Source organism: Parapedobacter sp., from assembly GCF_035556095.1.
In the GTDB taxonomy this organism is placed as follows: domain Bacteria; phylum Bacteroidota; class Bacteroidia; order Sphingobacteriales; family Sphingobacteriaceae; genus Parapedobacter.
This window is the reverse complement of the sequence record NZ_DATMFT010000018.1, coordinates 288,357-346,027: the sequence shown is the minus strand read 5'-3', so window position 1 is coordinate 346,027 and position 57,671 is coordinate 288,357. Positions and strand designations below refer to the sequence as shown.

The 57,671-nt window shown below is 52.1% G+C and carries 50 protein-coding genes (2 of these 50 cut by a window edge); 34 read left to right on the top strand and 16 right to left on the bottom strand.

What is annotated here, in order from left to right; translation table 11 throughout:
• Positions 1-407: the 5' portion of a PstS family phosphate ABC transporter substrate-binding protein gene (locus VNQ80_RS09875; protein WP_325638003.1), read on the bottom strand. The gene continues 754 nt to the left of window position 1, outside the view; 407 of the gene's 1,161 nt are visible here — the first part of the coding sequence; it begins with the start codon at positions 405-407; its stop codon lies beyond the left edge, outside the window.
• A 392-nt stretch (positions 408-799) separates the two neighbouring features.
• On the opposite strand from VNQ80_RS09875, the gene VNQ80_RS09870 reads away from it, so the two are divergent.
• The 4 genes from VNQ80_RS09870 to VNQ80_RS09855 all read left to right on the top strand — a co-directional run bounded on the left by VNQ80_RS09870 (position 800) and on the right by VNQ80_RS09855 (position 5,525).
• Positions 800-1,024 (top strand): PIN domain-containing protein, encoded by a 225-nt coding sequence (locus VNQ80_RS09870; RefSeq protein WP_325638001.1) that lies wholly within the window; start codon positions 800-802, stop codon positions 1,022-1,024.
• Positions 1,025-1,230: 206 nt separating this feature from the next.
• On the top strand, positions 1,231-3,828 hold the full coding sequence (locus VNQ80_RS09865) for a TonB-dependent receptor (protein ID WP_325637999.1): 2,598 nt from the start codon (positions 1,231-1,233) through the stop codon (positions 3,826-3,828).
• Positions 3,829-3,957: 129 nt separating this feature from the next.
• Positions 3,958-4,311, top strand: coding sequence for a helix-turn-helix transcriptional regulator (locus VNQ80_RS09860; RefSeq protein WP_325637997.1), 354 nt, complete (start codon positions 3,958-3,960; stop codon positions 4,309-4,311).
• Positions 4,312-4,370: 59 nt separating this feature from the next.
• Positions 4,371-5,525 (top strand): methionine aminotransferase, encoded by a 1,155-nt coding sequence (locus VNQ80_RS09855; RefSeq protein WP_325637995.1) that lies wholly within the window; start codon positions 4,371-4,373, stop codon positions 5,523-5,525.
• A gap of 15 nt (positions 5,526-5,540) precedes the next feature.
• On the opposite strand, the gene VNQ80_RS09850 is transcribed toward VNQ80_RS09855, so the two are convergent.
• On the bottom strand, positions 5,541-6,962 hold the full coding sequence (locus VNQ80_RS09850; protein ID WP_325637993.1) for a Gfo/Idh/MocA family protein: 1,422 nt from the start codon (positions 6,960-6,962) through the stop codon (positions 5,541-5,543).
• Between the two features lie 123 nt (positions 6,963-7,085).
• Entirely contained in the window at positions 7,086-8,669 is a 1,584-nt protein-coding gene (locus VNQ80_RS09845; protein WP_325637991.1) for a M60 family metallopeptidase, read from the bottom strand.
• Between the two features lie 562 nt (positions 8,670-9,231).
• Between VNQ80_RS09845 and nagB the strand changes: the two genes are divergently transcribed.
• The 9 genes from nagB to bshC all read left to right on the top strand — a co-directional run bounded on the left by nagB (position 9,232) and on the right by bshC (position 21,417).
• Complete coding sequence (nagB, locus tag VNQ80_RS09840; RefSeq protein WP_325637989.1) at positions 9,232-11,160, top strand: glucosamine-6-phosphate deaminase; 1,929 nt, start codon at positions 9,232-9,234, stop codon at positions 11,158-11,160.
• A gap of 351 nt (positions 11,161-11,511) precedes the next feature.
• Entirely contained in the window at positions 11,512-14,643 is a 3,132-nt protein-coding gene (locus tag VNQ80_RS09835) for a SusC/RagA family TonB-linked outer membrane protein (protein ID WP_325637986.1), read from the top strand.
• A 31-nt stretch (positions 14,644-14,674) separates the two neighbouring features.
• Positions 14,675-16,519, top strand: a complete 1,845-nt coding sequence (locus VNQ80_RS09830; protein ID WP_325637984.1) for a RagB/SusD family nutrient uptake outer membrane protein — start codon at positions 14,675-14,677, stop codon at positions 16,517-16,519.
• 102 nt (positions 16,520-16,621) lie between these two features.
• Positions 16,622-16,855, top strand: coding sequence for a 50S ribosomal protein L28 (rpmB, locus tag VNQ80_RS09825; RefSeq protein WP_188507788.1), 234 nt, complete (start codon positions 16,622-16,624; stop codon positions 16,853-16,855).
• A 44-nt stretch (positions 16,856-16,899) separates the two neighbouring features.
• Positions 16,900-17,082, top strand: coding sequence for a 50S ribosomal protein L33 (gene rpmG / locus VNQ80_RS09820; RefSeq protein ID WP_257658623.1), 183 nt, complete (start codon positions 16,900-16,902; stop codon positions 17,080-17,082).
• Between the two features lie 45 nt (positions 17,083-17,127).
• Complete coding sequence (locus VNQ80_RS09815; protein WP_325637977.1) at positions 17,128-17,313, top strand: DUF4295 domain-containing protein; 186 nt, start codon at positions 17,128-17,130, stop codon at positions 17,311-17,313.
• 111 nt (positions 17,314-17,424) lie between these two features.
• Positions 17,425-18,387 (top strand): signal recognition particle-docking protein FtsY, encoded by a 963-nt coding sequence (gene ftsY / locus VNQ80_RS09810; RefSeq protein ID WP_325637975.1) that lies wholly within the window; start codon positions 17,425-17,427, stop codon positions 18,385-18,387.
• 57 nt (positions 18,388-18,444) lie between these two features.
• The gene (gene rimO, locus VNQ80_RS09805; RefSeq protein WP_325637973.1) at positions 18,445-19,779 is read left to right on the top strand and encodes a 30S ribosomal protein S12 methylthiotransferase RimO; all 1,335 of its coding nucleotides are present in this window, start codon (positions 18,445-18,447) and stop codon (positions 19,777-19,779) included.
• Between the two features lie 48 nt (positions 19,780-19,827).
• Positions 19,828-21,417 carry a bacillithiol biosynthesis cysteine-adding enzyme BshC gene (gene bshC / locus VNQ80_RS09800; RefSeq protein WP_325637971.1) on the top strand — a complete coding sequence of 530 codons (1,590 nt, stop codon included), beginning with the start codon at positions 19,828-19,830 and terminating at the stop codon, positions 21,415-21,417.
• Here bshC and VNQ80_RS09795 read toward each other — a convergent pair.
• Complete coding sequence (locus VNQ80_RS09795) at positions 21,411-22,025, bottom strand: DUF4833 domain-containing protein (protein ID WP_325637969.1); 615 nt, start codon at positions 22,023-22,025, stop codon at positions 21,411-21,413. The genes bshC and VNQ80_RS09795 overlap by 7 nt on opposite strands.
• 140 nt (positions 22,026-22,165) lie before the next feature.
• Between VNQ80_RS09795 and VNQ80_RS09790 the strand changes: the two genes are divergently transcribed.
• The 6 genes from VNQ80_RS09790 to VNQ80_RS09765 all read left to right on the top strand — a co-directional run bounded on the left by VNQ80_RS09790 (position 22,166) and on the right by VNQ80_RS09765 (position 29,199).
• Positions 22,166-23,602 (top strand): sulfatase, encoded by a 1,437-nt coding sequence (locus tag VNQ80_RS09790; RefSeq protein ID WP_325637967.1) that lies wholly within the window; start codon positions 22,166-22,168, stop codon positions 23,600-23,602.
• Between the two features lie 33 nt (positions 23,603-23,635).
• Positions 23,636-24,898: a VCBS repeat-containing protein gene (locus tag VNQ80_RS09785; protein ID WP_325637965.1), complete on the top strand. Its 1,263-nt coding sequence runs from the start codon at positions 23,636-23,638 to the stop codon at positions 24,896-24,898.
• A 175-nt stretch (positions 24,899-25,073) separates the two neighbouring features.
• Positions 25,074-25,304 (top strand): hypothetical protein, encoded by a 231-nt coding sequence (locus VNQ80_RS09780; RefSeq protein ID WP_325637963.1) that lies wholly within the window; start codon positions 25,074-25,076, stop codon positions 25,302-25,304.
• A gap of 221 nt (positions 25,305-25,525) precedes the next feature.
• Positions 25,526-26,596: a PA0069 family radical SAM protein gene (locus VNQ80_RS09775; protein WP_325637961.1), complete on the top strand. Its 1,071-nt coding sequence runs from the start codon at positions 25,526-25,528 to the stop codon at positions 26,594-26,596.
• Positions 26,597-26,747: 151 nt separating this feature from the next.
• Entirely contained in the window at positions 26,748-27,371 is a 624-nt protein-coding gene (locus VNQ80_RS09770; protein ID WP_325637959.1) for a rhomboid family intramembrane serine protease, read from the top strand.
• Between the two features lie 160 nt (positions 27,372-27,531).
• Positions 27,532-29,199: a sodium/sugar symporter gene (locus VNQ80_RS09765; RefSeq protein ID WP_325637957.1), complete on the top strand. Its 1,668-nt coding sequence runs from the start codon at positions 27,532-27,534 to the stop codon at positions 29,197-29,199.
• Between the two features lie 4 nt (positions 29,200-29,203).
• Here VNQ80_RS09765 and VNQ80_RS09760 read toward each other — a convergent pair whose 3' ends face one another.
• Both VNQ80_RS09760 and VNQ80_RS09755 read right to left on the bottom strand, forming a co-directional pair.
• Positions 29,204-30,742 carry a YifB family Mg chelatase-like AAA ATPase gene (locus VNQ80_RS09760; RefSeq protein ID WP_325637955.1) on the bottom strand — a complete coding sequence of 513 codons (1,539 nt, stop codon included), beginning with the start codon at positions 30,740-30,742 and terminating at the stop codon, positions 29,204-29,206.
• A gap of 131 nt (positions 30,743-30,873) precedes the next feature.
• Positions 30,874-32,058 (bottom strand): MraY family glycosyltransferase, encoded by a 1,185-nt coding sequence (locus tag VNQ80_RS09755; RefSeq protein ID WP_325637953.1) that lies wholly within the window; start codon positions 32,056-32,058, stop codon positions 30,874-30,876.
• A 291-nt stretch (positions 32,059-32,349) separates the two neighbouring features.
• On the opposite strand from VNQ80_RS09755, the gene VNQ80_RS09750 reads away from it, so the two are divergent.
• The 3 genes from VNQ80_RS09750 (at position 32,350) to VNQ80_RS09740 (ending at position 33,544) form a co-directional block, all read left to right on the top strand.
• Positions 32,350-32,619 (top strand): YtxH domain-containing protein, encoded by a 270-nt coding sequence (locus tag VNQ80_RS09750; protein ID WP_325637951.1) that lies wholly within the window; start codon positions 32,350-32,352, stop codon positions 32,617-32,619.
• 96 nt (positions 32,620-32,715) lie between these two features.
• The gene (locus VNQ80_RS09745) at positions 32,716-33,099 is read left to right on the top strand and encodes a phage holin family protein (protein ID WP_325637949.1); all 384 of its coding nucleotides are present in this window, start codon (positions 32,716-32,718) and stop codon (positions 33,097-33,099) included.
• Complete coding sequence (locus VNQ80_RS09740) at positions 33,077-33,544, top strand: hypothetical protein (RefSeq protein ID WP_325637947.1); 468 nt, start codon at positions 33,077-33,079, stop codon at positions 33,542-33,544. The genes VNQ80_RS09745 and VNQ80_RS09740 overlap by 23 nt, the downstream gene beginning before the upstream one ends.
• 17 nt (positions 33,545-33,561) lie before the next feature.
• Here VNQ80_RS09740 and VNQ80_RS09735 read toward each other — a convergent pair whose 3' ends face one another.
• The 3 genes from VNQ80_RS09735 to VNQ80_RS09725 are packed head-to-tail and all read right to left on the bottom strand — an operon-like array spanning position 33,562 to position 35,132.
• On the bottom strand, positions 33,562-34,497 hold the full coding sequence (locus VNQ80_RS09735) for a GDP-L-fucose synthase (RefSeq protein ID WP_325637945.1): 936 nt from the start codon (positions 34,495-34,497) through the stop codon (positions 33,562-33,564).
• Positions 34,498-34,510: 13 nt separating this feature from the next.
• Positions 34,511-34,918 carry a putative toxin-antitoxin system toxin component, PIN family gene (locus VNQ80_RS09730; RefSeq protein WP_325637943.1) on the bottom strand — a complete coding sequence of 136 codons (408 nt, stop codon included), beginning with the start codon at positions 34,916-34,918 and terminating at the stop codon, positions 34,511-34,513.
• Positions 34,896-35,132, bottom strand: coding sequence for a hypothetical protein (locus VNQ80_RS09725; protein WP_325637941.1), 237 nt, complete (start codon positions 35,130-35,132; stop codon positions 34,896-34,898). Before VNQ80_RS09725 ends, VNQ80_RS09730 begins: the two co-directional genes overlap by 23 nt.
• 190 nt (positions 35,133-35,322) lie before the next feature.
• On the opposite strand from VNQ80_RS09725, the gene trmB reads away from it, so the two are divergent.
• Positions 35,323-35,973, top strand: a complete 651-nt coding sequence (gene trmB / locus VNQ80_RS09720; protein ID WP_325637939.1) for a tRNA (guanosine(46)-N7)-methyltransferase TrmB — start codon at positions 35,323-35,325, stop codon at positions 35,971-35,973.
• On the opposite strand, the gene VNQ80_RS09715 is transcribed toward trmB, so the two are convergent.
• The 5 genes from VNQ80_RS09715 to VNQ80_RS09695 form a co-directional block, all read right to left on the bottom strand.
• A complete protein-coding gene (locus tag VNQ80_RS09715; protein ID WP_325637937.1) occupies positions 35,945-36,931 on the bottom strand; it encodes a rhodanese-related sulfurtransferase in 987 nt (328 codons plus the stop codon). The two genes, trmB and VNQ80_RS09715, sit on opposite strands and share 29 nt — an antisense overlap.
• A 202-nt stretch (positions 36,932-37,133) precedes the next feature.
• Positions 37,134-37,649: a TlpA family protein disulfide reductase gene (locus VNQ80_RS09710; protein ID WP_325637935.1), complete on the bottom strand. Its 516-nt coding sequence runs from the start codon at positions 37,647-37,649 to the stop codon at positions 37,134-37,136.
• A gap of 140 nt (positions 37,650-37,789) precedes the next feature.
• Positions 37,790-38,263 carry a DUF3368 domain-containing protein gene (locus tag VNQ80_RS09705; RefSeq protein ID WP_325637933.1) on the bottom strand — a complete coding sequence of 158 codons (474 nt, stop codon included), beginning with the start codon at positions 38,261-38,263 and terminating at the stop codon, positions 37,790-37,792.
• Positions 38,238-38,474, bottom strand: a complete 237-nt coding sequence (locus VNQ80_RS09700; RefSeq protein ID WP_325637931.1) for a UPF0175 family protein — start codon at positions 38,472-38,474, stop codon at positions 38,238-38,240. Before VNQ80_RS09700 ends, VNQ80_RS09705 begins: the two co-directional genes overlap by 26 nt.
• A 42-nt stretch (positions 38,475-38,516) precedes the next feature.
• Positions 38,517-40,163 carry a hypothetical protein gene (locus VNQ80_RS09695; RefSeq protein ID WP_325637929.1) on the bottom strand — a complete coding sequence of 549 codons (1,647 nt, stop codon included), beginning with the start codon at positions 40,161-40,163 and terminating at the stop codon, positions 38,517-38,519.
• Positions 40,164-40,344: 181 nt separating this feature from the next.
• On the opposite strand from VNQ80_RS09695, the gene VNQ80_RS09690 reads away from it, so the two are divergent.
• Complete coding sequence (locus tag VNQ80_RS09690; protein ID WP_325637927.1) at positions 40,345-40,848, top strand: ArsR family transcriptional regulator; 504 nt, start codon at positions 40,345-40,347, stop codon at positions 40,846-40,848.
• Between the two features lie 25 nt (positions 40,849-40,873).
• Here the strand turns inward: VNQ80_RS09690 and VNQ80_RS09685 are convergent, their stop codons facing one another.
• Entirely contained in the window at positions 40,874-42,433 is a 1,560-nt protein-coding gene (locus VNQ80_RS09685; protein WP_325637925.1) for a glycoside hydrolase family 43 protein, read from the bottom strand.
• 454 nt (positions 42,434-42,887) lie between these two features.
• Between VNQ80_RS09685 and VNQ80_RS09680 the strand changes: the two genes are divergently transcribed.
• From VNQ80_RS09680 to VNQ80_RS09670, 3 genes are all read left to right on the top strand, one after another.
• Positions 42,888-43,748 (top strand): sulfite exporter TauE/SafE family protein, encoded by an 861-nt coding sequence (locus VNQ80_RS09680; protein WP_325637923.1) that lies wholly within the window; start codon positions 42,888-42,890, stop codon positions 43,746-43,748.
• A gap of 316 nt (positions 43,749-44,064) precedes the next feature.
• Positions 44,065-45,630: a calcineurin-like phosphoesterase C-terminal domain-containing protein gene (locus VNQ80_RS09675; protein ID WP_325637921.1), complete on the top strand. Its 1,566-nt coding sequence runs from the start codon at positions 44,065-44,067 to the stop codon at positions 45,628-45,630.
• A 141-nt stretch (positions 45,631-45,771) separates the two neighbouring features.
• Positions 45,772-46,890 (top strand): hypothetical protein, encoded by a 1,119-nt coding sequence (locus VNQ80_RS09670; RefSeq protein WP_325637919.1) that lies wholly within the window; start codon positions 45,772-45,774, stop codon positions 46,888-46,890.
• A 40-nt stretch (positions 46,891-46,930) separates the two neighbouring features.
• Here the strand turns inward: VNQ80_RS09670 and VNQ80_RS09665 are convergent, their stop codons facing one another.
• A complete protein-coding gene (locus VNQ80_RS09665; RefSeq protein ID WP_325637917.1) occupies positions 46,931-47,548 on the bottom strand; it encodes an RNA polymerase sigma-70 factor in 618 nt (205 codons plus the stop codon).
• A gap of 96 nt (positions 47,549-47,644) precedes the next feature.
• Here VNQ80_RS09665 and VNQ80_RS09660 point away from each other — a divergent pair, with 96 nt between their 5' ends.
• From VNQ80_RS09660 to VNQ80_RS09630, 7 genes are all read left to right on the top strand, one after another.
• Positions 47,645-48,760, top strand: a complete 1,116-nt coding sequence (locus tag VNQ80_RS09660; RefSeq protein ID WP_325637915.1) for a FecR family protein — start codon at positions 47,645-47,647, stop codon at positions 48,758-48,760.
• Positions 48,761-49,044: 284 nt separating this feature from the next.
• Entirely contained in the window at positions 49,045-52,479 is a 3,435-nt protein-coding gene (locus VNQ80_RS09655) for a SusC/RagA family TonB-linked outer membrane protein (RefSeq protein ID WP_325637913.1), read from the top strand.
• Positions 52,480-52,484: 5 nt separating this feature from the next.
• Positions 52,485-54,359 (top strand): RagB/SusD family nutrient uptake outer membrane protein, encoded by a 1,875-nt coding sequence (locus VNQ80_RS09650; protein ID WP_325637909.1) that lies wholly within the window; start codon positions 52,485-52,487, stop codon positions 54,357-54,359.
• Positions 54,360-54,371: 12 nt separating this feature from the next.
• Entirely contained in the window at positions 54,372-55,049 is a 678-nt protein-coding gene (locus VNQ80_RS09645) for a DUF3823 domain-containing protein (RefSeq protein WP_325637907.1), read from the top strand.
• Positions 55,050-55,066: 17 nt separating this feature from the next.
• Entirely contained in the window at positions 55,067-56,101 is a 1,035-nt protein-coding gene (locus VNQ80_RS09640; protein WP_325637905.1) for a hypothetical protein, read from the top strand.
• Between the two features lie 37 nt (positions 56,102-56,138).
• Entirely contained in the window at positions 56,139-57,596 is a 1,458-nt protein-coding gene (locus VNQ80_RS09635; RefSeq protein WP_325637903.1) for an InlB B-repeat-containing protein, read from the top strand.
• 28 nt (positions 57,597-57,624) lie between these two features.
• Positions 57,625-57,671 carry the beginning of a hypothetical protein gene (locus tag VNQ80_RS09630; protein WP_325637901.1) on the top strand. The gene runs 1,180 nt beyond the window's last position, so 47 of the gene's 1,227 nt are visible here — the first part of the coding sequence; it begins with the start codon at positions 57,625-57,627; its stop codon lies off the right edge, out of view.

The window sequence follows — 57,671 nt, the reverse complement described above, 5'->3', positions numbered from 1 at the left end:
GCCGTTGCGCCATCCATAACCGGTAGGTCGTTTTCCAATTTCAGTGTCGCCGGATAATCCAGTTTTGCAACCTTTGACGAGTCGCTGAATGGCCTGTAAACGGAAAGGTCGACCTCCCGCTGGTGTACCAACGGTATGCTGTTCACATAAGCCTGGCGCCATTCATAACCCGCGGTAGCCAGTAGACAGGCCACCGCCACCATGCTCACACCGCTAAACAACCAACGCAGCGAAATACGGTTGACAAGGTAGACGCCGGTTACCGCTGCCAAGGCCAGTGCCGCTATGACCGACATGCCGGCATAATAGGGAAGCCCGCTGAAGGCAAAGACCACCCACAAAAAGAGGCCGGCAACGAGCGCCAGTATGATGAACAATAGGCTGAAAATAATTCGGAGAGTTGTCATCTTATCGCTATAACATCCGCGAGCGGTTATTCATCTGCGAAGTCCACTTTGCTGTTCACGGTGAACATACGAAACTACAAAAAAGGATCGCTAAATCTACCATCTATGATAAACTTTCGACTTGCTTAAACGGGTTTAAGTTTTTGTTTTTTCTTGTTGGACGCCTGGCGCGAAAACGATCTTTTCACCGAAGAAGAGCGCATTTGGCATGTTTGCAGGGATTTGTCCGTAAGGTAATTATTCAGTAAGTTTGCTCTTATGGGAAACGCGGTACAAAGCAAAGACGCGATCTTTTCATTGCTTCAGATGAATCGAAGTAAGATTGATATGCAAGACTTGATCACTATTTTCACCGGTGAGAATATTGATGCTAAAACCTTAAGAAAATCTGCATGGTGACGCAAAAAATAATCTGCGACACAGATGTCCTTATTGAGTTCTTTGATGAGAATAAAACACGTCATTCCGAAACTGCTGGTGCCATAGAAAAAATTGGGATAAATAATATGTTGATTTCAGCCATCAGTAAAATGGAGCTGATTAAGGGAACTCGCCATAAGGAACATAGCCAACAGGTTGGCAATTCCCGACGCTTTGATAGCCGCTACTTCTCTTGAAACCGGACTAAACTTTTCACCTACAATGTAAGGGATTTCAAGTTTATAAAAGGTCTGAACCTGTATAATTCCAAATAATCTTTAACTCAAATATTCAAATAACCCACCTACGCACATTTTCTTCCTAAAACACGCACTTTTTATACCTTTTAATGTCTACTAAATCAGTATACTTTTGTTGCGATTAGCAATTAAAAGTAATTCAAATGATATTGAAATCTTTACGTATTCATTTAAAGGCAATTGGGACGATTGCCCTGACGAGCTTCGGAATAACTGTATTTACGCTGCTTCGTGCCCAAGAAACCCAACCGCTGATCAATGCCACTTTTGAGGGCGTTGTACAAGATGCGGCTACGCAAGAGCCCCTAGTGGGAGCCACTATTCAGTTGGCAGGTGTCACACACAGTACCAAAACAGATAGGCAGGGGCATTTCCGGTTTGTGACCGGACAGAAGTTGCCGATCACTGTCATTGTCTCTTATTTGGGTTATAATACCAAGGAGGTGGTGGTAAACGAGGCCAACGTAATCATCGGATTGGAACGGCATGCGACTGGCTTGGGCGAGGTGGTGGTCACTTCGCGGCGCCGCCGGGAATTGCTGCAGCATGTACCGATACCGGTATCGGTAGTGAGCGGTGCACTCGCCGAAGAGAGCGGGGCATTTAACGTAAACCGGCTGAAAGAGCTGGTGCCTACTGTGCAGTTGTATTCTTCCAATCCCCGTAATACAGGGTTAAGTATCCGTGGCTTAGGCACTACGTTTGGGCTTACCAACGATGGTATCGATCCAGGGGTTGGATTTTATGTGGACGGCGTTTACTACGCACGGACGGCGGCTACCACCCTCGACTTCATTGATGTGGAGCAAATCGAGGTGCTACGTGGCCCACAGGGCACCCTATTCGGCAAGAATACCGTAGCTGGTGCATTTAACGTCACCACCCGTAAACCCTCGTTTGTACCGGAAGGCAGGGCTGAACTGAGTTACGGGAATTATGGATACATCCAAGCAAAGGCTTCTGTGAGCGGTCCGCTGACCGATCACCTAGCTGCACGCCTGTCATTCAGTGGCACACAACGCGACGGCGTGCTTTACAACGTAGCTACGCAGCAGCGGTTGAATGATCTGAACAACCTCGGGGTGCGCGGCCAGCTCCTGTATGCGCCGTCCGAAAATTGGCAGGTATTGGTAACCGGCGATGCCTCCCGTCAGCGCCCCGTAGGGTATGCGCAGGTTATTGCCGGTGTGGCACCGACACAGCGGCCGGCGTATCGGCAGTTTGAGCAGATCATCGCCGACTTGGGATATGAATTGCCGAGCCGAGACCCGTTCGACCGCTTAATAGACCACGATACGCCTTGGCAATCGGGCCAGGACCTGGGCGGTATATCGGCCAATGTGGATGTAAAGCTGGGACCAGGTGTACTCACGGCGACCACCGCTTGGCGGTATTGGAACTGGATGCCATCGAACGACCGTGATTTTACTGGGTTGCAGGGGCTAGCTTTGTCGCAGGCCCCATCGCGCCATGAACAGTGGTCGCAAGAGGTACGCTGGGCGGGCGACCTATCGCCGAAGGTAAGTGCTGTGGTTGGTCTTTTTGCATTCGGACAGTCGCTTCACGCCGATTCTGCTCATACGGAAGAATCGGGTAGGGACCAATGGCGCTTTTCGCAGAATTCGGAGAGCGAATTGTGGCAGACACCTGGACTATTGGAAGGCTATGGCATAAAAACATACCCCAGCTTGGAGACATTCAGCGGGGCGGTGTTTGCTCAGGTCGACTGGAAAATCACGCCGACCCTACGCTTGTTGCCGGGTATCCGGTTCAATTACGATAAGAAGGCAGTTGATTTCCGCCGGGAAACCTATGGAGGTTTACAGACCGATGACCCCGAGTTACTCGCTATTAAAAACGCGGTTTACTCGGCGCAAGCTTTCGAGGCTGATATCGACGATACCGATGTGTCCGGGCAGGTTACCATTGCTTACGAACCGTCACACAAGGTAAATACATTCGCCACATTCTCTACCGGGTTTCGGCCGGTCGGATTGAACTTGGGTGGGCTGCCCCGCGAAAATGGGCAAAATATGCTGGAGCTCGCCGTGATTAAGCCCGAGCGCGTTAGGCATTATGAAGTGGGCGTGAAAGCACAGCCTATACGCAATGTTTCCTTGGGATTGATTGTGTATAATACCGAGGTAAAAGATTACCAGGCCCAGGTACAGTCGGCAGATTTATCCGTAAACCGCGGGTACCTCGCCAATGCGGAGCACATCCGGGTCAATGGGCTTGAAGTGGACGCCAACGCGAGGCTCGGCTCCTTTTTCTCGGTGTATGCTTCGCTAGCGTATACCAATGGCAAGTATGTGAAGTTTACCAATGCACCCCCGCCGTTGGAAGAAACCGGTGGGCCAACATTTAAAGATATCTCGGGTGGAGAATTGCCCGGTATTTCCGAATGGGCCGCGTCGTTCGGTGGCGAGGCGCTGACCAAAACCACCAATTTATTTGGGCAGGAGGGCGAATTTGTTTTCGCATTGGACGGTTTTTACCGTTCATCATTTTCTTCAAACCCGTCCCCGTCAACATACCTGGTTGTAGATGGTTACACACTGATTAATGGGCGGGTCGGGTTCCGTGCGGCCCAAGGGGTTTCCCTTTTCGTTTGGGGCCGCAATCTTTTCGATACGGACTACTTCGAGCAGCTACTGCCGGCAGGTGGCAATGCCGGGCACTACGCCGGCGTATTGGGCGATCCGCGTACATACGGCGTTACGTTGCGGTACGCGTTTTAATGAGGCAGCCTGCACATTGAAAAAAATATCTATTAAATTAGTAGTCTTTTTATAAAAAGTAATACCTTTACCTCCCGAAAGGGAAAAACAGCTTGGAGCGGTGTTATTTTGGAGTCTAAAAGTACGACGATGGGGCAGACAGCTATTCTGGTAAAAGTCAAACGCTTGCGAAAAGAGCGCGGGTTGTCGCAAGCCGAAATGGCGGATGCCTTACATATCGCATTGAAGACCTACCAAAATATCGAAGGTGGGATTACACGGATTGACATCGATCGGCTGGGTCAGATCGCGAACGTATTAGACGTAAAACTGCATGAATTGGTGGGTGACGAAAAGGCGCCACACGAAGATATCGAGCGTTTTATCATGGAAGAGAAAGCATTATACCATAAAATAATCCACGACAAAGAAGCTTACATTGCACAGTTGGAAGACAGCATTCGCTTTTACCGTGAAATGCTTAAGGAAGGAAGGGCTTTTTGAGTTATAAAATGCGTAACCTTGTGGGATTGTTAATTGTGGCACCGTTTAATGGTTAACCAATGATTCGCCCGAAATCCAAGTTGCCACATACTGGCACGTCAATATTTACGCAAATGTCCCACCTAGCCGCCCAGTATGGAGCGATTAACCTCTCGCAGGGTTTCCCGGATTTTGATTGTTCGCCGCGGCTTATCGACTTGGTAGAACGTTATATGCGGGCCGGGCATAACCAATACGCGCCAATGGCAGGTGTGGCCATGCTTCGTGAGCGCATCGGTGCTAAAGTGGAAGTGACCACAGGTGTCTGTTATGATCCGGAGACCGAAATCACCGTGACCGCTGGCGCCACCCAAGCACTGTTCACGGCTATGGCAGCGCTTATCCGGCCCGGCGATGAAGTGATTTTATTCGAACCGGCCTATGATGCGTATGCGCCTGCCGTGCGGCTATTCGGAGGCGTGCCCAAGCCGGTCACCCTGCTGGCACCCGATTTTGCCATCAACTGGCAAACTGTGGCACAGCTGATGAATGATAAGACCCGATTGATTGTTATCAATTCACCGAACAACCCCACTGCAAGGGTATTTAGTGATACTGATTACCGCGAACTTTCGCGTCTTCTTGTTGATCGGGATTGCTATCTATTGAGCGATGAAGTTTATGAACACGTAGTATTCGATGGTACAAGACATTGCAGCGCTGCGCAGTATCCCGAATTGCGCGAGCGTGCTTTTGTAGTTGCTTCTTTCGGTAAATGCTATCACATCACCGGATGGAAGATCGGTTACTGTTTCGCACCCCGTCGGCTGACGGAGGAATTCCGCAAGGTGCATCAATTCAATGTATTCAGCGTGAATACACCCATCCAATACGCGTTGGCCGATTTTCTGGATAGGCCAGAAGAATACCTTGGGCTTGCTGCATTTTTCCAAGCGAAACGCGACCTGCTATTGCGTGGGCTTGCGGGTACGCCATTTGCGCCTTTACCTTGCCAAGGGACCTACTTTCTGTTGGCGGATTATTCGGCCATCAGTGACCAGCCCGAGCAGACCTTCTGCCAGTGGCTTACCCAGCAACATGGCGTGGCTACCATACCCGTAGCCGCATTTTACACCGATTCAATCAATCAAAGGTTAATCAGGATCTGCTTTGCAAAACGCGAGGAAACATTAGAAAAGGCAATAGAACGCCTCATGGCCGTCAAAACGTCATGAAGCATCCCTGCTGTATTAACCGACCTTTCGCACCCCGGTGGTAGCACCACCTTCCAGCGTAAGGTTCACGGGCTTGTTCTGTTCCCACGCACCCCGGGTAAAATCGGGTATATCCAGTGAGTGCGAGCGCCTTCCCACTGACTGTTCGCTTAGCGGGATTATGGAGCTCCACGCCACGGAGTCGTAGACGTCTATATCCAGCGGCAACCCGTTGCGCAGGCAATCAATCAGCCGCCAGTCCATGATGAAGTCCATACCGCCGTGGCCACCCACCTGCTTGGCCGCTTCGCCCACATGTTTGATAAGCGCTGGTGTATACTTATCGTAAAGCTCTTGCAGTTCCTCGTCTTTTACCCAATCATGGCCAAACGCAATGCGCTCGGGAGAGGGCCATTTGGAGGCCACGCCCTTGGTGCCGCTGACCAGGTGTATGCGCGAGTAAGGCCGGGGTGAGGTCACATCGTGCTGTATCATCATGGTCTTACCCTTTGTGGTGTGTATGAGTGTGGTGTTCATGTTGCCGCGGTAAGTGCGTCCCGCAAACGGCTCGAAAAACGGATCATCCTTGGCCTTCGCTGCGGCCGTATCCGCCATCATGAAGTCGTTGGTAGACATCGATACGAGGTAGTCCATCTTGTCGCCGCGGTTGATGTCCAGACACTGGGCGATGGGCCCTAGGCCATGCATGGGATAGAGATTTCCATTATGCGTAGCGTTCATCCGCAGCCGCCACATGTCCGCATAGCCATCCTTGTTGAAATTGAGGTCGAGCAGGTCGTGGATATAGGCGCCTTCGGCGTGTATGATTTCACCGAATAAACCGTTGCGCGCCATATTGAGTGTCAGCATTTCGAAGAAGTCGTAACAACAATTCTCCAGCATCATGCAGTGTTTTTTTGTCCGCTCTGAAGTTTCGACCAGCTCCCAGCATTCATCCAGTGTAAGGGCAATGGGTATCTCGCTTGCTGCGTGCTTGCCATGCTCCATCGCAAATACCGCCATCGGGGTATGCAGGTCCCATGGCGTACAGATGTAAACGAGGTCCAGTTCCTCGTTGGCCACCATGTCCTTCCAACCGTCCTCACCCGAATACTCTTTCGCTTTGGGTAGGCCGGCGTCCTCGAGGATACGCTGGGCTTTGGATGCCCTGGCCGGATACTTGTCGCATAGGGCCTTGATTTCTACGCCTTCGATACGCGACATGCGGTTTACGGCACCGGGACCACGCTGGCCTAAGCCGATAAATCCGATGCGGACTTTATCGATTTTGGGTGCGGCGTAACCACTCATGTTGAAGCGCTGCGGGCGCGCAGGTTGAGCGTTGAGCATCCAATCATTGCCGGCGTTGCGCGCTTCACGTGCCACGGCGGGCAACGTAGCCACGGCTCCCGAAAGGAGGGTGGCGCTTCTCAAGAAATTTCTACGGTTGTACTTCATATTTAGTGTTTTGGGGTCAGCACCCACGTGTCGCACCTCGTTTGTTTAACAATAATAGCATAGTTTACCGAGTTATCAAAATATTAATATAACGCAACCGTTTGTGTGAGTTTTCAGTTACGCTCAGTCGCTAAGGGCGCTAATAAGTACTTTCGGCTTAGGCAGGCCCATAGCCTTTATCTCCGCTTTACATTGGTCAACCATCTCCTGTGTCATGCGGTAATGGTAATTTCCATAATCCTCGTAATCAAAATCGCCTACGTAGAAAAAGCCATACTGATCAAAGAAATCCGTCAAATCGACGTTCCCCACTTTACAGGCTGTTTTGACGAAGTTGAGCTGGTGAGGGGCGGGATTGTCTCCGCGATCGCCCCACCCTCCCCGCCGCCGTGGCCGCTGGTCCTCGGCTCCTTGTATTCGGAAGGCTTCGAACAAATCGGGGTAAAAGTCGGGATTTTCGCCAGCGCCCGAAAAATACAATTGCAATTGCCAGAACGGAACCAGCCGGTTGAAAACGTCCTCGTCTTGTAAGTAGCTAATTTTCCCTTCGATAATACTTTCGCGGGCTTTTTGGTAATTCCCTTGCTCGGAAATCCGGCTTTTATTGCCGAACGACGTCGTTACATACAACGAAAAGACATTGTTGCTCACCTCACCCAGACCGCCCCAATTAAAGGCCGGCCGCAGCTGGTGCACGTGGCCTACTTCATGGCTGAATCCCCAACAGGGGTCGCCCGAAATTACCCGGTCGGGGTCTACCACTAATGGCATTGCATTGCCGGGGTCCGTGCCCATATAAGCGACCCCATCGCCATCCCGAAACATGTAATAGTTATAATTTACCCGTGCCAGGATTCTGTTTTTCGGAACTTTGTCATACTTGACCAATCCCATGAGCCGGTGCTGCCGATAAACCAATGAATCGTAGTTGCTGATTAATTCGACTCCCCTTCCGTATGCATGCGTTTTACAATCGGCCGCCGGGTAAGCGACTTGAATATGCTGTCCCCTCGCATCAATGATTGGATAGACGGCATGGTCGATGAGCTTATTCCAGTCGGTGTCGTCATTTACTTCCACATCGAAGTAGCCGTTTACCTGGGCTGCTGGGAAATGCACCTGTATGGGGTTCTCGTTTTCAGGTGTATCCGAAAAATAGTCAATATAGGCCAATCCATCGAAATCTTTTACATCAATGATGTTTACGCCGTTGTGCAGCCGGATTTCTTGGCGCACAATACCCCAGCCCGCGGGGTCTCTGGTAGGCTCAATGCCGTCAGGCGCACGCCGGTTCCAGTTGGGGATGAGCAGATTTACCGTTTGATCTTGGGTGATGCCATCTACAAGTACCACGTGCTTGCCCATCGGTAAATAAATGCCGGTCATGTTTTCGTATTTGCTGTACCCATCGCCAATCAGGAGATGGTGGCCCAATGTAGCCGGTGTCAAGCAAGCGTCGTAGGTTGCATAGCGATATTTGGCATCATACCGGCCCTCAAGGAGCTGTTGGGCCGTTTCTTTCAATTGGCTGTTCTGTATTCTTTCAATATCACGTTTTTTGGTTCCCTTCTTCAGCGCGTGTGCCAACGGGTTTTCAAAGAACGATAGGTCGGCGTATATTTCTGCAAGTTCGCCGGCAGACTGTGCCCGGACGTGAAATAACGTCGACGTTAGAAATAGTAACAGTACTAATTTTATGGTTCTCATTTAGATACCTGATTAAATTATTTATGAGTATGCGTTTCCGTCGGCACAAATGAGCTCGTTACGCTCGTTTGTCCTTTATCAGTGATGATGTTTAATGGTAATAAAACTTGCATAGCTTATTTTAACGCAGCGGCTTAGCACATAAACCCCAAGCATAATTAATGTAAATTTTTGACAAATTGAAATGATGAGGCAACGCAACCGTTTGCTTAATTTGTACCCCAAGGCATTGACAATCGTTTGTGTATATGGCTGACGTTTGTTTTGTATTTTGCAAATCGATATTCCGTTAACTATTCACCAGTTAGCAAACGCGTTGTGATCCCCAAGAATTGTTCAATCAGTATGATGTGCGCCTTAGCGTTTTCGCCAACAATACGCGGGGGAGGTGAACAGGCGGAGGTCATGGACGAGCTGAATAAACACATAGGGGCTGAAGTGAGGGTGCGCATACGATTGCGTAGCCCAATACGCACGCGCCAGTAAATATTTCCCCGAAAACTTGCTGTATTAATGGCATTAATACCTATTTTTGCTTCTCACCTTTTACGTAATTCCTATAATGGCAAGACTAAATTTACTGGAAGAGACACGCTTCGAGAAAGTACCCGTGAGTGTTTGCTCCGACCCCACCGCGGCCTCCTTGGCGGTGGCGAAACGTATCGCGGACCTGATTCGCGGCAAGAAAGAAAGAGGTGAGCAGGCTATTCTTGGCTTAGCTACAGGCGCAACCCCCGTGAAAGTATACCAGGAGCTGGTTCGTCTGCACCGGGAGGAAGGACTCAGCTTCCAAAACGTGGTCACCTTCAACCTCGATGAATACTATCCCATGTTGCCCGATTCGGAGCAGAGTTATGTGACGTTTATGAACAGGCATCTTTTTGACCATGTAGACATCGAGCGGGCCAACGTGCATATCCCCGATGGTACATTGTCGATGGAAGATATCCATGACTACTGCTTAGCCTACGAACAGAAAATAACTGCATTGGGCGGATTGGATCTACAGCTACTCGGCATCGGCCGTACCGGCCACATCGGCTTCAACGAGCCCGGATCCGCGCCAAATTCCGGCACGCGGTTGGTTACGCTCGACGACCTTACGCGGCGAGATGCCTCGCGTGACTTCGGTGGTAAGGAGAATGTACCTACGAAGGCCATCACCATGGGCATCGGTACCATCTTCAAAGCCCGCGAGATCATTCTCATGGCGTGGAACCAGAAAAAAGCAGAGATCGTGAAGAAAGCCGTCGAAGGCGAGCTTTCGTCCGATGTGCCGGCCACTTACCTGCAACTGTCAGACAGCGTGGAGTTCGTGCTCGACCAAGACGCTGCATCCTTGCTGACCCGATTTGATACGCCGTGGCTGGTGAAGGATTGCGTGTGGGACCGCAAAACCATCAAGAAAGCCGTGGTCTGGCTCTCGCAAACGCTTAATAAGCCGGTACTTAAGCTTACCGAAGACGACTATAACACCAACGGTATGGCTCAATTGGCTACCGAGAAGGGGCCTGTGTACCACATCAATATCGACATTTTCAATCAGCTGCAGCACACCATTACTGGATGGCCAGGCGGCAAACCCAATGCCGACGATAGCCAGCGCCCGGAGCGCCGCGACCCGGCGAAGAAACGGTCGATCATTTTCTCGCCGCATCCCGATGACGATGTGATCTCCATGGGCGGTACGTTTATCCGACTGGCCGACCAAGGGCACGACGTGCATGTGGCGTACCAGACGTCCGGCAACACGGCCGTTTGGGATGACGATGCCCTCCGTTTCATCGAGTTTGCTACCGACTTTGCCAAATCGCAGGGCATCGATACGCAGAAATTGGAAGTGCTCTACCGCGATGCGCGCCAGTTTATTGCCGACAAGAAGCCCAACCAAATGGATACGGCCGAGTTGCTCACCGTGAAAGGGCTTATCCGCAAGGGTGAGGCCATCGCCGGTGCACGCTTTGCCGGGTTGCCCGATGAAAACATCCATTTCCAGAACCTGCCTTTCTACGACCGCGGCAAGTACAGTAAAGAACTCGATTTCGAAGACGATATCGTGGCTACCATGGAACTGCTTCAGCAAGTCAAGCCCCATCAGATTTTTGCTGCCGGCGACTTTGCCGATCCGCACGGTACACATAAGGTGTGTTTCGATATCATCCACCAGGCGATGACGCGCCTCCGCAAAACCGAAGCGTGGGCAACCGATTGCTGGCTATGGCTTTACCGCGGTGCTTGGCATGAATTTGAAATCCACGAGATCGAAATGGCTGTACCACTCTCACCGCAGGAGGTGCTGCGCAAACGGCACGCGATATTCAAGCACCAATCGCAGAAAGACCTCCCGGTGTTTCCGGGGGATGATGCGCGCGAGTTCTGGGTGCGCGCCGAAGAGCGCACACGCGAAACCGCAAAACTGTACGACCGCTTGGGAATGGCCGAATATGAGGCCATCGAAGCATTCGTGCGTTGGAAATTTGAAGAAGAATAAAAATCGTTGCCCATGGCCGAAGCCATGGGCAACTAACTAATTGCTTTTCCGCCCGGAAAATCCACCGATGCCCTTAAACCCGGTACGCCCGCTACCGGTTGGCAACCTTCATCTTTAGCAACATTCGTGTTACAAATGAAAAAATCAATCCATCGATTGAATGGTGTTGAAAACACGGATTTCTGGCTATGTTAACGGGCGTTTTTAATTTCTTAACACCCTCCTCAATTAAACTTAATAAATTAGACTTTACCATTCTGTGCTACAAAACAAACTAAAAACACAGATTGATTCTACTTATCGCCCGTCGTTAGACGGCTTCATTACCAATTAATACAAAAGGAGGAAGTTATGATGATTATTTATCGAAAACGCTTCGACGAGTCGACAGTGAAGCGTCTGGTGTTGTTAACCGCCACACTATTTCTGCTATTCCCCATCCTGGCATCGGCGCAGCAAGAACTTACCGTACGCGGCCGAGTCACGGAATCGGGTGGCGACATGGGGATTGCTGACGTAACCGTGCAGGTAAAGGGAACCGACCATGCCGGGCGCACCGATGAGAACGGTGCCTATGTATTGCAAAACGTCCCGCCAGATGCGATTCTCGTCTTTTCATCCGTGGGGTATAATTCGTTGGAAGTAGCCGTCCAGAATCGTGAAAATGTAGACGCTGCCCTTACGGTGGCTGTGGCCGATTTGGATGAGGTGGTGGTAGTGGGTTATGGCACCATGCGGAAACGTGACCTTACCGGTGCGGTTTCACAATTGAATGCCGCGAAAATCGAAAATGAAGCACCTACCCAACTTACCGACGCACTTCGTGGAAATATCGCGGGTCTGAACGTGGGGTTCAGCGCCCGGGCGAAAGGTGGTGGAAGCTTACAGATCCGCGGACGGACTTCGCTCAACGCCGGCACGAGCCCGCTCATCGTGCTCGATGGTGCCATATATGCAGGGGCATGGGAGGATATCAATCCGTCCGATATTGAATCGGTAGACGTGTTAAAAGATGCGAGCGCCGCTGCGGTCTTTGGTGCCAAGTCTGCATCGGGAGTCATCCTTGTTACCACTAAAAAGGGAAAAGAAGGTAAGCCACTCATCAATTATAATAGCACGTTCGGCCTGGCCTCCATGGCCATTCATGAAAAGGTGTATGAAGGGCAGGCATTTGTGGATTGGAGGTCTGATGTATTCAAAAGCATCAATGCCAATGCTGAGCCTTATCGTTTTGACGATCCGAGGAATCTTCCGCCGGATGTCAGTGTGGAAGAGTGGATGGCCTACGACGGTTCGACCGGTGACCCCGTGCGCACCTGGCTACGGCGGCTTAATCTCCAACCAAATGAAGTGGATAACTATATGGAAGGCCGGAGCGTCAACTGGTACGACCAAGTATTTCAGCATGGTTTTCGCCAAGACCATAACCTCAGCGTGTCTGGAAAAAATAAGGATGTCGCTTATTATCTAGGGGCGGGTTATCTCGACAACGAGGGGATTATCACGGGTGACCGGTTCAAGACGTTGCGTACCCGTGCTAACATCGAAGCGAATATCACGGATTATCTTGCCGTAGGGATGAATTTGCAGGCGACATCGCGCAATGAAAGTGCGATTGCCCACGATTGGGCACAAATCCAGAACCTCTCGCCGTGGGGTACCCAATACGATGAAGATGGTCAACTCACGTGGCGACCGAATAACGAAGCGTCTGGCGGTGTCAATCCCGGATATGCGGCCTTCCATACCAGTCGCCTAGACCGGACCAATACGTTGAACGGTACAATTTTTGGCCGACTGAAGCTGCCGTTTGGCATTACGTTTACCACCAACTTTACGCCGCAGTTGCGTCTCTACGAGCGGTATAATCACGAAAAGTCCAGCCATGCGGAATGGGCCGCCTTTGGGGGCCGCGCATCGCGGCGGCAGCAAGAAACCTACTATTGGCAAATCGACAACATCCTGAAATGGGAAAAAGAATTTGCCGATATACACCGCTTCGATGTGACTTTACTGGCCAATGCGGAGAAGTTCCAACGGTGGGACAATACCATGACCAATGAAAATTTCGAGCCGAATGACGATCGGGGCTTCCACGGTATTGACGGCGGGATTAAACCCGTACTCAGCAGCAATGATACCTACAGCACCGGTGACGCGCTGATGGCGCGATTGGTGTATTCATTAAAAAACCGCTACATTTTGACCGGTACGTATCGTCGCGACGGGTATTCGGCATTCGGGCAAAGGCACCCCCGAGCCAACTTCGGCTCCCTCGCCCTGGGCTGGACATTTACCGAAGAACCGTTCTTTAATAGCGACTGGTTTAATTTTGGTAAGCTCAGGCTGTCATGGGGAAGTAACGGTAACCGCGACGTGGGGGATGACCGCGACATGTATATTGCCCTGTCAGACTTAACCACCGGGAAATACCTATATGTACTGCCGGATGGTACCGTCATCCAGGCCAGTCAGCTTTGGGTAAACCGCATGCAGAATCCGAATTTCCGATGGGAGCGCAATACATCCTATAATCTGGGGCTTGACTTTGGCTTGTTCAACAATCGGATTGATGGAAACCTGGAATTCTATCAGATGAATTCGACCGACCTGCTGGTGCTGCGCAGCTTGCCAAACGTTTCCGGATTCGATAATGTGATGGACAACCTCGGCGAAGTGCGGAACCGGGGCTTCGAAATAACCCTGAATTCGCTTAACATCGACCGGCAAAATTTCTCTTGGCGGAGCACCGTGCTGTTTCAGATAAACCGGAATGAGATTCAACACATCTATCGAAATTATGGCGAGGATGGCAGGGAACTCGATGATGTGCAGAACCGCTGGTTCATTGGTCATGCCATCGATGCCATATGGGACTGGAAAGCGTTGGGCGTTTACCAGTTGGGCCAAGAGGAAATAGCCGACCGCTATGGATTGCGTCCCGGAGATTATCACCTGGAAGATGTCAACGACGACGGGCTTTACAGCAATGAAGACCGGCAGTTCTTGGGTTTCACCGAGCCTCGTTTCCGTTGGTCATTCCGCAATGAGTTCAGGTTTCTCGAGCATTTTAGTGCGTCGATATCGATGTATTCCTTATGGGGGCATCAATCCAGTTATAATTGGGTGAAGAGCCGCAACGGATTCCCGGATCGGATGAATAGTTATGTGAACCCGTACTGGACGCCCGAGAATCAGTCGACCGAATGGGCACGGATTAACTCCAACGAGGGCAGTGCCACCGGTTTTAATGTCTATCGTAAACGCTCTTTCATCCGTATAGACAACGTGTCACTAGCCTATAATGTTCCCAACACCCTGCTAAGCCGGTATCGTATCCAGGGACTCCGATTGTTTGCCAACGTACGCAACGCAGCCATGTGGGCGCCCGATTGGGAGTTTTGGGATCCTGAATGGGATCCGGACCAAGGCGTAGGCCCTACTCCCCGATTTTTCAACATTGGCGTAGACTTGACACTATAATCGATTAGCTGGAAAATTAACTATGAATGTCATGAAAACAATAATAAATAAGAGCATATATGTCGCCCTCGTTGCCCTGGTAATCGCCGGCTGCAAGCGTGAGTTTTTAGCACCCAAACCTCTTTCTATCTATACGCCCGACGAGACGTTCCAAACGGCGGATGCGTTGTGGGCCACCCTGGTGGCGTGCGAGAAGAATTTGAGGTACGAATATGTAGGGGATGCCGCCCCCTTGATTTCCGAACTGATTTTCTCGGAAGTAGCCGTGGAGGGGACTACCGATAAACCGGGCCCGGCACAGGATTTGAACCAGGCCATCACACCTGACGCGGAATTGAACCATACTGACTATAACAAGATCGGTTGGTACTGGCTGGAAGGTTATCGCGGCATCCGGTACGCCAATACGGCCATCCAATATATCGATGTGCCGCAGGATTACGCCTCAGAAGAGGAGAAAAACCACCTGTTGGGAGCTGCTTATTTCCACCGGGCGCTGCGCTATTATCGATTGGTGCACCAATTCGGTGACGTGCCAGCCGTTTTCTTTATGCCAACGGAGCCTAAACTCGATTTTTACAGTACAAAACGGGAAGTCATCTTGCAACGCTTAAAAGAAGACTTGGAGTTTGCGCAGGAATGGGTGCCTGACGATGTGAACAAAGGGCAAGTAACCAAAGGTGCAGTAAGCCATTTGCTAACCAAGGTTAACCTGGCACTGGGTTTATTTGATGACGCCATTCAGTCGGCCAATAATGTGATTGACGGAGGTAGGTATAAACTGATGACCCAACGGTTCGGGGTAGATCAAAACGACCCCGAGCGCAATGTGATCTGGGATTTGCACCGACCGGAAAATAAATCGTTAGCCTCGAATACAGAAGCCCTGATGTTGGTCATTGATAAGGTTAATATGGACGGTAACCACGACGGGGGTATCCAATTGATGCGTAATGCGGTGCCGTATTGGCATGCAGCGGGAATCATCACACCTACCGGGAGCCGGGGGACTTCCGATTTAGCGACCGCGGAAATACCGCTGGTGGCGCAGGTGGGCCGCGGTATTGGTCGCCTGCGGCCAACCTGGTACAGCCAGCAAGGCATATGGGGTGACGATGGGGATCTTCGCCACGCACCCGGCAATTGGATGGATATGGAAGATTTGGTCTATAATGCGCCGGCATTGAAGGAGGACAATGACCCGTACTATGGTAAGCACCTGCAGCTCCGGAATGACCAAGGCACGATATTGTCCAACGATACCATCCGGCAGTGGTTTAGTTGGCCGCACTACAAGTTGTTTATTGAAGATCCAACCCGGGTGCAACCTGCGGGCGGCAATACCGATTGGTATGTATTCCGGTTGGCCGACACGTACCTGTTGCGGGCGGAAGCCTACGTATGGAAAGGCGATTTGCCGAGCGCGGCTGCCGACATCCATGCTGTCCGCGCGCGAGCGAATGCAGGGCCCATTGATGCCGCTGACGTGAATATGGGGACGGTACTGGATGAACGTGCGCGGGAGTTGTACTATGAAGAACCCCGCAAAACCGAGCTTACGCGCATCGCTTATATTTATGCGCAAACGGGTATCGCGGCAGATAACGGGAAGACCTACAGCTTGACCAACTTTTCCGATGACAATTTCATGTATGACCGTGTTATCGCTAAAAGTGATTTCTATAATAAGGGCGTTATGACAAATTTTGGCACAACTTACCGTATGAGCCCCTATCATGTACTGTGGCCCATTCCAATCAGCGCGATCAATGGTAATCCCGAAGGTGTCATTAATCAGAATAAAGGGTATATTGGCTATGAAAAGAATGTGGAACCGCTTGACCACGTGCTTGAAGAGCAGGGTGCCCAAGAGTAGGTAAAATTGATTTCTAAAAATAATTGTATAATAAAAAACAAATGCTGATATTTGCAAACCCTTTGCAAAAAGGCGTTTAATAATATATAACAGCATACCATCATGTCAAGAGTTTGTGATTTAACAGGAAAAGGTGCGATGAATGGGTACAACGTTTCCAATTCAAATGCGAAGACGAAGCGTAAGTTTTACCCTAACCTGCAGACCAAGCGGTTCTTCATTCCTGAAGAAAACCGTTGGATTACCCTGAAAGTATCCACCTCGGCGATAAAGACCATCAACAAAAACGGCATCACTGCCGTGATCAACAAGTTTATCAAGAAGGGATACGTCTAAAGAACCATCCGCACCGGTAGGGCGGGCGATAATACAACGAAGCAATGGCAAAAAAAGGAAATAGGGTACAGGTCATTCTGGAATGTACTGAACACAAAGAAAGCGGTCAACCGGGGATGTCGCGTTACATCACCACAAAAAACAAGAAGAACACCACCGAACGTCTTGAATTGAAAAAATTCAATCCGGTGTTGCGCCGCGTTACCGTTCACAAAGAGATTAAGTAATCCGCAGTTGCTTTCAGCAGCAATTTGCATAATGAATAAAAAGAGATGGCAAAGAAAGCAGTAGCATCACTCAAAACGGGCAAAGGCAAAGACTACACCAAAGTTATCACTGCCGTTAGGTCTCCGAAAACAGGTGCATATACCTTTAAGGAACTGATTGCGCACAACGACCACATCAAGGATGCCGTAGAGGCAGCCAAAGAAGCCGTTGTAGAAGCAGCTGCAGAGTAATTTCTGTAGATACCATTATTGCGAAAAGCCGTTTCGGGAAACTACCGGAAGGGCTTTTTTGTTATGTTTGCAATTAGTGAGCTTATTAAAGAAGCTCAGTGATAACTAACTATGGGATTATTCGATTTTTTCAAGAAAAAGCAGGAAACACCCGAGGCCCAAGAAGCCCTCGATAAGGGACTCGAGAAAACCAAAGAAGGGTTTTTGTCTAAGATTACCAAGGCAGTGGTGGGCAAATCTACCGTGGATGACGACGTACTCGATGAACTGGAAGAAGTGCTCGTTACCTCGGATGTAGGTGTAACCACCACGCTCAAAATCATCGAACGCATCGAAGCCCGTGTGGCACGCGACAAGTACATCAACACATCGGAGCTCAACGCCCTCCTGCGCGATGAAATCCAAGCGTTGCTTGCCGAAAACAACAGCGCAGATTTCGAACATTTTGAATATGGCGAGCACAAGCCCTATGTCATCATGGTCGTGGGCGTCAATGGGGTGGGTAAGACAACCACCATCGGTAAATTGGCCCATCAGCTCAAACAAGCGGGCAACAGCGTGGTGTTGGGTGCCGCCGATACGTTCCGGGCAGCAGCCGTAGAACAGATTAAGCTGTGGGGCGAGCGCGTGGGCGTGCGCGTGGTGGCACAAGCCATGGGGTCAGACCCCGCCTCCGTGGCGTACGATACCGTCAAATCGGCCGTAGCCAATGGCGACGATGTAGCCATCATCGACACCGCCGGCAGGCTGCACAATAAAGTAGCGCTGATGAATGAGCTGACCAAAATCAAGCAGGTGATGCAGAAGATCGTACCGGGCGCGCCCCACGAAATCCTACTCGTGCTTGACGCGTCGACCGGTCAGAATGCCATCGAGCAGTGCAAACAGTTCACCCAGGCTACCGATGTCAACGCGCTGGCGCTCACCAAGCTCGACGGTACCGCCAAGGGCGGCGTAGTCATCGGTATATCCGACCAATTCAAGATACCGGTCAAATACATCGGCGTGGGCGAAAAGGTGGACGACCTCCAGCTGTTCAACAAAAAGGAATTTGTCGACTCCCTATTCAAATGATCCCAGCGCACGATGGAGCCTGCGCGATCAGCGCGTTACGTAAAAAATACATGCCGAATGAACACAAAACCTAGCAAGGTAACAAACAACCTCCGGAAACCCCGTGTAAACGTGGTGACGTTGGGCTGTTCCAAAAATATACACGACAGCGAAGTGCTGATGGGCCAACTGCGGGGCAACGATATGCCTGTGGTACATGAGTCGGCCGACGTGCAGACCGATGATATCGTGGTCATTAATACCTGTGGGTTCATCGATAACGCCAAGCAGGAGTCGATCGATACCATCCTGCAATACAGTGCGCTTAAAGATGCGGGCAAGGTGGGTAAGGTCATCGTTACCGGCTGCTTGTCAGAGCGCTATAAACCCGAATTGCAAAGCGAAATCCCCAACGTAGACGCCTACTTCGGCACGCATGATTTGCAGGACCTCCTTGGTGCCGTGGGGGCGGATTACAAGCACGAGCTGATTGGCGAGCGCTTGCTTACCACACCGTCGCATTTCGCCTATTTCAAAATTGCCGAGGGCTGCAACCGCCCTTGCTCGTTCTGTGCCATTCCGCTGATGCGCGGCAAGCACGTGTCTACGCCCATGGAAGCCTTGGTGAAAGAGGCCCAACTGTTGGCCAAAAACGGCACCAAGGAGCTCATCCTCATTGCACAAGACCTTACCTACTATGGGCTCGACCTGTATGGTAAGCGAAACCTTGCGGACCTGCTGCGCCGCCTGTCGGACGTAGAAGGTATCGAATGGATACGACTGCAATATGCCTACCCGTCGGGTTTCCCGATGGATGTCCTCGATGCCATGAACGAGCGTGCCAATATCTGCAATTACCTCGATATGCCCCTTCAGCACATTAGCGATCCCATGCTCAAATCCATGCGGCGGGGCATCACCAAACAGAAGACAATCGACCTGGTAGCGGCGATCCGCGACCAAGTACCGGGCATTGCGCTGCGCACCACGCTCATCTGCGGGTACCCCGGCGAAACCGAGCGGGATTTCGAGGAACTCCAGCAATGGGTAGCCGATACGCGGTTCGACCGCCTCGGTTGCTTTACCTACTCGCACGAAGAGAAGACCCATGCCCATACCCTGATAGACGATGTGCCCGAAGAAACAAAAGCTGCCCGCGTGGAACAAATCATGGACATCCAGCAGGGTATCTCGTTCGACATCAACCAGCAGAAAGTAGGGACTACCTACAAGGTATTGGTTGATAAAGTAGAGGGCGACTATTTCATTGGGCGCACTGCGTACGATTCGCCCGAGGTAGACAACGAGGTACTTATCCCGGCAGTGGGGAATTACCTTTCACTCGGCCATTTTGCTAACGTACGCATCGATAAGGCCGAAGATTTCGACCTGTATGGAACGATTGTCAAATAATCGTTATCCGTCGCGGTTTTTGCGTGCAACACCTATCTTTGTTTACTGATGAAGGCCACCTATATAGATTACAAAGATACCAACAGCTTTTCCAAAATATTGCTGGCGTATTTAGCGAATGCGTCGTCCCTGGCCCCCTTCGCCGGAAACAGGCCGACGATCGACGGGTTTGCCCGGCAACTGGAAAGCAAAACCGGCAAAACCGACCGTACCGGATTGGTGCACGTATTGCGGCATCAATACGGCGAGTTATTGCAAGAACAGCCGGCTGTTGCCGCCAACATCGACGCGCTGGCAGACGAACGCACGTTTACCGTGACTACCGGCCACCAACTCAATATCTTTACCGGGCCGCTGTACTTCATCTTTAAGATAGCCACCACCATACGCCTTGCGCGCGACCTTAAGGCGGCCTTCCCCGAATACCATTTTGTGCCTGTATATTGGATGGCCACCGAAGACCACGATTTTGCCGAGATCAACCATACGCGCCTCCACGGCAAGAAAATCGGGTGGGATATCCCTGCGGCAGGTGCCACGGGACGGGTGAAGACGGCGACGATGGGCGATACGGTACACGAATACCAGCGTACGCTCGGCCTGTCGGACAACTCATCCAAACTGGCCGCTTTGGTCAAAGCGGCCTACCTGCAGCACGATAACTTGGCGGATGCCACCAGGTGTTTGGTCGACGGTCTGTTCGGGGCCCACGGCCTCGTAATCATCGACGCGGACGATGTGGCGCTCAAACAACGCTTTGCGCCCTTCATCGAGCAGGATATCCTTGGAGGTCACAGCTACAAGGCTATCCAACAAACTTCGGATGCCCTGCTAGCGGCTGGCTTTGCCAGTCAGGTTCATGCCCGCGAAATCAACTTTTTCTACCTCACCGACGCATTCCGCGAGCGGATCGTCCAGTTGGATGACGGCCGGTTTGAAGTGCTCAACCAAAGGATTTATTTTTCCGAAGCGGAACTTAAGATCGAAATACAACGGCACCCCGAGCGTTTCAGTCCCAACGTGGTCATGCGCCCGCTGTACCAGGAATTGATATTGCCAAACCTGGCCTACATCGGAGGTGGTGCCGAAATTGCCTATTGGTTGCAGCTGAAATCGGTTTTCGAACATTATGGTGTCGATTTCCCGATCTTGGTGCCCCGCAACTCGGCGATGATCACGGACGACAACATGTCTGTGAAGGTGCTCCGGCTCAACCTCACCTTCCGAAGTATTTTCAAAGACACTGAAGAGCTCAAAAAGGAGTATGTGCGCCGCCATACCAAACACCGGCTCACACTCAACGACGAGTGGATGGAACTCAACGCCATCTTTAGCAAGCTGCGGCTGCGTGCCCATAAAATCGATCCGAGCTTGGGCCCCAGCACCGATGCGGTGAAAGCACGGTTAAAAAAGGCCATCCACAATCTGGAAAAAAAGCTACTCCGGGCCGATAAGCGCAACCACGACGACGCATTGATTCAGATCGACCGCATCAAGGAGAAACTTTTCCCGGGTGGGGTGTTGCAGGAACGTTCGGAAAATATGGGACCACTGTACGTACGCTACGGCGACCGCCTTATCGATGAGCTCATCCAGCATTTCAACCCGTTGGATTTCAAATTCACCATTATTTATTGAACCGGTTTTATCCGTTCGCTCACGCGTGTTTGGGTGGTGGTGTCTCTGCCGACTAGTTCAAAATACATAATGTTCGGATTGAGTGCGCTGCCGCCTTCAATGCGTACAAAAATACGCTCTAACACCGCTTCCCGGCGATCGATAGTGGTATAGACCCTGTAGGTTTTGCTCTTTTCGCAATAGGCAAGCCGCAGCGGATGATCCTCATAGGCGGCCAACCGCAGTTCGATAGCGTCATCGCCCAGCTTTTTGTGGGTAATGCCGTATGCCATGCTGCGCTGCACGAAATTCAAGTTCTTGCGCGTGCCCCCTTCGGCATAACGAATCCAATAGATGTTTACGGGCTTGTCGGCATCAACCACACCATCAACGGTGTTGAGTTGGTAAATCACGGTGTTGTCATCCGGATCTCGCTGGAGATAGAACAATTGGTTTGGTTCGTTGGGTACGGGGAGGGTGTCAGCCTCTGCTTTTTTGGCCGATTGTCGCTCCTGGGCGGCGAGTGTAAACCCCGCTAAAAAGAGTACCATACACAAGCCGCACCTTGCGCCTCCACGGAGGTACAGGTCGTGAAAAGCATACGGATGGAAAAGCGGGTATACCAGCATCAATGGCCTCCTTTTCCCAAACTTAGCTAAAATCTCTGTGATTTGCAATATTTATCGTGTTGCCGAACCATGCCCCTTCGGAGAATAATTCGTAAATTAGCCGTTGGATGACAGCGAGATTCCATTAAAACAACGATTATATGACCACACTGTCCATTCGTACCCTACTGTTATCGATCATTGTCCTGATGACTGCAGCCGCCAGCGCACAAGTACCGCCGGCCCGGCAGAAACCCAATATCGTCATCGTCTTTACCGATGACCAAGGTTACCAGGATGTCGGTGCATTCGGCTCGCCGGACATCCAGACGCCACACCTCGACCGGATGGCTGCGGAAGGGGTGAAGTTTACCAATTTCCATGCGGCACAGGCCGTTTGTTCCGCCTCCCGTGCCGCTTTGCTCACGGGATGTTATCCCAATAGGGTCGGTATCCATGGCGCGCTCGACCATACGGCTAAACACGGCCTTCACCCCGACGAGATGACCATCGCCGAAGTACTCAAACCATTGGGCTACCATACGGCGGCCATCGGCAAATGGCACCTCGGCCACCACACGCCGTTCCTCCCCACGCGGCAGGGGTTTGATGAATTTTTCGGCCTCCCTTATTCCAACGACATGTGGCCCCATCATCCCGAAAATAAAAATTACTATCCGCCGTTGCCCCTATATGAAAACGAACGGATCATCGATACGGTCGACGACCAGCACTTGCTCACCACCCAGTATACCGAGCGGGCGGTTGATTTCATCAAAAGGCATAAAGACCAACCCTTTTTCCTCTACCTCGCCCACAGCATGCCCCACGTACCGTTGGCGGTGTCCGATAAATTCAAGGGCCAATCCGAAAGGGGATTGTATGGCGATGTCATCATGGAAATCGATTGGTCCGTCGGACAGGTTTTGGAGGCCCTTGAGCAATATGGCTTGGATGAGCGTACCTTGGTGATCTTTGCTTCAGACAACGGTCCGTGGCTTTCCTATGGTGGGCACAGTGGCGAGGCCGTCCCGCTGCGCGAGGGCAAAGGCACCTCGTGGGAAGGCGGTATCCGCGTGCCCTGCATCATGCGCTGGCCCGGCCAGCTGCCGGCCGGCAAGGTACAGGCCGAACCGGCCATGACCATCGACGTGTTGCCCACCATCGCGTGGATTACCGGCGCGGAGCTTCCCCGCCGTCATATCGATGGGCTCGACATTGGGCAACTCATGCAGGTGGCAGATGGGGCAAAAACGCCGCATGAAGCCTACTACGTCTATTTTAATCGCAACGAGCTGCAGGCGGTCATCATGGGTGAATGGAAGCTTTACCTACCCCATGCTTACCGGACCATCAAGCCGGGGCAGCCCCACCGCGACGACGGCATTCCCATCAAATACGAGATGACCGCTATCGAAACGCCCGAACTATACCACCTTGGCAACGACATCAGCGAGCGCACCGATGTGGCCGCTGACCATCCGCGGGTGGTCGAGACGATGCTCCGCTTGGCCGAAAAGGCCCGCGCGGATATGGGCGATGCGCTCACTGGCGTACCCGGCAAGAACCTGCGGCAACCTGGCAGGGTGGATGATTGAAATAATCTATTAATTTACTTAAATAGCAATCCAATGAACCCGATGATGACAAACACACTAGCCTCGTTGGCGGCCGCGAGCTTCGCTTGGTCGTGCGCTTCAACCCTTCCTGCCAAATCTGGAATGGAAACCAGCTATTTTCTTGATGTTACGGCTACCCACGTGCCGCAAGATCCGGAAGCCCATATTCTGGAAGTGGCTTTCGCCGACGTGGACGGCGACGGTGACCTGGATGTGATCGCAGCGCTTGAAGGGGATGAAAACCGACTGTATATCAATGATGGTAGCGGCGTGCTTAGCTGGAAGCGGGGCGTATTCAAAGCAGCCAAGCACGATACCGAGCATGTGCGCGCAGTCGACTTCGATGGCGATGGGCATATAGACGTTGTGTTTGTGGCCGAAGACGACCAGACCCATGAGTATTACCTCGGCAATGGCGATGGTACCTTCCGCGACGTGAGCGACCGCCTGCTGGGGATGAGTGAAGGCAACGGCCTCGATGTGGGCGATGTGGACGGCGATGGGCGGCCGGATATCGTGGTGGGTAACTCGGGAAGTGAGGGCCAAAATTTCCTGTGGATAAACGACTCGTTGCGTCCGGGTTATTTCATCGACCGCACCGCCCGAAATCTGCCGCAGGTTAACGATGCCACGCAAAGCATCAAGCTGGCCGACCTCAACAGCGATGGCCATCTGGATATGGTGGTGGGCAACGAAGTGCCACCCAATCGCCTGCTCATCAATGATGGCAGCGGCGGGTTTACCGAGCATGCCGACCAACTCGACTTGCCCGAACCGCTCGAGACGCGCGAAGCACTGGTGTTCGACGTTGACGGCGATGGCGATCTGGATATTGTTTTTGCCAACATCACCAGCAATGCCGGCAAGTGGGACAAAAACCCGCAGGCCCGCATCCTGATCAACGATGGCCAAGCGCGGTTTACCGATGAAACGGCACAGCGTATGCCTGCTTATGAATTCTCTACCTACTCGGCGCGCGAGATCGATTTCGATCATGATGGCCATATCGATCTGTTGCTGAGCGCCGTAGCTGTGCCCGGCTTTTCCGAAGAGCGCCTACGTGCTTTCCGCAACGATGGCACCGGCCACTTCACCGATGTAACCGAGGAGGCTCTCCCGCCCTCAGTGATAGGCCGCAATTGGAACATCACCGTGGGCGACCTCAATGGCGATGGCATTGCCGATGCATTCGTCGGCGGATGGGGCTCGCAAGGGCGCCTGTTGTTGGGTAAGGCGGATGAGGATACCCTATATTTGAAGAAACCAACAGATTAGCTCGTTTGGGCATGGACGAGTTCCTGATAGACCAGTAAAGCGACCGGCAGCAAGTGGGTTGACAGCGGGTCTTCACCATTGCTGGCCCTCCTGGCATTGGGAAAAGTTATGTTGTAGCGCGACTGCATCGTGTATGAATTGATAAAGTTAATATTGATAGTTATCTTTATATGATATGGAACTGATTTTAAAATCGAACAATAAGTCTAAATTGGATAAGATTTTAGCCCTGGCGAGCGAATTGGGAATCAGCGTGGAAAAAAAGGGAGAACGGGAAAGGAAACAGGCGGTGGTACCTCGAGGTAAGTCAGTGGCTGCAACTGTATTGTTGGAAAGCTTTGGCAAGGGCTCAGGTTTTCCTACTATCGACGAGGTGCGTTCGAAAGCTTGGCTTTCTTCATGGTGATTTTTGATACGAACATCCTCATTGAACTTTACCGCGGAGATGAAAAAACGCATACTACGGCCTGCCCCTTTTATCACTGAATAAAAAAGATTTTCAGTATTTCCCAGCAATCAAACTACTTTAATTTATACGTATACCCCAACGCCATAGCTGCGTTGAGTATTGCACAAAACAGCAAGTTCGCACATATGTTTAGCTAATTTATTTAGTATATTTGTGCAATGGATACGATACAAAACCCCGAGTATTTTAAGGGAAGGGGCGCCCAGGTCAATACGCACAATAAATTCGCTGCTCAGCGGTACGTCGCCGAACACATTGAGGGACTCGATGAAGAGTTCCTCGAAAACTCGAATACCCAACTCATCGAAGAAAATCCCAAGAAAATCATCAGTGTCAACGACAGCCCCGATCTCCGCATGGGCTATTCCATGAATCCCTACCAAGGCTGTGAGCATGGCTGCATTTACTGCTATGCCCGCAATGCACACGAATATTGGGGTTACAGTGCCGGGCTCGATTTCGAGCGAAAAATCATCGTCAAGCGTAATGCCGCCACCGTGCTTGAGCGGCAATTCAATGCCCGCAGCTACAAGCCGCAGCCCATCATGCTTTCCGGCAATACCGATTGCTACCAACCCGTTGAACGCAAACTCGGCATCACCCGGGCTATCCTGCAGGTGCTGTTGCGCTACCGCCACCCGGTGTCCATCATCAGTAAAAACAACCTCATTCTGCGCGATTTGGACATCCTCTCGCAACTGGCCGGCCTCGGTCTCGTCCACGTAGCCATTTCGCTCAACTCGCTAGACGAATCGTTGCGGCAAAAAATGGAGCCGCGCACGGTTACGGCCAAGGGTCGGCTCAACGTCATCCAGCGGCTAAGCGACGCGGGCATCCCCGTGATGGTGATGTGTGCACCCATCATCCCCGGCCTCAACAGCAACGAAGTGCCGCAGGTCATCGAAGCGGCGGCGCATCATGGCGCAAGTGGGGCGGGATACACCATCGTGCGGCTCAACGGGGCTATCGGCGAGCTGTTTACCGACTGGGTGCACAAGGCCTATCCCGACCGGGCAGAAAAAGTGCTCCACGGCATCGCCGCCTGCCATGGTGGGAAGCTCAACGACAGCCGTTGGGGCACCCGCATGAAAGGGGAAGGGCACGAGGCCGAAAGCATCCGGCAACTGTTCAAGCTCAGCGTGAGGCAGTACCTCGGCGACCGCAGCCTGCCCCAACTCCGACTGGATTTATTTGCGCCCAAAGGCGGAAAGCAATTGGATTTATTTTGACCCAATTGTTTGATGCGTCACGATCGCTCGGACGTGGTAAACGGATTATTTTTCTTATTTTCGGCGGCTGAGCCCGACGAGATGAACCCGATAGGTTCCTTCCCGCCTAAGGTGGGACAAATATTGACAACTAACAGGCAAGCATACACAGATGAAAGAATATCTGATCCAAACACCGGTAGCCAGCATCATTTTCGCCTTTACCATCGTTACCAGTATCTATACGTTTTCAAACCACCACCTCTTCGGTCGGTTTATGCTCCACCCGCACAGTGTTAGCCGTGGGCGCCACGTCTATACGCTCTTCACCAGCGGTCTTATCCACAAAGATTGGGGGCATTTGCTGTTTAACATGCTCACGTTTTATTTCTTCGGCTTCGCGCTCGAATCCATATTGGTCAGCCTGAGTCCCTGGGGCCACCTGCACTTCGCCCTGCTGTATATCCTCGGCCTCGTGCTGAGCGATGTGCGTACCGTATTCAAAGAGCGCAATAACCCCAACTACTACAGTCTAGGCGCATCGGGTGCCATCAGTGCTGTACTGTTTAGCTTCATCCTGTTCCAGCCCAAAACCATGTTGGGTATCTTCTTCGTCATCCCCATGCCTGCGTGGTTGTTTGCTTTCCTGTATCTGGGTTACTGCGTTTGGGCATCGCGCAATGCGCGCGACGGCATTAACCACGATGCGCACTTTTACGGCGCAGTCTTCGGATTGGTGTTCACCATCGTACTGTACCCGGATATTATCGCTTATTTCATCAACCAGTTCTCGTAATAAGCTTAGTGTTTTTGTAACACCCTTTAATGCACTTTTAATCAATCGGTTGTAATCGATTTGACAAAATAAATCTGCAAATGTCGACAGGCAATATTGATTTTATGCGATTAATATTTACATTAGCGGCGTTTATAAACTTAATTATATTGGAAGCGCAATGAACACCTTGGCAACATCAGATTATATCGTTTTTCTCTGTTATTTCGTTATTATCGCCGGTTATGGTCTTTGGATCTATTACCGTAAGAGGTCAAAAGAGCTCAATACCAAGGATTATTTTCTGGCGGAAGGATCGCTGACCTGGTGGGCCATCGGGGCATCGCTGATTGCATCCAATATTTCCGCCGAGCAGTTCATCGGTATGAGTGGCGACGGTTTCAAGCTCGGGCTGGCCATCGCTGCATACGAATGGCTCGCGGCCGCTACGCTGATCATTGTAGCCGTTTTCTTTATACCGGTATACCTCAAGAATAAGATTTATACCATGCCGCAATTCCTCAACCAGCGGTACAACGGTACGGTGAGTACGATCATGGCGGTCTTTTGGCTGTTGTTATACGTCGTGGTCAACCTCACATCCATCCTTTTCCTGGGCGCCCTGGCCGTGTCGGCCATATCCGATATCAATTTTACCGTCTGTATGTATGGCATCGCCATCTTCGCGATTTTCATCACATTGGGCGGTATGAAAGTCATCGGTTACACCGATGTTATCCAGGTACTGGTGCTCATACTCGGTGGTCTTGCCACCACCTACTTGGCACTGAATATGGTTTCCGACCATTACGGCAGTACTGGGGCGCTTAGCGGCTTGGGCCTGCTGCATGAGCATGCGCCGTCGCACTTTGACATGATTTTTGACAAAACGCAGGAACACTACATCAGCCTGCCCGGGTTGTCTATCCTTATTGGCGGTATGTGGATTGTCAACCTCAATTACTGGGGCTGCAACCAGTACATCACCCAGCGCGCATTGGGCGCCGACCTCAAGACGGCGCGCAACGGTATTCTGTTCGCTGCCTTCCTTAAGATGCTCATGCCCGTTATTGTGGTATTGCCGGGCATTGCGGCTTACGTCCTTTACCAAGAAGGGTTCTTTCAGCAGGAAATGCTTGAGGCAGGTGCTGTCCGTCCCGACAAGGCATACCCCGTGTTGCTCAATCTGCTACCTGTAGGGTTGAAGGGGTTGGCTTTCGCCGCGCTCACCGCAGCCGTGGTGGCTTCGCTCGCGGGTAAGTCGAATAGCATTGCCACGATCTTCTCGTTAGACATCTACAAAAAGATATTCAATAAAGAGGCGAGCGAACGGCAGTTGGTCAATATCGGTAAAATCACCATTGTTGTCACCATGATTTTGGCCGTCATCATCGCGCCCCATTTGGGTATCGAAAAGGGCGGATTCCAATATATCCAAGAATACACCGGCTTTGTATCGCCGGGTATTTTTGCCATGTTCATTCTCGGATTCTTTTGGAGGAAAGCGACGTCCAATGCAGCGTTGTTTGCTACCATTGGTGGCTTTGCCCTGTCGGTGGTCTTGAAATTTCTACCCGAGTGGGCAGACCTCTCCTCGCTCTATACAGTTGGTTTTGCCGTACCGAACGCCGCAGGTATCTACGAAATACCGTTTATCGACCGTATGGGAATCGTGTTCGTATTTTGTATCGTGGGCATGTTGCTCATCAGCATCATCGAGAACAAGCGTGGCGTAGTACCCAAAGGACTTGAAGTGGACCGCAGCATGTTCAAGGTGCACCCCGGTTTCCTCGCGGGCACGGTAATCATCATTGGCCTGCTGGTGGCCATCTATACCATATTCTGGTAACCGGTTATCCCGTCCAGCTGTCGCGATCTAGGCTGCGAAACTGGATGGCCTCGGCCACGTGTTCCGGTCCGATCGTTTCCGCCATCGCCATATCGGCAATGGTGCGCGATACGCGGAGAATGCGGTCGTACGCCCGCGCCGAAAGGCCAAGCCGCTCCATGGCTGTTTTGAGCAATGTCTGGCTGCTTTCATCGATGTGACAGCGCTCGTGCACCTGGCGCGGGCTCATCTGCGCGTTGCAGTGGATGGTGGTGTGGGCTGTGAAGCGTCGTGCCTGCCGCTCGCGTGCCGCTATCACGCGGCGCCGTATGGCCGCACTGGTCTCGGCAGGGCGAGGCGATGTCAGTGCGTGGAAGTCAACCGGCGTTACCTCCACATGCAGATCGATACGGTCTAGCAAGGGGCCCGATATCTTATGGAGGTATTTCTGCACCATGCCCGGAGGGCATACGCAGCTCCGCGTTGGATGGTTATGGAAGCCACAGGGACAAGGATTCATAGCGGCCACCATGATAAAGCTGGCCGGGTAGTCTACTGAAAAGCGGGCGCGAGATATGGTGATCTGACGCGATTCGAGCGGCTGGCGCATGACCTCCAATACTGCCCGCTTAAACTCGGGCAGCTCATCCAGAAACAATACCCCGTTGTGGGCGAGCGAAATCTCTCCCGGCTTTGGGTTTGCGCCACCACCCACCAATGCCACGTCGCTGATGGTATGGTGCGGTGCGCGGAATGGCCGGGTGGTCATGAGGGATTGGGCGGTGCCCAGCGTGCCCGCTACCGAATGGATTTTGGTCGTTTCGAGCGACTCATCCAAACTCAATGGCGGCAGTATGGTGGGCAGCCGTTTGGCCAGCATGGTCTTTCCCGAGCCAGGCGGGCCAATCAGCAACACATTATGCCCCCCTGCAGCGGCAATCTCCAGCGCCCGCTTGATGTTTTCCTGCCCCTGCACGTCTGCGAAATCAGTGTCATAGTTGTCCATGCGCCCTAGAAAAGCGTCATCCACGTTTACCGTTACGTGGTCCAGCGGCTGTTTTCCGGCCATAAAGGCAATGGCTTCCCTGATGTGGCGGATACCATATATCTCCAGGCCAGCTACCGCTGCGGCTTCCTGCGCGTTGGCATAGGGAAGGATGAGTCCCTTGAAGCCATCGCGCACGGCTTGCATAGCAATGGGGAGCGCCCCCTTGATGGGCTGTATGCCGCCATCCAGCGACAATTCGCCCAGCATGAGGAAGTTGCTGAGTGCCGGGGCCTCGAGTTGCTTTGAGGCCGCCAAAATAGCCATCGCAATGGCCAGGTCATACGCGGAGCCCTCTTTGCGGATGTCGGCCGGAGCGAGATTCACCACGATTTTTTGCCGTGGCATCCGCATCCCCGCAGCCGATAGCGCACTTTCTATACGTTGCAAGCTTTCCTTCACGGCATTATCGGGCAGTCCCACGATGTAGTAGCGGGTACCACCCGTAATATTCACTTCGATGGTGATTGTTGTCGCTTCGATGCCGTAAACGGCACTTCCATAGGTTTTGATGAGCATAGGTGGAAGTATTTCCGCTAACTTAGAAAAAGTTTGCAGGAAAAGCAAACTTTATCGATCTCTCCGATGCGATTAAAAGGCAATTATTATAGCGGAAACTTAGAAAAAGTTTGCAGGAAAGGCAAACCTAATCAGTTTTGGTGCTGCTTTTCTTCGTATTGTTGCAAGGCTTCCTCGGCCACCTCGCGGGCATGGTCCCGTAGCGGATATATCGTCTTGTCGTCTTCCAATCCTACCGATTGCGAGCGTGCAATCACTTGGCGCACATCATAGAGCCACAGCATGGTGTTCATCATCAGCGCTACCAAGCCAATGAGTATCAGGAGTTCTACCGTACCGATAAATTGGAAAGACAGGGCGGTACCGATCATCACGATGTTGAATGCCGAGAGTGCCAGGGTAGCTTGTGTGTGGGTCATTCCCGTATCGAGCAACCGATGGTGAAGGTGGTTGCGGTCGGCCATGAAAGGCGATTTACCCTGCACTAAACGGATGACAATCACGCGGAGCGTATCAAAAATCGGGATAATCAAAATCGCTATAGCCACAGCGGGGACGGCATTGCCAACCGAATCGACCAATGCGGTCACTTCACTCGGTTTGTTCAGCTCGATAAACTGGATGGCCAGCACCGAGACGATAAAGCCAATGGTGTAAGCGCCGGCGTCGCCCATAAAGATGCGTGCTTTGCCCAGATTATAACGAAGGAAGCCCAATACCGATCCGGCCATGCTGACCGCCAATATCGCTAGCCCATATTCTTCCATACGGAAGAAGATATATCCGAAGGTGAGGCTCACGATCATGCTCACGCTACCCAGCAGTCCGTTGATGCCGTCGATGAGGTTGAACGCGTTAATGATAAACACAATGAGTAAGCTCGTAAACGGATAGCTTACCACGGGATGGATATCGTGGATGCCAAAGACACCGTAAAAGCTTGTGAGGCGGATATCGGCAAAATAAACCACGATAAGCGCGGTTACCGTTTGGCCCAGAAATTTCTTGTAAGGATTCAGTGCGGCAAGGTCATCCTTGAGGCCCACCGAAAAAATCAGTAATCCGGAGGCAAAGATATAATTGGCATATGGTAAGATGTTGCCTGGTATGCAGAGGCAGGCTGTAAAAGCGAACGAAATAAGTACCGCTATGCCGCCCAGGTTCGGCGTGCGGTATTTATGGATTTTCCGCTCTTCGAGCGCAGGATCATCAAACAATCGCTTCTTGTAGGCCAGCTTAATCAGCGACGGCACGGCATACAGGGTGATGATGCATGAGAACAGAAATGAAAAAAACAATAAGTAGATCTCCACCATATAGATTAGCGTGTTCGTTCAAATGCAACGCGGCAAAGATAAGCGAAATAAATAAAAAAAGTTACTATGCAACGTTGGCGAAAAACGGTGCAATATTTATGCCACATTAACGTGCACTGCGTCACATCCGCGCCAAACACCTGCGTAGTGCGGCCAAGGTAAGCTATGAATTGCCTTTTCTCCGTCTTTTTTTGGTTTTTGGCAAACGATTTGCGGATTAGTTTGTATATTTAACAGGACTGGATTCGCAGTTAATCGTAGAATGTTCAATTTATAAATTAAAACGTGATTATGAGTGATAACGCAAAAGTGGTAGCAGCATTGCTGACAGGTTTGGCCGCAGGGGCTGCGTTGGGTATTTTATTTGCACCAGATAAGGGTTCCGAAACGCGTGAGAAACTGAACGACTCCCTTAAGGATCTCGGCGATGCGCTAAAAGAACGTACCGCGGAGCAGTTGGACCACCTCAATGACTTCAAAGAAAAAATCGTTGCCAGCGTCAAGACCAAAGTGGGTAAGCATGAACGCGAGGTAGAGGAGGCCCTAGAAGAGCACGCCTGAATATAGAAAGGGGCTGCGCCCCACGCCATAGCATGGCACTGTATTCAGGGGATGTCCTACTTATTGTCGATAGCATAAACCCTTGGCCAAAACCAAATGGAGGATAAAAAATTTTCGATAAACGGCGTATACCAAAAGAGTAAAGAGTATATCGATACCCGTTTCAAACTACTCAAGTTGCGGCTTGTCGAACGATCATCACGGTTGATCGCAAGCCTAATCACAGATGGGGTGAAGGGTATCCTAGCCATATTCGTCATTTTCTATTTGAGCTTGGCATTGGGGTTTTACCTAAGCGAGCTGCTGGGTAGTTCAGCGTTGGGATTTCTAGCCACAGGGGGGATATTTGTGTTGCTGATCATCTTGATATCAGCATTCGAAAATCCGTTGGAGCGTTTTTTCATGAACCTTTCCATCAAACGGTTCTTGCAAAAGTGGAACGACGAAATTGATGAGGATGAGGAAGGAAAGCAAAATTAAAAACCTGGGCGACCTGCGGCTCGAAATCGCACGCCTCAAGGCTCTTGCCCAGGAACAAGAGAGTTACCTCGGTGACCAATACCAATTGCTCAGTGAGAAAGTGGCTGCGCCGGTGCGCTTCTTGAAGTCACTTGCCATGTGGGTGCCCGGGGCCAGTTTTACCAAGGGGCTGTTTGAAAAGGGTAAAAAGGACGAAGACTGGCTGAATAAGGTGTTGCGCATTGGACTGCCCATTGTCCTCAACCGGTTTTTCCTGCGTAAAGCGGGCTTTCTTAAGCGGGCGCTGGTTACGTTACTTTCCCAACAAGCTGCCGGTGCGCTCAATAAGGACACCGTTGCCAACCTCGTCAGCAAAGTGGCCGATTTTGTGCGGCCACCGGCCAGTCGCCGCCGCCGGGCGCGCCGCAAGGATTACGGCATCCCACCGGATAGTGAAACCTACTGATTGGTGAGTCTACGGATTTACCGTGCCGCACAATTGGCCAGAAAGTCGTCATAAACCAACCGGACGCCTGTTTCGAGCGGTGTCGTGTGGTGCCACCCCAGGGCATGCAGCTTGCTCACATCCATCAACTTCCGAGGTGTGCCGTCAGGCTTCGACGTGTCAAATACCAACTCGCCTTCATAACCCACAATCGATTTAATCAGATAAGCTAGTTCCTTAATCGGTAGATCTTTGCCCGTGCCGATGTTTACCAATTGCGGGTCGTCATAGTTGGCCATCAAGAATACACACGCATCGGCTAGGTCATCTGCAAACAGGAATTCACGCATCGGCTTACCGCTGCCCCACACCGTTACCGCGGGTAGGTTGGCTGCCTTGGCTTCATGGAGTCGCCGTAGCAACGCCGGTAGTACATGCGAGTGCTCGGGATGGTAATTGTCGCGATAGCCGTATAGGTTGGTGGGCATCACCGATATGAAATTGCAACCGTACTGGTCGTGGTAGGCCTCACATAGCTTGATGCCCGCGATTTTGGCGATGGCATAGGGCTCGTTAGTGGGCTCTAGCAGTCCGGTGAGCAGGTATTCCTCCTTGATGGGTTGCGGAGCCAGCTTCGGGTAGATGCAGCTCGACCCCAAAAAAAGAAGCTTTTTCACCCCATGCACATACGCTTGATGGATCACGTTATTCTGTATCGCTAGGTTCTCGTAAAGGAAATCGGCACGGAGCGTATTGTTCGCCAGAATGCCCCCGACCTTTGCTGCCGCCAGGAACACGTAGTCCGGCCGCTCCGCAGCAAAAAAATCGGCAACTGCCTGTTGGTTGCGCAAGTCCAACTCGCCCGAAGTACGCAGCAATAGGTTGCCGTACCCGTCAGCAGTTAACTTCCTGTGGATGGCCGAACCCACCATGCCGCGATGGCCTGCAATGTATATCTTCGCGTTTTTTTCCATGTGTCCTCACAAATTATTTGGGTGGATAGGTCTCTTTGAAGGCTTTTAATGACATTACGGCGATTGGGCTTAGGTCAAACGTCAGTAAGCGCTTATCGCCTGTAACGAGAAAAGCGGAATTTGTTTGGATGCCTAAATCGAACAGAAAATCATCTTTGTCATCCGGACACCCCTTAAAACGTTTGTTTATTTGAACTGACTGAGTAAGGCTCCGTAAAAAGAAAAGATAACGGTCAGTTTCAAGGCGGATTAATTTCTTGAATTTTGCTCTGCTCAACACGTCAACCACTTCCGCCTCTAATTCGATACAGGAAAAAACCGTCAAATTATGGTTTAGTATGGTCAAAGCAATTTCATCAGTATTACGTCCAATGAAGTAGCTCACCCAAATATTCGTATCAAGGATGATTCGTTCGGACATCTTGATGTAATTCGGCTCTCACAACATTACATTCATCCACAATTTCATCTAAGGAAATATTGTTTTTTTTAACGGACTGGTTTAATATCAGCGCCTCAGCTAAGATCAAATCATGTTTATCTGCTACTTTTAGTTCCATACCCAATTTCTTGGCAATTTCAACTAATAGTTTCACATCACGCTTCGAATTACTGTTTAGAATCAACGTTTCCATGTCCTTATAAGATGCTTCCGTCCCTCAAAAATACACAGAATTCTTCTCATAAGCAAATTTGGACGGTACGCTCGTATTGTTCTTTTCAGTAAGTTTTCTGCTGTTATCCTGCTTTCAATGGCAGCAGAGAGATCGCAAATACGCATCTTTGTGCGTAATTTGCTAAGTTTGCCGGCGCTAATGACGCGCCATGGGAAAAGACAAGCTACGGAAGTTTAGGGAGATCGATACATTCGCCAACGTATTGCAGTTGGATGCCGGCAAGCCGATGCGGGGTAGGTGGGCAGCGGACCATTTCGGCAACGACCGGCCCATTGTGCTGGAACTGGCCTGTGGCAAGGGTGAGTACACGGTCAATCTGGCCAAACTATTTCCCGAGCGCAACTTTATCGGTGTGGATTACAAGGGGGCACGTATTTGGCGCGGCGCCAAAACGGCCCTCGAAGAAGGTATCACCAACGTTGCTTTCCTCCGTATCCAGATCGAGACCATACTCGACTATTTTGCCCCTGGCGAAGTTGCCGAAATCTGGATTACTTTCCCAGACCCCCAGCCACAGCAAAGTCGCGAGAAAAAGCGGCTTACTGCCCCCACCTTCTTGGCCAAATATAAAGCGGTGATGGCGCCGGACGGGATAATGCACCTGAAGACAGACAACGATGGGTTATATGCTTACACCTTGGAGCAGCTGGCCGAACAGGGATTGCCCATCCATAAGCAAACCGCGGACCTCTACCGTTCCGACCTCGTGGATGAAGTACTCGGCATCAAGACCTACTATGAGCGCAAATACCTGGAAGTATCCAAGAACATCAATTATGTGATGTGGAGTTGGCAGTGAGCCGCTTCGCCGTACGGCGGCTGATCTTTTCGAAGTTGACCGGCTGTGGCACCTTTACATAGAATCCCGTGCCATCATACGGCCGCCTACGGGGATGTTCCATGCAGGCCTCCGTACAGCAACCCTCCATCTTCCAGCCACACGCCTCGCATTGGGTGAAGTGCTCGTTGCACTCCGGATTGGCGCAGTTGATCATCCGGCTGCTGTGCGTACCGCAGTTGCGGCAGGTGGCCACCTCGGTGGGATTCACCTGATTCACATCCACCGTTACCCGGTTATCAAATACATAGCACTTCCCTTCAAAGTCCTTACCTCCGGCTTCCTTGCCGTATTTGATGATGCCGCCATGCAGTTGGTACACATCGGTAAAGCCGCTTTTCAGCAGCAGGGCCGACGCTTTTTCGCATTTGATGCCCCCGGTGCAGTACGTTAGTATTTTCTTGTCTTTGTAGGCCGATAGCTCGTCAATCTTGTCCGGGAACTCCCTGAAATTCTCGATATCCAGCGTCACAGCATTCTTAAAGCGGCCCACGTTATGCTCGTAGTTGGAGCGTACGTCGAGCACTACCACATCATCGCGGTCTTTCATTTCCATGAATTCATGGGGCTCCAGGTGTTTGCCTGTTTCCTTGGTTGGGTCGATGAGCTTCGGGTCGCGCAGGCCGGAGTGTACGATTTCGGACTTGTAGCGGCAGTGCATCTTGATGAACGAAGGTTCGGCCACCTCGTCGACCTTGAAGTCCGTCTTCGCAAAGCGGGGGTCGGCGTGCACGGTGTCCATGTAGGTGCGGCACGCTTCCGGTGTACCCGACACGGTGCCGTTGAGCCCTTCGTCGGCAACAATGATGCGGCCTACGAGGCCCAGTGATTTACAAAACTGGAGGTGATCGGCGGCAAATTGTTCCGCATTGTCGATGTGGCTGTAGCAATAGTACAGCAACGTAAAGTATTTTTTCATCTCATTGATACCGCTGCAAACGGCGTTTAATGTTTTACGGTTGCAAACTTAGCTAAATTCGCACAAAGATGCGAATGTAGCGATCTCTCTGCTGCCATTGGAAAGCAAAAGAAATAGCGGAAACTTAGCGAAAGTCGGTTTTATATGCAATAAAAATGACGTAAGCGGTCTCTCCGCTGCCGCTAAGCAACAAAGAATTAAATTACTGTGCCAGCTTATCTACTGCTTGCTGCAGCGCCGGGTCGTCGGCCTTCACTGCGTAATAGTGAGCTATGCCACCTGCAGGGCTGATGATGAGGTAGCGCGGTATCCAGTTGAGGTCTATCGCATTCGTGAAGTCATTCTTCCAGTCGGTTTTAAACCAATAGTGCGCACCTTTCAGGCCGAACTTTTCGATACCGTCTTTCCACCGTTGCTCTTCCCTATCCAACGAGAAATAAACCACGGGCACATCTGGGTTGGCTGCCTGGAAAGCCTTCAATTCCGGAAACCCTTTGAGGCAGTCGGGGCACCACATTGCCCATATATAGAGCAGCACGGTCTTGCCTTTATAGGCTTCCAGTACGTCGCCGGCAGTTGTTTGTTTGCCGTCCAGTGCAAATAGCGGTTGTTGGAGGGCCTCAGCCGTAAATTCGGTTTTAAGTACCGCTGGTGCCTTTTGCGCTTCGGCTACCTGAGCCACCAGCATGGCGAGTAATATTACGCAAGTACGTATCATGTTGCAAACATAAACAAAGTTGCCCTCTCTGCTACCATTGAGCGCCTATTTTCATAGCGGAAATTTACGTTTTTGATTCCATCTTTTCTGTATAGCATTTGGTCCCCCGGTTTGTCCTCACTGCGAAAACTCACCAGTGGTCAACGGTCGTATATTTCCTCTAGGGCATTTAGCAACCGTTCAGGGATGCGGAAGTTAGTGGCACGGATGCGGTTGAAGTGAGGCCGAAGGTTATCGATAATGCCCCGTTGTCGGGCAAGGACAAGAACGCCTAGGGTACCGGTATAGTCTAAGTGAAGCTGGTCGGCGAGCTTCCGACCGCGCATGTCATCGATAATTAAAAGAGGGAAAGGGACTTCGGAGGCAAGCGCGATGGCACTGGCCTCACCGATATCCACCCGCTCAGCATAATCATATAGCAGGTCGCGGTCTTCGACGGCACGCACTTCCACCCAAAAGGGGAGGCGTTTGCCATATTCAGCTGCAATTTCTGGCGTTGTAACGACGCGTGAAAAAAGGGATTCAAGAACGGGCAGGCCATCGATTTTATCCAGAATGATAAAGCAACTGGCGTCGGTGATGACCGTATTAGTGGTTGGCGATTCGCTCGACATCAGCAATCACGTCGTCAAAAGTGTATTGGATATAATTCACACCATAATTCGATAGGATTTCAGCGAAATCCCATTTCTTCATGCCCGCCATCTGCGCGGCTTGCCCCAACGTTAGTTTACCCGATTCATACAGTTTCGCTGCAAGAAAACGGACGGTATCCTCCTTGTCACGTTCCAAGGATGCCGGTACCTCAAGTGTCAGCGTAGTCATAATGTAAAGATACGAATTTTAATATAAAAATTAAAAAACGCATTACCCATCGCCCAGTCCGACACACTCCTTGGTGCCTTCACGGATACTCCGCCAGATCATCTTAAAGAACGAAAACGAAGAAGGTCGCTCGATGTATACCTCGCCCGTATGATGTATGCCATTGGCATCGGGGTTGCTGTCGTTCAGCAGGAACCGGTTGGCAAAAAAGGAAGCGATTTTTTTTGTCGATGTTTCGCCTTCCCGGTTTTTCCGTAAAAAGTTCACCTTTAAGCCGTCGTAATCCAGTTGCAAGCTACCCGTTGTGCGCCGGTCGTTTGCTTCCATGTCAAAACGCAGCCCTTGTACGGTGCCCCGTTCGATTTCGACCCGCATTTGGGGGGTCAGCATGCGGTTAAAGGCCGTTGCATCCATCGGGCCAACCTCGGCATGGTAGGTGTGCGCCCCTAAGCTATCCAGCAGGTCAAACCGGAAGTTGACGGTGAGGTCGCCCGCTCCCATGGCCCGGGCGCGTGCTTGCAGCCGCATAAAACGGTTGTGCGCCAGCTCGGTCGAATCGTTGGTCAGGTGGTATATCACGGCCTTCGTGCCGTCGAATGTCACCGTACCGGCCTCACCCGTTTGGTCGCTCACCTCGGTGAAACGGATATCGAGGGCGCTCGCCAATACCGAGTCGATGGCCACCCGCTGTTCCAAGCGCAGCAACTGCTGGTGCGGCGACCGGCCTATTTTATTTTCAGGCGGGTTTGGTTGCGTTTTGTCCTTATATACGGCGATATGTCCACTGTCGATGTGCAGCGCTGACGCTGCTACGGTCTGTGAGTCCATCCAACGGCCTAAGTCGATATCACTGAGGCCAATCCGGGCGATGGAGATGTCGCCGATGTCTTCGGCCAATCCCACCTGCCGATAAAATTCCGCTTTGCTAACCGTGAGCCCGTAGCGCAGGTCACGGAGCACCAATTCGCGACGTGCCGTCTCCAAGCGCAGCGGGCCGGTACGCAATTGGTACAGACTATCCGGCCGGGTATAGGTTACTGCAGCGGCGTCCACACGTACGGCTTCCGTTCCATAGAAACGTGCGGTGTCGCTGAGGGATGCCGAGTCTATTCGGATGTCCTGCACGGTGGCATTGATTTGCTCGGTATGCAGGCGGGTAGCATCATCGTCGGCCACGAGCACTAGTTCACCTGCGTGGATCACAAAGCGCCCCACGCGTGTGCCCGCCAGCTGGGTGTTTTCGGAGAGCCGTGTTATCCACGTATCCCGGGTAGTGTCGGCATCGGCCGTATCCGTCTGTGCGTAGGTAGTGATGTGCACAGACAGGGTATCCACCGTGATGGTGCTGATGTGTAGGTCGCCGGTGAAAAGCAGTCGGAGTATGCCCACGCCGCTCACCTGCAAGCGGCCTACCCGGATGTTGTAACTTGCTGCTGGCCGCCACGCGGTATCGCGCGGCGTATCCGGTTTGAACCGGATGTTGGTAGCCGTTGCGTTGCCGGCCAATAGCGATAAGTCTAACCCTTCGTAGGTTAGCGCATAATGGCCATCCGTGCCGTCTGCAACCCGTTCTTTCAGTGCAGCCGCTATTTTCGGCTTCAACGTATGGCCAAGGTACCAGCTGGCCGCGGCAACGAGAACAAGTATGCCCGCGGTCACCCCTATGAGCCATTTCCATATCGGCTTCATATGCGTTATTTTTTAATTATCGATTCATCGGTTGCTTTTCAACCCATCAATGAGCATTTTCACCGGATTGATCGGGCTCATCCTTTAAGAAACGTTGTTGTGGACGGAATGTTTGTAGGCGGTGTTGTTGAAGGAGTTTCCGAAAAAAAGAGTACTTTTGTTGCTCGGTACACAAACAAACATGCTCGATTCGCTCATTACCTCAAAAACCCGCTTGCGTCTACTGGTAAAGTTTTTCATCAATGCGGCTAACCGGGGCCACATGCGGGGACTTGCCGATGAATTCAATGAATCTACCAACGCCATCCGCCGGGAGCTCAACAACCTTTCGGACGCGGGTTACCTCGAAAAGGAGGCCCAGCGTAACCGCGTATCCTACCGGGCAAATACACAGCATCCGTTATTTGGTTCACTGCAGGATATCGTGCACAAGTACCTTGGGTTGGACCGCATCGTGGAGACGGTATTGCAGCGGATGGGCGAAGTGGACCAGGTGATCCTTACGGGCGATTATGCAGAGGGGCGCGATACCGGTACCATCGAGGTCACGATTGTAGGCCCACGTCTCAACGCCGATTACCTGGAGCAGCTGGCCCCCAAAGTAGAAAGCATCATCCACCGCAAGGTGGCATTCACATTGAGCAATGAGCCCCCCGGCGGAGGACTCGTGTTGTTTGAGCAGTAAGCGTTTGCTTGGTAAGGACTAACGGTTACCTGTTTTTGATTTCCAGCTGGCTGATCCGCACCTGTTCGCCATCGCCACGGGCTGCAAGCCCTACACGGAAGCCCATACCCCACGGTACGAGCGGTGCCGCATCGTAGTCTTCCAATGCGCTTTTCCATGTGCCACCCTCCTGCCACGAAAAGTCGACGAGGTGGCCATCGGAGACGGCCATTTTGAGTGTTACTTCTTCTTCATTGGCGGCAATGTCGAGCGTTTGCAGTTCCTGCACGTCATCTTTCGCGATACGCCACACTTTCACCTGGTTTCCAAAAACGCCGATGCCAATACCGGCAATGGGTGCGCCGAAGCGGTTGTTGGCACCCCCCACCATGGTGATGGAAGCACCTGCCTGACCATTCGTAAGTCCCGTAGCTATACGGGCGGTCACTTCGTAGTTGATGGAAGTGATGGGCTGCACCAATAGCGAGCCGATGCCGTCGTTGGCTTGCGATGCCGTGAGCAGCAAGCCGTCTTTACCCACGGTATATTCGGCCGGTTGGTTCACGCGCCACCGCCACACGGGTGCCATCGTCGCAAAATCATCGCTATAGTCTGAAGCCGCCGCATCGCGGTCATAACCCGCATCGTTGGCGAAAGTGGGCCACCCGTCAGCCGTCCAGTTGATTTTTTCCAATACCCCTTCGCGCCCTACGTATACGCTGCCGGCTTGGTTATAAGCGTGGTACAGGTAGTAAAAATCATTGCCATGCTGCACTACCGTTCCGTGACCGGCACATTTCCAATGGTCATTATCTACCAGCACCGGGTTCTGGTCGTATTTCTCCCACGGTCCCAGCAGTTGCTTGGCCCGGGCCACTCCGGTTTTGTAATTGCAGGTCACCTCACAGCAAGCGCCTGCCGAATAGGTGGCGTAGTAGTAACCGTTGTGCCGGAATACGCTGATTCCTTCAACCAAGCGTCCTTCCCATTCGGCGTCGTTGGTAAACAATTCGTGCATATCGCCCACCAGTGCGGTGCGCTCGGCGTTGATCTCCTGTGCCCACATGGGGGTGGGCTGGCCTTTGCTGTTGCCATCTTCTTTCCAGAGCAGGTATATCTTTCCGTCGTCGTCTTTCACTTCATACGCATCGATAGAACCCAACTCCTGGCTTACCAGCGGGCCGTGGTCGGTATACGGCCCTTCGGGCGACGGCGCACTTGCCACAGCCACGGCGAGACGGCCGGTCGACTTGTCGCGGGCCGTGTAATACAGATATACAGTGCCCTGTTCTTCATCGTAGGCTAGCTCCGGCGCCCAGAAATTATTCCGGGCCCACTCGGGCAGGTCAGCAAATGCGTACGATACCTGTTCCCAATTTACCAGGTCGGTCGACTTATAAATCGGAAACAATGGTGCCCATTCATTGGAAGTAGCCGAGGCCCAATACGTATCGCCGATCTTGATGACCGTCGGGTCGGGATGGTCGCCCGGCAGTACGGGGTTAACGATGGTCAGGGGATCGGCCGGTCCATCCGTTGAGCGGCTATTCGTGCAGCCCAAAACGGTGGTGAGGAGCAGTGCGAGGTATACAAGCGTGGGTTTCATCAGATCGCTAATTATCGATTTACAATAGGGTGTTCGCCCAGATAAAACGCAAAGAAAGTGATTTTTACCCGTATCGCGTATACATTATGTCTCAAAAGCAGCAGGTTTTGTCTCGGAGCCGCCATTAATTTACCGCCAAACCACTAGGTTCTTCATCTGCGAACCGCAACGCGGAGCCGCAACCAAAAGCGGATATTGTTTCATGAGCTGATTCTAATCGGTGCGTACAAACATAGTCAAAGTTGATTTATTTTGGTTCCAAAATATACTTTTTTCAAAATAATACTCTACTTATTAGGTAGAAATTGTGTTGTATTTTTATATTTGCCGGGTAATACGATGGTCCGTTGGCGAGTAGCGCATGTGGATGATCATTGAGATACCGTATGAGTGCATCAGTAAATATAAGTATATGAGTCCATTCGCTAGGGTTCAAGCCTACTCGATTCGGCGAATGAAGCGAATCACAACCCGGCATATCTCCATTGGGATTGTGTTGATGAAATTAGCGTTGGTCGCCATCGTGCTGATCAAATACCTCCCTTACGCAAGCACGAAAGATCTGCTTTTCGATGAAACATTCTTCTGGTTTATGCTGGCGGGGTTTGTTGCCCAGATGGTCGACGGCGCGCTGGGGATGGCCTACGGTGCCACGTCGAGTGCGGTGCTGCTCAGTTACGGATTGTCGCCGCGGCTTGCCTCTGCGGCGGTCCACACGGCCGAGATATTTACCACCGGTGTATCCGGGTTATCGCATATCCGGTTTGGCAACTTCAACAAGCAGTTGTTTTTCAAACTCGTCATCCCGGGCGTCATTTTCGCTTCCTTGGGCGCTTTCTTGCTCGGATCAGTGATTCATGGCGACGTCATCAAGCCCTACATCCATGCTTACCTTCTTATTTTGGGGGTCTTGATTCTGTTGAAGGCCTTCAAGAAAAACCTCAAGACGAAAGAGAACACCAAAGGGGCGCCCATGCTGGCGGCGTTTGGTGGCTTTCTTGATGCCATCGGTGGTGGCGGATGGGGACCTATCGTTACTTCCAACCTCATCCGGAAGGGCAATACGCCCAGTACCATCATCGGCACGGTAAATACAGCCGAGTTTTTTGTCACCTATTTCACCGCAGGCGTGTTGATTTACTTCACGGGCATCCATAGCTGGCAGATTATCCTCGGCCTTATCCTCGGCGGCGCGCTGGCGGCCCCTTTGGGTGCTTATATCACCAAGAAGGTAACCAAAAAGACGCTTTTCGTTGCCGTGGGTATACTCATTATCGGCACCTCGTTATATTCGTTGTACATTACTATCTTCTAACCTGAGTTCGATTATTCTTTATCGGCTCAGAAATCCACTGAACATCGGTAGGCAAGGCGCCTTTGGGCAGGCCGTTTGTGCTATGCCCCAACGTGGCCTACCCAACCCTCCGAAAGGCTGTTTTGCCGCACGCCAGGGGGAACTGCTGCGGATCCCGGCCATCATGCGCTTATGGTAAGCACCCACCACTGCCTACTTTACCATTTTTTTACGTAAATCTAATATGTAATGCACATGAAATTTGTTTCTTTGTAACAAAATGAAACATAACGGAAGTAAAATTAACCGGTAAACAAATTAAAATAAAAGTAAATTCATGAAGAGACAAGCGTTCTATTTCGGTATTGCTTTATTGCTGTTATCCCTTCCGTCCTTCGGTCAAGAGGTCGCAAAGGGCGTGGTATTTGACGATCAGAACAACAACGGTATCAAGGAAAGGCGTGAAAAGGGGATTGCCGGTGTGTCGGTAACCAATGGACTCCAGGTGGTACAGACCGATGAGAAGGGGCGCTATGAATTGCCCGTCGGCGATGACCAGATCATATCGGTCATCAAGCCCAGCGACTACGATGTGCCCGTAAACGACGACCAGCTTCCCCAGTTTTTCTACATCCATAAGCCGAAGGGGTCGCCCCAACTGGCATATGCCGGTGTACCGCCTACCGGGCCACTTCCGAAGGAAATCAATTTCCCCTTGGTGAAAAATGAGGTCGGTGACTCCTTCAAGATGATCCTATTTGGCGACCCGCAGGTGTATACCGAAGACGAAGTGCGTTACTACGAGCAGGGCGTTATCGCCGAGCTACGCGAAGCGCAAGGGTATGCATTCGGGATGAGCTTGGGCGATTTGGTCGGCAATAGGCCCGACCTATTCAACCCCTACATCGCCGCGACCAAAGCCGTCGGTGTGCCGTGGTACAATGTCATGGGCAACCACGATATTAATTTTGATGTAACGGCCGATTCGCTTTCGGATGAGTCGTACGAGGCACATTTCGGGCCGGCTACCTATGCATTCAATCAAGGAAATGTGCACTTCATCGTGTTAGACGATATCGTCTATCCCGACCCGCGTGGTGGAAAAGGATATTGGGGCGGCCTGAGCGAGCAACAACTCACCTTCATTGCCAACGATTTGCAATATGTCCCCAACGATCGCCTTGTTGTGCTGGCTTTTCACATTCCGTTTACTAACAACAATTCCTTCCGGAAGGAAGACCGCGAACGGCTCTTCAAGTTGCTGCAACCTTTCCCCCATACGCTGTCGTTCTCGGCGCATACGCACAGGCAAACGCATTTTTTCATGACCGCCGAGGATGGCTGGCTGCGCGATGAGCCGCACCACCACTACAATGCCGGTACCACCTCGGGCAACTGGTATAGTGGGCGGTTCAATGAAGACGGGGTGCCCGCATCCATGATGGCCGATGGTACGCCCAAAGGTTATGCGCTCGTTCGCTTTGATGGCAACCAATACCAGATCGACTACAAAGTGGCTGGTAAGCCCGCCGATCACCAAATCGGTATCTACGCACCCAAGGTAACGGCTGCAGGCATCAAAGGTTCTATCAGCATCTATGCCAACTTTTACATGGGTACGGCAAACGACACGGTGATGGTGCGCATCGGCAATGACGACTGGAAAGCCATGAAGCGCGTGGAAGAGTATGACCCTACATTCATTGCGGAGCGCGTGGCTTGGGACCAGACCGAAGAAATCTGGGAAGGAAGAAAGCCCGGCGACCCCGGTATCAGCAACCACCTTTGGAAACTAAACATCGCCAATGGCAAACTGAAACCCGGTGTGCACACCATCGAGGTGAAAGCAACCGATATGTTCGGCCAAACGTTCATCGAAAAAGCCACCATTACGGTGAGGTAGCTGGCCTTTGGCATTTCAGGACGGTGCAGGTCGCTGCATAACGGCACGGGTTGCCACGCTGCTGATGTTCCAATACATTCGTAGCTGAGGGCCCATCCGTGTTGACGCGGGCCGCGTATGGATATCCAAAACAGCTAGCAGATGAAAACCGTATTCAACATCCTTTCCATCCTATTGGCCAGCATCGCCGTAGGCGGATGCACCAGCGAACCGAAAAGCGAGAACATCGTGATCGGCGACGATCCGGATAACGATACCGAAGTGCCGTATGGCCTTGATATCACGGACAAGAAAGACGTCATCTCCATCTGCTATTCCACCTGGTTTACCAAAATTCTCGGCCCGGGCACGGAAGCCCCCAACCCACCCAACATCGCCGAAATACTGGCAGGGCGGCAGGAGTGGGGTGGTGTACACCAATTCCATTACTGGGCCAAACCTGCACTGGGCTACTACCGGAGCCACGATAAAGAAGTGATCAGGCAGCATATGACCTGGCTGGCCGAGGCGGGCGTGGATTTTATCATCATCGATAATACCAATGCCAGCGTGGAATGGGCAAATACGGACGATTGGAATCTATTCGTTTCCATGCCCTGCAAAGCTATCCTCGATGTGATGGTGGCAATGCGTGAGGAAGGGAAGCAAACACCCTACATGGTATTTTGGAGTAGTGTGAATGACGAAAAAGGCTGGTCGGTGATGGAAAAAACATACAACGAGTTTTACACCAATGATACGTACCGCGACTGCTTCGTGTACTGGGATGGAAAGCCCTTGGCACTGGCCACTTCAATGGTTGCAAATCCGCCCAAGGCGTTTACCGTAAGGAAGATGTGGGGGCTCAACCAGCAGCCGGAAGCCGAAGAGTGGAGCTTTCTCAATACCGTGAATGTACCGGCGTACGGTGCTGATGGTAAGGTAGAGCAGATGGCGGTATGCACGGCCGCTCAGGAAACCTACATGACCGAGCCTACCGCCCATAGCCGAGACCACGGGCAGTTTTTCTACGAGCAGTGGACAAGGGCTTTCGAGCACCGCCCGAAAGTAATCACCATTACCTGGTGGAACGAGTGGGCCGCACAGCGGTTTCTGGATGACAACGGAAACTCTAGGTTTGTAGATAATTACGACGAGCAATTCAGCCGCGACATCGAGCCCATGGAAGGCGGGCACGGCGACCAATACTACCAATGGATGAAACAATATATCGCTGCCTACAAAAGCCACGGCGAATGCCCGAAACTTGTTGAGCAATAAAAGCGGAATATCCAACTTGCAAGCCGACGAGGGAAGCCGGTTAAGGGTGTTGTAAGACGGTGCCGACGGACAGCCATAGGAGCAATTGCAGCCATTGGTGCTGGGTTAGCCCTGTGCGGAGGTGCTTCAATGCTTGGGTCAGGTAGTTTTCCACCGTTCGGGTCGAAATACCCATCTCGGTTGCGACTTCGGCGATGTTTTTGTGTTCAAACCGGCTTAGCCGGAACGCCTGCTGGCACTTGGGCGGCAAAGAAGCCAGATGCTCCTCAATCACGGCGTGGAGGTCGGTCATGTCCATGAGGTCTTGCGTTTCGTTGCCGAGGGTTGAGACAGCAAACAACGCCAAATGGTCCGCATACTTTTGCTGCATCTTCTCCGAGCGGATGTAGCCTAGAATCTGGTATTTGGCAGCGCCAAAGAGGTACGATTCCAGCGAAGACCTGATGTTAAGTTCAGCGCGGCGTGCCCAAAGGGATAAAAACACTTCCTGCAACAGCTCCTCGCTCACCGCCCGATTATGCACGCGCCCGAAGATGTACTGCAGCAGTTTGGCTGCCGACCGGTGGTAAATCTGCTCAAATGCCAAGTGGTTGCCCCGCTTAAGCGAAGCAATCAATGTCGCATCGTCTGTATTGAACAGGTCATCGGCGCTATCCATTGAAACAAAGCTACAATAATCGGAGGCAAAAAGAAACTTAATAAAAAATTAACAGCCCACTGTGTGTTCGCGGGCAGTTGTGCTACTTACCTTATAATGAAAAGAAACAAATTCGATGAACTGATCAGGGATTACCAGGAAGGCCGCCTTAGTGGGAAGCTGCTGGAAACCATGGATGCTTGGTTTGACTCCCTTCCGGGCTCGGCACACGAATGGTGGTCGGAAGCAGACATCGAACGGCTCCACGACGAAATCGACAGGCGTCGCCGCCTTGATGCGCGGACCATCCGGATGCGTCGGTTGTTGCGGTATGCGGCTGTTTTGATTTCCGCGCTGGCAATCGCATTTTTCTTTTGGCAGCAGGAACAGGAAACGAACGAGCAGCCGCTCGCCGCCAGCGAAATCTTACCCGGCGGAAACAAAGCGACCCTGACCCTAGCCGATGGAACAGTCGTCGATTTAAGTGCAGATCAGACCGGGATCGTCATTGGTTCCGACAACATCACCTATGCCGATGGTTCTGACATCGTCGGGGAGGGTGGCGAGCAGTTGGCAGACATCAAAGAGCTGGTGTTGACCACCCCTAAAGGAGGTACCTATCAGGTTACCCTTCCAGATGGAAGCCGGGTATGGCTAAACGCCGTTTCCACATTGAAATATCCAAATCGCTTCCATGGCGATAAACGGGTTGTGAAGCTGGAGGGCGAAGGGTATTTCGACGTCGCTGAAGATCGCCGACGGCCTTTCAGCGTGCTTAGCAAGGGCCAGGAGGTGGCCGTATTGGGTACCCAATTCAATATCAGTGCCTATCCGGATGAAACAGCTTCCAAGACGACGTTGGTAACCGGCAGTGTGCAGATCGTTAACCTGGCGACTAACGTTGCCCATCGGTTAAATCCGGGAGAGCAAAGCACTGTACACGGACTATCCACCAGCGTTGACAAGGTCGATACCGACCTATTTACGGCGTGGAAGGATGGCTTTTTCTATTTTGACCGGTTGCCTACGCCGGCGGCCATCGCCCAATTGGCCCGATGGTATGATCTTGACGTCGTCTACCAGGGCAAATTGGCAAATGTCAATATGTTCGCTTACATCGCACGGGACAAGCCGTTGGATGCCGTGCTGAAATCGTTAGCGAAAAGTGGATTGCAGTTTAAGTTGGACCGGTCGGACAATCGGCCGCAATTGATCGTATTGGGCGAGCAATAAACCCTCGCACCAGCTAAACAATGATTTCGATATAACTAATCAATAAACGCTAAATAGGAAACGATGAAGACATAACCATTTGTATAACCATTGAGTTTATCCGTCAAAAAAACGGATGATGCTTGCAACATCACCCGTTTGAATCGTCTGGATTTGATTGTCGGCCGGTATTCAAGCACGGGCCGAAAACTAGTTGTTAACCATCCAAACAGGACAAATATATGATTTTTACACCAGGTGTAGGGGGAGGTTACTGGCCCTTTAAATTCCGATTTTTACTGATTATGAAATTGGCAATTTTCTTGACATTTGCTTTTGCAACCTATGCCGTTGCCGAAAGCAAAGCGCAACTGATTACGCTCAGCGCCAAAAACATGCCCCTTCGGGAGGTCATGAAGGAAGTGCAGAAGCAACAGGGATATTCTTTTTTATTCCGGGGCGATAAGATTGCAGATACCCCGATAGACGTGCAGGTAACGCAAATGGAGCTCAGCGATGCGATGCGTGCCATTTTGAACGACCATGGACTCGATTGGTCGGTCAACGACGGCATCATCACGATCATGGCGAAGCCTGATCTGCCGGTGGTACCTGCGAAATCGCCGCCCCAACGTGTCGTTACAGGAACCGTTACCGATGAGGCGGGAAATCCGCTGGAGGGGGTGACGGTCGCGGTGCAACCCCCCTCGCAGGCGGTCACTACCGACGTGGAGGGCAATTACCAGATCCCCGTTTCGGGGCCAACCGCCGTTTTGGTGTTCACCATGGTCGGCTATGAGCGGCATGAAACCGTGGTGACGGGCCAACCGCGCGTAGACGTCGTTTTAACAGCCACCGTTAGCGACCTCGACGAGGTGGTGGTGGTCGGCTATGGCACACAGCGGAAAGCCACGCTGACGGGGTCGGTGAGTTCCATCAAAGGTGATGATCTCGTATCCACTAAGAACGAGAGTGTCGTGAATATGCTGGCTGGGAAAATGGCCGGTGTGCGCGTCGTGCAATCCTCCGGCGAACCGGGTGCGTTTGCGTCGAATGTCCAGATCAGGGGGCTTGGAACACCACTATTCATTATTGATGGGGTGCCCCGCAACAATATCGCCCGGCTTGATGCCAATGAGATCGAAAGCGTCTCGGTGTTGAAAGATGCCTCGGCCGCCATCTACGGTGTGCGCGCATCAAATGGCGTGGTGCTGATTACCACCAAAAGCGGCAGTAAGAAGCCTGCCAATTTTGAGTACTCCGCATATTACGGCACACAAACGCCGATAAACACACCCAAAGGGCTCAATGCGGTGCAATTCATGGAGCTGACCAACGAGAATAACGTCATGCGGGGGTCCGTACCGGCGGGAACGTTGGTTTATTCGCCCGACCTGATTGAGCAATACCGCAGCGGCCAACGCACGGGGACGGAATGGCACCGTATCCAAACGAATTATTACGCCCCGCAGACTCAGCACAATCTGCAGCTGACCGGTGGGTCGGAGGCAACGGACTATTTCGTCAACTTCACGTATTTCGATCAAGACGGCCTTTATAAAAATGGCGATATCAACTATGAGCGATACAACTTTCGCACAAACCTCAATGCCCACATTGCGAAGGGACTGAAGGCCGAGCTCCGGTTAGGAGCTATGGCCGACACGCGCAACAGGCCGTACGAGGAGTCAACGAGTTTTTGGCGGGCCGTGTGGACCTATACCCCGATTACACCCGCCTATGCGAACTATGACCGGGCCTATATGCAAAACACCGAGCAGGGTTTAAACCCGCTGGCGATCACCGATTCGGATATCGTCGGTTACCGGAGAGATAACCAGAAAATGTTTCAGTCTACCGGAAGCCTGGTATGGGATGTGCCTTGGTTATCCGGCCTCAATGCCAAAGCTTCCTATTCGTATGATTTTACCTTCTTTGAAGACAAATCGCTCCAGAAGCCCTACTACCTGTACGACTACGACCTGAACAACGACGAATACCTCCCCAAACGCTATGGCGACCCGGCAGCTGGGGCAAACTCGTCGATATCGCGGAAAGCCAGATTTGGCAAGAATTCATTGTTGCAGTTCGCGTTGAACTACGACAAAACATTCGGAGACCATCAACTCGGTGTTTTGGGGCTATACGAAGAGGGTGTTACCAACATGGACAATTTTTTTGCCAACGGCTACATCCAGATGACGTCTATCGAGGAGCTACTGGGCGCCACGCGCGAGAGCTTAACCGGGGGTATGAACGGCAGCGCGTACACGCAGGGCGCTACAGATGGGTTATGGACCGTTGCCAACAAAGCGTTGGTGGGCCGGCTGACCTATCAGTTCCGTGACCGGTACAACCTCGAATTCGCGGCACGTTATGACGGCTCATCCAAATTTGCGCCGGGCCGCCAATGGGGCTTCTTCCCTTCCGTGCTGGGTGGATGGCGAATATCCGAGGAGCCTTTTTTCCAAAACTCGTCGGCCCTATCGTTTGTCGACCTGTTTAAGCTCCGGGCATCTTACGGGATAACCGGCGACGACATTACGGCCACGTTCCAGTTCGTTCCCGGCTATGAATATCCCGGCGGGAATACCGATTGGTGGCCCATATTCTTAGGGGGTCAGCCCCGCGAAACCATCAACCTTAAGGGCACGCCCAACTTAGACCTCACCTGGTATGAGTCGCGGATCTATAACATTGGATTGGATGCCGACATGTGGGGCGGGCTCCTGGGGTTTGAAGTCGACGTGTTCCGTAGAAACCGGAGCGGCTTGATGAACACCCGCACGGGTACCATCCCTGACTGGATAGGCGAGAGCTTTGCCCAGGAAAACCTCGATAGCGATGCCACGCAGGGCTTCGATGTTAATGTACGGCATCGGAACATCACGGCCGGTGACTTTGCCTATAGTGCTGCGGCAAATATCAGCTTCACGCGGCATAAGCGCACATCCGTCACGCGCGTCCCTTCAGACAACCAATACGCCGATTGGCGCGGCAATACCAATGACCGGTGGTCGGACATCTGGTGGGGATATCAGTCGCTCGGCCAGTTTCAGGATTACGAAGAAATATGGTCGCACGCCAAATACGTATCCAACAACGCCGGCAATTCCGAACTGAAGCCCGGGGACTACAAGTACCTGGATTGGAATGAAGACGGCGTGATCGATGATAAGGATATCTATCCCTTGATGAGCGGCAATTACGGGCAGCAAAGCATTCCTATGCTTTCTTACGGTATGGTGTTAGATGCGCAATACAAAGGTTTTGATGTAAACGTTGTTTTCCAGGGGGGTGCCCTTGGCACGGTGATGTACGACTGGATTTTGGCCAGGCCGTTTATCTCTGACCAAAGCGGCCCGGCCTACTTCTACGACCGTTGGCATATGGCAGATCCCACGGCCGATCCGCTGGATCCACGCACGGTTTGGGTTCCGGGGCAGCTGCCAACCACAAGTCAGGGTAGCCCCGCCATGTCGTTCAATGCCGCGGCATCCACCAGCACCATCAACCGCACGGATTACCTGCGGTGCAAATCGGTAGAGCTGGGGTATTCATTGCCGCAGAAAGCCACGAGCTGGGTGGGCACGAGTGGTATCCGCGTATTCGCGAGTGCCTACAATTTATTCACCATTACCGGACTGAATTACCTGGATCCCGAGCACCCAAGCAGCAGCTATGGCTTGGTGTATCCGTTAATCCGTACCGTAAATGTAGGTGCAACCATTAAATTATAAAGAAAATGAGAACAACCGTATATCACTATATCCAATTGTTGGCTTTAGGCGTGCTATTGTCGGTTAGCCAGGCCTGCAATACATTAGACATCGAGCCGGTAAACAACCTCACCGCTACCCAGGTGTTTAAAAGCGAGGCCGGTGTGGAAGCTGTTATTGCCACGTGCTACGCCAATTTGCCCATTGCGGCCCACAATGCCAGTGTGCACGGGCTCCGCGGCGACCCCGATATGCCTTTTTCCAACTGGAACAACCCCAGCATTCTTACCGGCGAAGCCCAGGTGCCGCCCCTGCGGGTGGGTATGGCCCCAAAAACCCTTTCGGGGGCGCACCTGTCGTGGTGGGACTACGGTGCGATCCGCTACGTCAACATCGCCATTCACGAATTGGAAGCCAACGCAACCGTGTTTACGTCCAACGCCGAGCAGTACCGGCATTGGCTGGGCGAATTGTATTTCTGCCGGGCTTACATGTATGCCTACATGGTCAAAAGTTTCGGTGGCGTTCCCATCGTCAAGCAGTCGGTTTCCTACGTAGGGCTGTCTGAAGAGGAGCTGTACATACCCCGCAATACCGAAAACGAGGTGGTTGATTTCATCGGTGAGGATTTGGATATGGCCATGGAGCTCATGGGTCCGAACGAAGTGATGACCGGCCGCGCCAACCGGTACATAGCGGCCAATCTGAAAGCTCGCGTCATGCTATTCGCTGCCAGCGAGGCCAAGAATGGTATCGTCCAGCTCGACGGGCTGGTGGGCATACCGCGTTCCAAGCAGACCGATTATTATAAAAAAGCATACGAGGCCGCGCAGTTCGCCATAGATAACGGCGGGAAGTACATGCTGTACGACCGGTATGACGACGGCAGTATTGACGGAAAGACGACCAATTTCTGGAACCTGTTTATCGATGAGTCGAGTGCCAATAAAGAGCGGATGTTTGTGAAGGAATACGATGCATCCGGCGCCATCAACCGGCCCGAGAACTGGTCGGCCCGCCAGCTACCCCATGGGTTCACTACCCAGGCCAACAGCGGTGAGCTATCGGTCACCACCGAATGGATGGAACTGTTTGAAGATGTGGATGGCAACCCGTTTGTGCTGAACGTCGGCACCGCAAGCAACCCCGTGCGGTACGCCGATCCCCTCGATCTTTTCCAGAAGGCGCAACCCCGCCTGCGGGCCACGGTGCTTTTGCCCGGCAGCACCATTCCCGGCAAAGGCCCCGATGCCGTATTTGAAGTGCGAAAAGGCATCTACGAAAGCTATCCCAACGGCACGCTGCACGAATCGTCCAATTTTACTGATACCTACCAGGGGATGCCGATCCAGGGGCGGAGTGGCGTGGGCAACCCCAACACCAACGGCAACGGAGCGGTGGTATGGAAATACGTAGATCCGAATGCCACGGGCGTGGATTGGGCCGGCAATGTGGATTGGATCGAAATGCGTTATGCCGAAGTGCTGCTGAATAAAGCAGAAGCCGCGGTGAATATCATTGGAGAAGAAGTCGGGGGGCAGGTAATTACGATGGATGACGCCCTTGCCGCGATCAATCCGGTACGCTCCCGCGCGGGTCTGCCCGCCCTGGCTACGGTTGATGAAGCCAAAGTCATTCAAGAGCGGCGATGCGAGCTTGCGTTTGAAAACCATTTGCTGTGGGACCTGAAACGGTGGCGGATGTTTGAATCCGTCTTGCAAAATAAAACCTACCATGCGCTTTATCCCTATTACATCTACGACGAGGGGCGTTATATCTTCAAAAAGCATAACCGCATCGAGCTGCAATACACGTTTGATGCAAAGGCTTACTATGCGCCTATTCCGGGCGGAGCGATAAATCGCAACCCCAATCTGTTACCAAATAACCCTGGGTACTAAAATATCATGAACATGAAGAAATCAGTTTATTGGATAGCCTTTTTTATAGCCGTTGGCCTATGGTCATGCGAGACCGACTCGTACCCATTGCCGGGTGAGACGCTGCAAGGCAGTTTGATCGATCCGGACGGATCGCCACTCATCACCGAGCAACCCCACGGGTTCAAAATCCGTTTGCTGGAAGATGGGGGCACGCAGTTTTACGACTTCTGGGGCAAGGCCGATGGCACCTTCAAAAACACGAAGCTGTTTCCGGCAACCTACACCATTGTGCCCATCGATGGGCCTTTCTTTCCGGTAGATGCCAAAATCAGGGAAGTCAGCGGCGTGGTGTCTGTCGATTTTACCGTGATACCGTTTGCCAAGATCGATGCCGATATCACGATGGATCAGCAGCATGTGAAAGCCACTTTCCGCATTGCGAAAGCCGCCGGCGCCGGCAAAATAAAAGATGCCCAGCTGCTCCTTTCGAAATGGAACCCCAACGTGGGTATGTACAGCAAAAACTGGAACAAGTCGCTCGACCTTGCGGGCGTCACCGATGTGGACATCCAGAACGGGGCACAGGAGCTGGTGCTGGAAAACGTACTGGAAAGTGGCGTTACCTATTATGCACGCGTAGCGGTGCTGTGTGAAAATCAACTGGGGAGGTACAACCTTTCGGAGGTTACCGAACTGATTGCGGATTAAAAGAACTGATAACGAATATGAAAAGCCCTATATTGATTACTTGGCTGGCGGTTTTAGGTTTAAGCCTAGTCGTCGGCTGCCAAGATGATTACGACCCCATTGGAAATAATAAGCCCGCAACGAAACTGCGGGTCCCTATCCGGCATTTGTCATTTGATGGTACCGGCGGCACGTCGACGGTGGATGTCGTTACCAACGCCCCCGAAATCCGCATTAACAGCGCCCCGGAATGGGTGGCCTCGGCATCACTTACCGATGATAACACCAAGCTGACCATCGAGGTTGCCGGAAACGAGGCGTCGGACGAAATACGGACAGGAAGCATTGAGCTGACCACCGTAACGGGCCAGACCGAGTCGTCCATACGGCTGCAACTCGTCCAGGCCGGAAAAGGCGGCGCCATCGGTTTCGACCCGTTCGACCGCGATGTACTGGGGCCGGACTGGACGGCTACAAGTACCTCCGACGTGAAGATCGGCGCGGGGCAGGTTACCGTCACCGGTGCGCCCAACGGTATCGGCAATAGCCTCTATTTCCTGAACCCGAAGGGGCTGGTGGCGCAGCAGAACGGCGGTGTAGGCAATACTGTTACGGCCTATGTTGATATCAAAACCGGCCCCGGCATCGAGGGCGGATTAAAAGCATACCACGACCCCGCCACGGGCGGGGAGTTCAAATTCTTTTTCACGATGAATGGCGAGCAAAACGGCGCTTTCTATGCCTTCAGGCATAGTGGCGGCCAGGATAATCCGCTGGCGCTGGGCGATGCCATACCGGGTCCCGGCATGCCGCCCGTGCCACCCGTGGGCGAGCGCGACGAATACATGCGCATTACGTTCACGAATGTTACCACCGCACCCTTTTGGTGGCAGAGCGAGGTCAATATCTATTCCCTGCAAACCCGAAATGGGGAGACCAACGTCTTGGAAAAGCACTTTAGCCGCAAGTTTGAAATCGATATGCCGAAACCGGAACCGGGGTACTTTGGTTTATGGGGGCGGTTCGGCGATGTCGTGTTCCGTAATTTCACGCTATCGGCGCAGCAACATTAACCGTTACAAGCAATACGTTATAAACTCGTTAAAAGATATGTTTTTAAATAAGAAAGTCAATAAGGCCCAATGGAGTGGCATTTCTCTTGTGATTGCTGTGGCGATTGCCCTGGTAAGCGGATGCAAGGACACGGCTGCCGATAACGGCTCGGCCGTTTACACCGTGAGTTTTGAAACCGAAGGGGGCGTTCCGGCGCCAGCACCCCAGCGTGTAAGCGGCGGTGAGCGTGTGGGCGCACCGGCTGAAGAGCCGATTAAAGAAGGGGAGATGTTTGCCGGATGGTATACAGCGGCGGGCGAGCGGGTGGATTTTAATTCCGAGCGGGTCAATGGCGATATGACCCTGTATGCCAGGTGGTGGACCGGCCCCGAGCAGTTTATCTTCATTAATGGAATCGATCTGGATTTCCTGTATGCCCGTATCAGCAACCACTTCGGCAAGCAGTCGGGGCAACGCATTGCCGTGGGGCAGTCGTTTATTTTATACTGTTTTGAGCGTCCGCGCGAGGTGATGGTGCACAATTTGCGCGAGCACCTGGCCCAGTCGCTTGAATTTGAGATTCCCGTGTTGGTGCAGCTGGATGCGATCACCTTCATGGACGCCCGCCCGGACCTATGGAACTGGTGGGACGAGTCGGCCCCCGGTTACGACCCCCGGAACCGCGACAATGTGGAGTGGACCTCGTGGTCATCGGCGGATGCCGTAAAAATCGGATGGCTGAACTGGGGGCAACAGATCCGGCTTACGCCGATGCCGAATCTGCTGAGCCCCACCTACCGTCAGGCGGTAAACGAGCAGATGGGCGAATTTATCGCCATTGTCAACGAATGGTACGAGGGCCTTCCCACCAACAAGAAGTGGCTGTTTGCCGGCATCAAGGTAACCGGCGAAATGGCCATCGGCGTCAACAACTGGCACTACCCGGATGGTAACAGCTATGTCGGGCATCCCGCTTCGCAAGACCCTACCTATGGCATCAATGTATATGATTTCCCGAGCCGCGGTGTGCAGACCATCGGCTATGCCGCATTGAAGACCGGTGGCTTGAAGACGGACGGGCACATTACCGGCGAAGACATCGGCCAGCTTGCCCAACGGCATAGCGAATTGGTGAGCAAACTGTGCTTCGATGCCGGGGTGCCGCGCACGAAGATCTTTGCCCATGCGGGCGGAGCCGGGCACGATTTGGAGGCCTGTTTGAATGCATATGCCAGCCCGTCCTGGAGTTTTTACCTAGGCGATGCCACCAGTCCCTCGGCATTCACTGCGGCGCTGGAACTGAGTGCCCGTTCTGATGCACCTTATTTCGGTATCGCCGAATGGTCCATCGGCGGAGCCACGGATGCCAAGGCGTGGACCGATCCGATAAAGGAAGGGCTGGCCCTGGAGAAATGCAGGTTCCTGAGTATTTACGACAACGTCGTGGGAAGCGATCTGTTCCACAGGTCGCCCAATCCTTCGGCCGTGGCCGGTATACGTGCCGCGCAACACTAATTCATTCATCATCACAATTTTTACATCTATGGTTCCTATCCGCTATCATCGGCTTATCGGCATCGTTGTTATGGC

Coding starts and splice junctions, on each gene's coding strand:
- VNQ80_RS09870 (WP_325638001.1), top strand. CDS start 800: ATGGTGACGCAAAAAATAATCTGCGACACAGATGTCCTTATTGAGTTC.
- VNQ80_RS09865 (WP_325637999.1), top strand. CDS start 1,231: ATGATATTGAAATCTTTACGTATTCATTTAAAGGCAATTGGGACGATT.
- VNQ80_RS09860 (WP_325637997.1), top strand. CDS start 3,958: ATGGGGCAGACAGCTATTCTGGTAAAAGTCAAACGCTTGCGAAAAGAG.
- VNQ80_RS09855 (WP_325637995.1), top strand. CDS start 4,371: ATGATTCGCCCGAAATCCAAGTTGCCACATACTGGCACGTCAATATTT.
- VNQ80_RS09850 (WP_325637993.1), bottom strand. CDS start 6,962: ATGAAGTACAACCGTAGAAATTTCTTGAGAAGCGCCACCCTCCTTTCG.
- VNQ80_RS09845 (WP_325637991.1), bottom strand. CDS start 8,669: ATGAGAACCATAAAATTAGTACTGTTACTATTTCTAACGTCGACGTTA.
- nagB (WP_325637989.1), top strand. CDS start 9,232: ATGGCAAGACTAAATTTACTGGAAGAGACACGCTTCGAGAAAGTACCC.
- VNQ80_RS09835 (WP_325637986.1), top strand. CDS start 11,512: ATGATGATTATTTATCGAAAACGCTTCGACGAGTCGACAGTGAAGCGT.
- VNQ80_RS09830 (WP_325637984.1), top strand. CDS start 14,675: ATGAAAACAATAATAAATAAGAGCATATATGTCGCCCTCGTTGCCCTG.
- rpmB (WP_188507788.1), top strand. CDS start 16,622: ATGTCAAGAGTTTGTGATTTAACAGGAAAAGGTGCGATGAATGGGTAC.
- rpmG (WP_257658623.1), top strand. CDS start 16,900: ATGGCAAAAAAAGGAAATAGGGTACAGGTCATTCTGGAATGTACTGAA.
- VNQ80_RS09815 (WP_325637977.1), top strand. CDS start 17,128: ATGGCAAAGAAAGCAGTAGCATCACTCAAAACGGGCAAAGGCAAAGAC.
- ftsY (WP_325637975.1), top strand. CDS start 17,425: ATGGGATTATTCGATTTTTTCAAGAAAAAGCAGGAAACACCCGAGGCC.
- rimO (WP_325637973.1), top strand. CDS start 18,445: ATGAACACAAAACCTAGCAAGGTAACAAACAACCTCCGGAAACCCCGT.
- bshC (WP_325637971.1), top strand. CDS start 19,828: ATGAAGGCCACCTATATAGATTACAAAGATACCAACAGCTTTTCCAAA.
- VNQ80_RS09795 (WP_325637969.1), bottom strand. CDS start 22,025: ATGCTGGTATACCCGCTTTTCCATCCGTATGCTTTTCACGACCTGTAC.
- VNQ80_RS09790 (WP_325637967.1), top strand. CDS start 22,166: ATGACCACACTGTCCATTCGTACCCTACTGTTATCGATCATTGTCCTG.
- VNQ80_RS09785 (WP_325637965.1), top strand. CDS start 23,636: ATGAACCCGATGATGACAAACACACTAGCCTCGTTGGCGGCCGCGAGC.
- VNQ80_RS09780 (WP_325637963.1), top strand. CDS start 25,074: ATGGAACTGATTTTAAAATCGAACAATAAGTCTAAATTGGATAAGATT.
- VNQ80_RS09775 (WP_325637961.1), top strand. CDS start 25,526: ATGGATACGATACAAAACCCCGAGTATTTTAAGGGAAGGGGCGCCCAG.
- VNQ80_RS09770 (WP_325637959.1), top strand. CDS start 26,748: ATGAAAGAATATCTGATCCAAACACCGGTAGCCAGCATCATTTTCGCC.
- VNQ80_RS09765 (WP_325637957.1), top strand. CDS start 27,532: ATGAACACCTTGGCAACATCAGATTATATCGTTTTTCTCTGTTATTTC.
- VNQ80_RS09760 (WP_325637955.1), bottom strand. CDS start 30,742: ATGCTCATCAAAACCTATGGAAGTGCCGTTTACGGCATCGAAGCGACA.
- VNQ80_RS09755 (WP_325637953.1), bottom strand. CDS start 32,058: ATGGTGGAGATCTACTTATTGTTTTTTTCATTTCTGTTCTCATGCATC.
- VNQ80_RS09750 (WP_325637951.1), top strand. CDS start 32,350: ATGAGTGATAACGCAAAAGTGGTAGCAGCATTGCTGACAGGTTTGGCC.
- VNQ80_RS09745 (WP_325637949.1), top strand. CDS start 32,716: ATGGAGGATAAAAAATTTTCGATAAACGGCGTATACCAAAAGAGTAAA.
- VNQ80_RS09740 (WP_325637947.1), top strand. CDS start 33,077: ATGAGGAAGGAAAGCAAAATTAAAAACCTGGGCGACCTGCGGCTCGAA.
- VNQ80_RS09735 (WP_325637945.1), bottom strand. CDS start 34,497: ATGGAAAAAAACGCGAAGATATACATTGCAGGCCATCGCGGCATGGTG.
- VNQ80_RS09730 (WP_325637943.1), bottom strand. CDS start 34,918: ATGTCCGAACGAATCATCCTTGATACGAATATTTGGGTGAGCTACTTC.
- VNQ80_RS09725 (WP_325637941.1), bottom strand. CDS start 35,132: ATGGAAACGTTGATTCTAAACAGTAATTCGAAGCGTGATGTGAAACTA.
- trmB (WP_325637939.1), top strand. CDS start 35,323: ATGGGAAAAGACAAGCTACGGAAGTTTAGGGAGATCGATACATTCGCC.
- VNQ80_RS09715 (WP_325637937.1), bottom strand. CDS start 36,931: ATGAAAAAATACTTTACGTTGCTGTACTATTGCTACAGCCACATCGAC.
- VNQ80_RS09710 (WP_325637935.1), bottom strand. CDS start 37,649: ATGATACGTACTTGCGTAATATTACTCGCCATGCTGGTGGCTCAGGTA.
- VNQ80_RS09705 (WP_325637933.1), bottom strand. CDS start 38,263: ATGTCGAGCGAATCGCCAACCACTAATACGGTCATCACCGACGCCAGT.
- VNQ80_RS09700 (WP_325637931.1), bottom strand. CDS start 38,474: ATGACTACGCTGACACTTGAGGTACCGGCATCCTTGGAACGTGACAAG.
- VNQ80_RS09695 (WP_325637929.1), bottom strand. CDS start 40,163: ATGAAGCCGATATGGAAATGGCTCATAGGGGTGACCGCGGGCATACTT.
- VNQ80_RS09690 (WP_325637927.1), top strand. CDS start 40,345: ATGCTCGATTCGCTCATTACCTCAAAAACCCGCTTGCGTCTACTGGTA.
- VNQ80_RS09685 (WP_325637925.1), bottom strand. CDS start 42,433: ATGAAACCCACGCTTGTATACCTCGCACTGCTCCTCACCACCGTTTTG.
- VNQ80_RS09680 (WP_325637923.1), top strand. CDS start 42,888: ATGAAGCGAATCACAACCCGGCATATCTCCATTGGGATTGTGTTGATG.
- VNQ80_RS09675 (WP_325637921.1), top strand. CDS start 44,065: ATGAAGAGACAAGCGTTCTATTTCGGTATTGCTTTATTGCTGTTATCC.
- VNQ80_RS09670 (WP_325637919.1), top strand. CDS start 45,772: ATGAAAACCGTATTCAACATCCTTTCCATCCTATTGGCCAGCATCGCC.
- VNQ80_RS09665 (WP_325637917.1), bottom strand. CDS start 47,548: ATGGATAGCGCCGATGACCTGTTCAATACAGACGATGCGACATTGATT.
- VNQ80_RS09660 (WP_325637915.1), top strand. CDS start 47,645: ATGAAAAGAAACAAATTCGATGAACTGATCAGGGATTACCAGGAAGGC.
- VNQ80_RS09655 (WP_325637913.1), top strand. CDS start 49,045: ATGAAATTGGCAATTTTCTTGACATTTGCTTTTGCAACCTATGCCGTT.
- VNQ80_RS09650 (WP_325637909.1), top strand. CDS start 52,485: ATGAGAACAACCGTATATCACTATATCCAATTGTTGGCTTTAGGCGTG.
- VNQ80_RS09645 (WP_325637907.1), top strand. CDS start 54,372: ATGAAGAAATCAGTTTATTGGATAGCCTTTTTTATAGCCGTTGGCCTA.
- VNQ80_RS09640 (WP_325637905.1), top strand. CDS start 55,067: ATGAAAAGCCCTATATTGATTACTTGGCTGGCGGTTTTAGGTTTAAGC.
- VNQ80_RS09635 (WP_325637903.1), top strand. CDS start 56,139: ATGTTTTTAAATAAGAAAGTCAATAAGGCCCAATGGAGTGGCATTTCT.